This is a genomic window from Sulfurospirillum sp. SCADC (assembly GCF_000743525.1).
In the GTDB taxonomy this organism is placed as follows: Bacteria; Campylobacterota; Campylobacteria; order Campylobacterales; family Sulfurospirillaceae; genus Sulfurospirillum.
The window spans coordinates 57,635-101,989 of sequence record NZ_JQGK01000011.1; the positions used below are offsets into that span (position 1 = coordinate 57,635).

The 44,355-nt window shown below is 42.0% G+C and carries 44 protein-coding genes (1 of these 44 running past the window's edge); 32 read left to right on the top strand and 12 right to left on the bottom strand.

What is annotated here, in order from left to right; all coding sequences use genetic code 11:
* From clpA to metK, 3 genes are all read left to right on the top strand, one after another.
* Positions 1–2,145 carry the 3' portion of an ATP-dependent Clp protease ATP-binding subunit ClpA gene (gene clpA / locus JU57_RS08295; protein WP_037959522.1) on the top strand. The gene continues 54 nt to the left of window position 1, outside the view, so the window shows 2,145 of its 2,199 coding nt (coding positions 55–2,199); its start codon lies beyond the left edge, outside the window; the stop codon is at positions 2,143–2,145.
* Positions 2,135–2,815 carry a leucyl/phenylalanyl-tRNA--protein transferase gene (gene aat / locus JU57_RS08300; RefSeq protein WP_037959525.1) on the top strand — a complete coding sequence of 227 codons (681 nt, stop codon included), beginning with the start codon at positions 2,135–2,137 and terminating at the stop codon, positions 2,813–2,815. Before clpA ends, aat begins: the two co-directional genes overlap by 11 nt.
* Before the next feature lie 257 nt (positions 2,816–3,072).
* Complete coding sequence (gene metK, locus JU57_RS08305) at positions 3,073–4,287, top strand: methionine adenosyltransferase (protein ID WP_037959528.1); 1,215 nt, start codon at positions 3,073–3,075, stop codon at positions 4,285–4,287.
* A 39-nt stretch (positions 4,288–4,326) separates the two neighbouring features.
* On the opposite strand, the gene JU57_RS08310 is transcribed toward metK, so the two are convergent.
* Positions 4,327–5,559 carry an apolipoprotein N-acyltransferase gene (locus JU57_RS08310; protein ID WP_037959530.1) on the bottom strand — a complete coding sequence of 411 codons (1,233 nt, stop codon included), beginning with the start codon at positions 5,557–5,559 and terminating at the stop codon, positions 4,327–4,329.
* A gap of 11 nt (positions 5,560–5,570) precedes the next feature.
* On the opposite strand from JU57_RS08310, the gene yajC reads away from it, so the two are divergent.
* The 12 genes from yajC to JU57_RS08370 are packed head-to-tail and all read left to right on the top strand — an operon-like array spanning position 5,571 to position 19,703.
* Positions 5,571–5,846, top strand: a complete 276-nt coding sequence (yajC, locus tag JU57_RS08315; RefSeq protein WP_037959532.1) for a preprotein translocase subunit YajC — start codon at positions 5,571–5,573, stop codon at positions 5,844–5,846.
* Positions 5,839–7,422, top strand: a complete 1,584-nt coding sequence (secD, locus tag JU57_RS08320) for a protein translocase subunit SecD (RefSeq protein WP_037959534.1) — start codon at positions 5,839–5,841, stop codon at positions 7,420–7,422. The genes yajC and secD overlap by 8 nt, the downstream gene beginning before the upstream one ends.
* Positions 7,422–8,393, top strand: a complete 972-nt coding sequence (secF, locus tag JU57_RS08325) for a protein translocase subunit SecF (protein WP_037959537.1) — start codon at positions 7,422–7,424, stop codon at positions 8,391–8,393. Before secD ends, secF begins: the two co-directional genes overlap by 1 nt.
* 14 nt (positions 8,394–8,407) lie before the next feature.
* Entirely contained in the window at positions 8,408–10,855 is a 2,448-nt protein-coding gene (leuS, locus tag JU57_RS08330) for a leucine--tRNA ligase (RefSeq protein ID WP_037959539.1), read from the top strand.
* A 1-nt stretch (position 10,856) separates the two neighbouring features.
* On the top strand, positions 10,857–11,372 hold the full coding sequence (gene lptE, locus JU57_RS08335) for an LPS assembly lipoprotein LptE (protein ID WP_037959541.1): 516 nt from the start codon (positions 10,857–10,859) through the stop codon (positions 11,370–11,372).
* Positions 11,356–12,900, top strand: coding sequence for a GGDEF domain-containing protein (locus JU57_RS08340; RefSeq protein ID WP_037959543.1), 1,545 nt, complete (start codon positions 11,356–11,358; stop codon positions 12,898–12,900). The genes lptE and JU57_RS08340 overlap by 17 nt, the downstream gene beginning before the upstream one ends.
* Positions 12,900–14,054 carry a folylpolyglutamate synthase gene (locus tag JU57_RS08345; protein ID WP_037959545.1) on the top strand — a complete coding sequence of 385 codons (1,155 nt, stop codon included), beginning with the start codon at positions 12,900–12,902 and terminating at the stop codon, positions 14,052–14,054. Before JU57_RS08340 ends, JU57_RS08345 begins: the two co-directional genes overlap by 1 nt.
* On the top strand, positions 14,044–14,943 hold the full coding sequence (locus tag JU57_RS08350) for a peptidoglycan DD-metalloendopeptidase family protein (RefSeq protein WP_037959546.1): 900 nt from the start codon (positions 14,044–14,046) through the stop codon (positions 14,941–14,943). The genes JU57_RS08345 and JU57_RS08350 overlap by 11 nt, the downstream gene beginning before the upstream one ends.
* Positions 14,883–15,275, top strand: coding sequence for a polymer-forming cytoskeletal protein (locus JU57_RS08355; RefSeq protein ID WP_037959548.1), 393 nt, complete (start codon positions 14,883–14,885; stop codon positions 15,273–15,275). The genes JU57_RS08350 and JU57_RS08355 overlap by 61 nt, the downstream gene beginning before the upstream one ends.
* Positions 15,276–18,245, top strand: a complete 2,970-nt coding sequence (mfd, locus tag JU57_RS08360) for a transcription-repair coupling factor (RefSeq protein ID WP_037959550.1) — start codon at positions 15,276–15,278, stop codon at positions 18,243–18,245. It abuts the gene before it with no gap.
* Positions 18,242–19,048: a TIGR00282 family metallophosphoesterase gene (locus JU57_RS08365; RefSeq protein ID WP_037959552.1), complete on the top strand. Its 807-nt coding sequence runs from the start codon at positions 18,242–18,244 to the stop codon at positions 19,046–19,048. Before mfd ends, JU57_RS08365 begins: the two co-directional genes overlap by 4 nt.
* Complete coding sequence (locus JU57_RS08370; protein ID WP_037959555.1) at positions 19,041–19,703, top strand: 3-methyladenine DNA glycosylase; 663 nt, start codon at positions 19,041–19,043, stop codon at positions 19,701–19,703. Before JU57_RS08365 ends, JU57_RS08370 begins: the two co-directional genes overlap by 8 nt.
* Before the next feature lie 18 nt (positions 19,704–19,721).
* On the opposite strand, the gene JU57_RS08375 is transcribed toward JU57_RS08370, so the two are convergent.
* The 3 genes from JU57_RS08375 to rpmB form a co-directional block, all read right to left on the bottom strand.
* Positions 19,722–19,949: a YdcH family protein gene (locus JU57_RS08375; protein ID WP_037959557.1), complete on the bottom strand. Its 228-nt coding sequence runs from the start codon at positions 19,947–19,949 to the stop codon at positions 19,722–19,724.
* A gap of 53 nt (positions 19,950–20,002) precedes the next feature.
* Entirely contained in the window at positions 20,003–21,193 is a 1,191-nt protein-coding gene (argJ, locus tag JU57_RS08380) for a bifunctional glutamate N-acetyltransferase/amino-acid acetyltransferase ArgJ (RefSeq protein ID WP_037959559.1), read from the bottom strand.
* Positions 21,194–21,276: 83 nt separating this feature from the next.
* Positions 21,277–21,465: a 50S ribosomal protein L28 gene (gene rpmB / locus JU57_RS08385; RefSeq protein WP_012857374.1), complete on the bottom strand. Its 189-nt coding sequence runs from the start codon at positions 21,463–21,465 to the stop codon at positions 21,277–21,279.
* 248 nt (positions 21,466–21,713) lie between these two features.
* On the opposite strand from rpmB, the gene rpe reads away from it, so the two are divergent.
* The 3 genes from rpe to JU57_RS08400 are packed head-to-tail and all read left to right on the top strand — an operon-like array spanning position 21,714 to position 23,745.
* Positions 21,714–22,355, top strand: a complete 642-nt coding sequence (gene rpe, locus JU57_RS08390; protein ID WP_037959561.1) for a ribulose-phosphate 3-epimerase — start codon at positions 21,714–21,716, stop codon at positions 22,353–22,355.
* A gap of 2 nt (positions 22,356–22,357) precedes the next feature.
* Positions 22,358–22,945 (top strand): phosphoribosylanthranilate isomerase, encoded by a 588-nt coding sequence (locus JU57_RS08395; protein WP_037959562.1) that lies wholly within the window; start codon positions 22,358–22,360, stop codon positions 22,943–22,945.
* Positions 22,942–23,745 carry a 3'-5' exonuclease gene (locus JU57_RS08400; RefSeq protein WP_037959565.1) on the top strand — a complete coding sequence of 268 codons (804 nt, stop codon included), beginning with the start codon at positions 22,942–22,944 and terminating at the stop codon, positions 23,743–23,745. The genes JU57_RS08395 and JU57_RS08400 overlap by 4 nt, the downstream gene beginning before the upstream one ends.
* On the opposite strand, the gene JU57_RS08405 is transcribed toward JU57_RS08400, so the two are convergent.
* The 3 genes from JU57_RS08405 to uvrB form a co-directional block, all read right to left on the bottom strand.
* Positions 23,726–24,250, bottom strand: coding sequence for a gamma carbonic anhydrase family protein (locus tag JU57_RS08405; RefSeq protein ID WP_037959567.1), 525 nt, complete (start codon positions 24,248–24,250; stop codon positions 23,726–23,728). The two genes, JU57_RS08400 and JU57_RS08405, sit on opposite strands and share 20 nt — an antisense overlap.
* Before the next feature lies 1 nt (position 24,251).
* Positions 24,252–26,363: an RNA degradosome polyphosphate kinase gene (locus tag JU57_RS08410; RefSeq protein ID WP_037959569.1), complete on the bottom strand. Its 2,112-nt coding sequence runs from the start codon at positions 26,361–26,363 to the stop codon at positions 24,252–24,254.
* An 83-nt stretch (positions 26,364–26,446) separates the two neighbouring features.
* Positions 26,447–28,423 carry an excinuclease ABC subunit UvrB gene (gene uvrB / locus JU57_RS08415; protein ID WP_037959572.1) on the bottom strand — a complete coding sequence of 659 codons (1,977 nt, stop codon included), beginning with the start codon at positions 28,421–28,423 and terminating at the stop codon, positions 26,447–26,449.
* Between the two features lie 66 nt (positions 28,424–28,489).
* Here uvrB and JU57_RS08420 point away from each other — a divergent pair, with 66 nt between their 5' ends.
* The 8 genes from JU57_RS08420 to JU57_RS08455 all read left to right on the top strand — a co-directional run bounded on the left by JU57_RS08420 (position 28,490) and on the right by JU57_RS08455 (position 36,691).
* Positions 28,490–28,723 (top strand): hypothetical protein, encoded by a 234-nt coding sequence (locus tag JU57_RS08420; protein ID WP_037959574.1) that lies wholly within the window; start codon positions 28,490–28,492, stop codon positions 28,721–28,723.
* Positions 28,720–28,938 carry a hypothetical protein gene (locus JU57_RS08425; protein WP_037959577.1) on the top strand — a complete coding sequence of 73 codons (219 nt, stop codon included), beginning with the start codon at positions 28,720–28,722 and terminating at the stop codon, positions 28,936–28,938. Before JU57_RS08420 ends, JU57_RS08425 begins: the two co-directional genes overlap by 4 nt.
* A gap of 80 nt (positions 28,939–29,018) precedes the next feature.
* A complete protein-coding gene (locus tag JU57_RS13765) occupies positions 29,019–29,537 on the top strand; it encodes a type II secretion system protein (RefSeq protein ID WP_051906731.1) in 519 nt (172 codons plus the stop codon).
* The gene (locus JU57_RS08435) at positions 29,537–30,025 is read left to right on the top strand and encodes a prepilin-type N-terminal cleavage/methylation domain-containing protein (RefSeq protein ID WP_294876810.1); all 489 of its coding nucleotides are present in this window, start codon (positions 29,537–29,539) and stop codon (positions 30,023–30,025) included. The genes JU57_RS13765 and JU57_RS08435 overlap by 1 nt, the downstream gene beginning before the upstream one ends.
* 4 nt (positions 30,026–30,029) lie before the next feature.
* On the top strand, positions 30,030–31,865 hold the full coding sequence (locus JU57_RS08440; RefSeq protein ID WP_037959579.1) for a primosomal protein N': 1,836 nt from the start codon (positions 30,030–30,032) through the stop codon (positions 31,863–31,865).
* 52 nt (positions 31,866–31,917) lie between these two features.
* A complete protein-coding gene (gene ispG, locus JU57_RS08445) occupies positions 31,918–32,982 on the top strand; it encodes a flavodoxin-dependent (E)-4-hydroxy-3-methylbut-2-enyl-diphosphate synthase (RefSeq protein WP_037959582.1) in 1,065 nt (354 codons plus the stop codon).
* Positions 32,979–35,426, top strand: a complete 2,448-nt coding sequence (gene dnaB / locus JU57_RS08450; RefSeq protein ID WP_051906733.1) for a replicative DNA helicase — start codon at positions 32,979–32,981, stop codon at positions 35,424–35,426. Before ispG ends, dnaB begins: the two co-directional genes overlap by 4 nt.
* Positions 35,427–35,428: 2 nt before the next feature.
* Positions 35,429–36,691: a ComEC/Rec2 family competence protein gene (locus JU57_RS08455; RefSeq protein WP_037959584.1), complete on the top strand. Its 1,263-nt coding sequence runs from the start codon at positions 35,429–35,431 to the stop codon at positions 36,689–36,691.
* Here the strand turns inward: JU57_RS08455 and JU57_RS08460 are convergent.
* From JU57_RS08460 to JU57_RS08470, 3 genes are read right to left on the bottom strand one after another with little or no spacing between them, the layout of a single operon-like run.
* The gene (locus JU57_RS08460; RefSeq protein ID WP_037959587.1) at positions 36,653–37,456 is read right to left on the bottom strand and encodes a YihY family inner membrane protein; all 804 of its coding nucleotides are present in this window, start codon (positions 37,454–37,456) and stop codon (positions 36,653–36,655) included. The two genes, JU57_RS08455 and JU57_RS08460, sit on opposite strands and share 39 nt — an antisense overlap.
* Complete coding sequence (locus JU57_RS08465) at positions 37,457–38,836, bottom strand: FAD-linked oxidase C-terminal domain-containing protein (RefSeq protein ID WP_037959590.1); 1,380 nt, start codon at positions 38,834–38,836, stop codon at positions 37,457–37,459.
* Positions 38,824–39,636, bottom strand: coding sequence for a plasminogen-binding N-terminal domain-containing protein (locus tag JU57_RS08470; protein WP_294876817.1), 813 nt, complete (start codon positions 39,634–39,636; stop codon positions 38,824–38,826). Before JU57_RS08470 ends, JU57_RS08465 begins: the two co-directional genes overlap by 13 nt.
* Positions 39,637–39,792: 156 nt before the next feature.
* On the opposite strand from JU57_RS08470, the gene JU57_RS08475 reads away from it, so the two are divergent.
* From JU57_RS08475 to JU57_RS08485, 3 genes are all read left to right on the top strand, one after another.
* Positions 39,793–40,965, top strand: coding sequence for a peptidoglycan DD-metalloendopeptidase family protein (locus tag JU57_RS08475; protein WP_037959593.1), 1,173 nt, complete (start codon positions 39,793–39,795; stop codon positions 40,963–40,965).
* 61 nt (positions 40,966–41,026) lie between these two features.
* Positions 41,027–41,989, top strand: coding sequence for a magnesium/cobalt transporter CorA (corA, locus tag JU57_RS08480; protein WP_037959595.1), 963 nt, complete (start codon positions 41,027–41,029; stop codon positions 41,987–41,989).
* Positions 41,990–41,993: 4 nt separating this feature from the next.
* A complete protein-coding gene (locus JU57_RS08485) occupies positions 41,994–42,563 on the top strand; it encodes an NUDIX domain-containing protein (RefSeq protein WP_037959597.1) in 570 nt (189 codons plus the stop codon).
* 14 nt (positions 42,564–42,577) lie between these two features.
* Here JU57_RS08485 and JU57_RS08490 read toward each other — a convergent pair whose 3' ends face one another.
* Together JU57_RS08490 and JU57_RS08495 are read right to left on the bottom strand one after the other, a co-directional pair.
* A complete protein-coding gene (locus JU57_RS08490; protein ID WP_051906735.1) occupies positions 42,578–43,027 on the bottom strand; it encodes a TOBE domain-containing protein in 450 nt (149 codons plus the stop codon).
* 76 nt (positions 43,028–43,103) lie between these two features.
* Positions 43,104–43,301, bottom strand: a complete 198-nt coding sequence (locus JU57_RS08495; RefSeq protein WP_037959600.1) for a hypothetical protein — start codon at positions 43,299–43,301, stop codon at positions 43,104–43,106.
* Positions 43,302–43,455: 154 nt separating this feature from the next.
* Here JU57_RS08495 and JU57_RS08500 point away from each other — a divergent pair, with 154 nt between their 5' ends.
* The 3 genes from JU57_RS08500 to JU57_RS08510 all read left to right on the top strand — a co-directional run.
* Positions 43,456–43,812, top strand: a complete 357-nt coding sequence (locus JU57_RS08500; protein ID WP_037959632.1) for a type II toxin-antitoxin system RelE/ParE family toxin — start codon at positions 43,456–43,458, stop codon at positions 43,810–43,812.
* A complete protein-coding gene (locus JU57_RS08505) occupies positions 43,805–44,020 on the top strand; it encodes a hypothetical protein (protein WP_037959602.1) in 216 nt (71 codons plus the stop codon). The genes JU57_RS08500 and JU57_RS08505 overlap by 8 nt, the downstream gene beginning before the upstream one ends.
* Positions 44,021–44,127: 107 nt before the next feature.
* A partial coding sequence (locus tag JU57_RS08510) for a hypothetical protein (RefSeq protein ID WP_037959605.1) occupies positions 44,128–44,355 on the top strand: 228 nt, incomplete at its 3' end.

Here is a 44,355-nt window from a genome sequence, read left to right on the forward strand (position 1 = left end):
AAACATCGCTACGAATACATTACCGTTGATCATCTCTTTTTTGCTCTCTTGAGCAATGAGCATGTGGCAGAACTTCTCATCAATTGCGGTCTTAGCATTACCTTCTTGCAACGCTCGATGGAGAAGTACTTTGTCGCCAATCCTCAAGTCGTTCCCACGGAAGAGAGCTACGAGCCTTTAGAAACGGTAGCACTTTCACGTGTGATTGAAACGATGATGTTACATGTAAAGAGTGCGGGAAAGGCTGAAGCGAGTGTATATGACCTTTTAATCGCACTGATGGATGAGAGCAATGCCTTTTGTGTTTCCCTTTTACTGCAACAAGGGGTGGATAAACTTCTGATTGTTGAAGAGGTGACTGCGCTGAGTGCCCCTCAAAATAAAGAGCACACTTTGGGTGAGCAAAAAGAGAGTGCGTTAGCAAAATACACGCTCGATTTGATCGTTCTAGCCAAACAAAAACAGATCGATCCGCTTATCGGACGTGCCGATGAAGTCAAACGCGTCATGCAAGTGTTGTGTCGCAGAAAAAAGAACAATCCTCTTCTTGTGGGCGAACCCGGTGTTGGTAAAACAGCCATTGTCGAAGGATTAGCTGAGAAGATCAGCGAAGGGGCTGTGCCTGAAATCTTGCAAGAGACACCCGTTTATGCACTCGATATGGGCGCACTGCTCTCAGGTACGAAGTACCGAGGCGATTTTGAAAAACGTCTTAAAGAGATTTTGAACGAACTTGAAGCCAAAAAAGGGGCTATTTTATTTATCGATGAGATTCATACTATCGTGGGTGCTGGTGCCACAAGTGGGGGTTCGATGGACCTTTCCAATTTGCTTAAACCAGCCCTTGCATCGGGGAAAATTCGCTGCATCGGTGCTACCACCTATGGCGAGTTTCGTAATTTCTTCGATAAAGACAAAGCGCTGAGTCGTCGTTTTGCGAAGATTGATGTGTTAGAGCCAAGCCTTGAAGACGCCTTTTTAATTATCAAAGGGCTTAAAGGAAGCTATGAGCAACACCATGGCGTGAAGTACCCCACAGAAGTGATACGCGCTTCCGTGGAACTGGCTAAAAAATACATCAGCGATAAATTTTTACCCGATTCTGCAATTGATCTGATCGATGAAGTGGGCGCTTCGTTTCACTTGGCTAAAAAACGTAAAAAAGTGGTAGAACTCAGTGACATCGAAGCGGTTCTGGCGAAGATTGCCAATATCCCAACCCGCAGTGTCAACAAAGATGAGAGCGAAGTGATGCAGCATTTAGAAGCGCATCTTAAGTCTAAAATCTTTGGACAAGACGCTGCGATTGAAGCACTGACCAAAGCAATTAAACGCTCACGTGCGGGGCTTGGACATCCTACCTCTCCGATTGGCTCTTTCTTGTTTGCAGGCCCTACGGGTGTGGGTAAAACGGAAGTGGCAAAACAACTCGCATTTGAGCTGGGTGTGCATTTTGAGCGCTACGATATGAGCGAATACATGGAGAAACATACGGTCAGTCGTCTCATTGGTGCTCCTCCTGGTTATGTGGGGTATGATGAGGGTGGACAGCTCAGCGAAGCGATCAAAAAACATCCGTATACCGTGTTGTTGCTCGATGAGATCGAAAAAGCGCATCCGGATATGCTGAACATTTTGCTTCAGATTTTTGATAGTGCGACGTTGACCGATAATAACGGAACCAAGATCGATTTTCGCAATGTCATTATCATCATGACCTCCAATCTTGGTACCAAAGAAGCGCCGACGATGGGCTTTACGAAAAGTGAAAGTAGTCGAACCGATCATGCGATCAAGGACTTCTTCTCACCAGAATTTAGAAATCGCTTGGATGAGGTGATTCATTTTGCGCCACTTAGTGAGTCCGTGATGATCAATGTGGTGGAGAAGCTTTTAGGTGAACTCACCGAACAGCTTAACGATAAACAGGTGACAATCGAAGCCACAATGGCGGCTAAAAAATACCTTGCAAGCGAAGGCTATAGCAAAGAGATGGGAGCACGCGTCATGCGTCGTGTGATTCAAGAGCAGATTAAAACACCTCTTTCTGAAGAGGTTCTCTTTGGAAAACTTAAAAATGGTGGCGTGTGCAAGATTGATTATAAGTCTAAAAAATTGGTCTTTAGTTACAGCGGTGCCAACTAAGATACTGATCCCTCAGTTGCACGCACGCGATTACACCTTCCCCGATCCTAGGGAGGCGAGCGATGAGGGGCTTTTAGCATGGGGCGGCGATCTCAAACCAGAACGTCTCCTTCGCGCTTACGTTCGAGGCATCTTCCCGTGGTTTAATGAAGGCGATCCGATTCTGTGGTGGTCGCCCAATCCTAGACTCATTCTCTTTCCTTCCGACATCAAAATCTCCAAAAGTTTAGCCAAGAGTATGAAACATTTTGAGATACGCTATGACACCTGCTTTGAAGAGGTGATGCGCCGATGTTTGGAAACGAGGATCGCGAAAGGGCAAAAAAGCTGGATCAGTGAAAATTTGATTGAAGCCTTTTGTGCTTTACATGTAAAAGGGTTTGCACATTCGGTAGAGACATTTTTTGAGGGAAAATTAGTCGGAGGACTTTATGGGCTTTACCTTGGTGGCGTCTTTTGTGGTGAATCAATGTTCTCAACCAAGAGTGATGCTTCAAAGACTGCGTTAGTAGGATTGTGTGAGAAACTGAAAAGTTTGGGAGGTGATTTTATCGACTGTCAGCTTCCAACCGATCATCTTCAATCCTTAGGTGCACGCGTGATAGAACGCGAGCAATTTTTAGGTATGTTAGAAAATGCTTTGGAAAACTGCACCACAAAACCGTGGTAATGGTTCGCCTTTTGTTTTTACATGTAAAAGATTTTAATGCAATAATCAAAGATTTTTTTAGAATAAAGAGGGTATGATACTTTCATCACAAGCGGTGGGCTCATCGGAGCCTTGGTTCAAACTTTTAATTTTACTTTATGTTTCGTCTCTTCTTGAAACCGTAAATGGAAAACAAAAGGATGGAAAACAAGTTTTTAGACACTATGCGTTAATGGTAGATGTTTGGAGACGGGAAAACAAAGAAATGGAAAACAAAAATGGAACACACACAACACTACCTTTTTACTTCAGAAGTCGTCAGTCCAGGGCATCCTGATAAATGTGCCGACATCATTGCTGATAGCATTGTCGATGCACTCATCATTGCCGATAAAAACTCACGCGTTGCGAGTGAAGTTTTTGTAGCTGGAAAGCATGTCATCATTGGTGGCGAGGTCAATACCAAAAGTATTCTCTCTTTTTCAGATTATGAACAAATCGTCAAAGACGCACTCGCTAAAATCGGTTACGATGGCAAATCTGCTTTTACCAAAGAGCAATGTTTGCATCCCGATGATGTTAAAGTCCAAGTGCTTCTCAACCAACAAAGCAGCGACATTAACCAAGGTGTTGACCAAGAGAGTGGTGAAATTGGCGCAGGCGATCAAGGCATTATGTTTGGTTTTGCCTCTTCTGAGACCGCTGATTTTATGCCTTCTGCGATTACATACGCTCGAATGCTGTGCGATAAAGTCTACAGCTATGCTCTAACCCATAACCATAAATTGGGTGTGGATATTAAAACGCAAGTCACCGTCGATTATGGTACGAAACAAAATTTTGAAGAGTGTAAACCTCAAAAAATCCATACGATTGTTGTCTCTGCACCTTCGAATGAACATATGTCTATCGAAGAAGTCAGAACCCTCATTAAAGGACTCATTGACGATACAGGGCTGCCTCCTGAACTGTACGATCCAAACGATACGATCATTCACATCAACCCAACGGGTCGTTATGTCAACCACAGTTCATTGCATGATTCAGGACTCACGGGTCGTAAACTGATTGTGGATAGTTTTGGTGGTTATTCCCCTATTGGCGGTGGTGCGCAATCGAGTAAAGATTACACCAAAGTGGATCGTAGTGGATTGTATGCGGCGCGTTGGATTGCCAAACATATCGTAGCTGCGGGATTGGCTAAAAAATGCTCCGTTCAACTCTCTTACGCGATTGGCGTTGCCAAACCGGTCTCTATTGCCGTTGACACGTCAGGAACCTATACCAGCATCAGCGATGATGAGCTCTCTAGCTTTGTGCTTGAAACCTTTAGTTTGACTCCTCGTTGGATTACGAATAAATTTGGGTTGGATAAACCAAGCAGTGAAACCTTCTTGTATGCCGATGTTGCAGCGCGTGGGCAAGTCGGACAGAGTGATTATCCGTGGGAAAAATTGGACAGTTTAGAACTCTTTAAAGCCCTCAAAAAATAGCTTACATGTAAAGCGTTTAAAGGCACTCTTTGAGTGCCTTTAAGGTGTTATAATACCGCTTTTTCCGCTATTGGCACTGTGATAAATCACCGTTTGATATTTTTTCGCATACAACCGCAAGAGTAGATATTGCAATGTTTGCTCAATGGATGGGCTAAACCACGCATTATTGCTGATAACAATCATCTGTTTTGGATTGCCTTTAAAGAGTGTAGGATTGGTTCCTTCATAGCAAATGGCACTTCGAAAAGAGATCCCATTGATCACAAAATCTTGCGGCTCTTTTGCTTTTTGATAATCTTTGGCTCCATCAAAAAAGAGCTTATTGATGAGCTCAACCATAAAACTGGGGAAAGGGATCTCTTCACCAAACGGAACCAGAATAATTTTATGGGCAATCTGCATCTCTCCCTTTTGAAAAAGATACGATGAGTTAAAAAATCCTTGATCCTCTTCATACGTTAACGACCCTGTTACAATGGTAATCTTTTGAGAATACGCTTTGAGCGCTTCAATCAAACGAGGTGCACGGTTTAGGTAGAGCGGAAAAGCACTCTCTGGGAAAATAATCAGCTCTTTGTGTTGTGCAATGGCTTGCTCAATCAACGTGAAATTTAGATCAATTGCCTCTTGTTGGTACTTCGCATCCCAACGCTGGGATTGAGGAATGTGCATCGAAGGGATAACACTATCAATTTTGGGAAGAATGACCGCAGGTGTTGTGTGGTACAAAGCGCCTAAAAGTGGGATAAGCGAGAGGAGTTTGAACCTCTTTGGAAGGGCTTTTAAAAGGGTAATTCCGCTTAAAAAGAGTCCAAATGCAAGGTGTGTGGTTGAAAAATAGGTATCAATGAAGACCACTTCAAGCTTTAACCAATTAAAGCCAAAAGGATCGATAAAGCTCACTCCAAATAGCAATGGCGCTTGGAGATAAATAGTGCTTCCAAAGCGTCCAATCAGCCAAAAAAGAACACCATAAACGAAAGCCACACCGAAAATGATGAATGGAATGAGAAAACTCAAGTCATAATAGACAAAACTAAAACTAATCCAGTAAAACCACAAAAGCCCAATGAACAGACCACTCCAAAACCATACCACACGATTTTCGCCCAAGAGGAGGTAAAAACCCACAAAGGCTAGGAGGGAGTTAAGTATGAGCAATGTTAGTTCAAAATAATCGAGGTAGATAAAGGCAGAAAGCAAGAGGGCTATAACAAAGGCTTTTATTATGTAAATGCGGGTAAAATATATCTCTAAATTTTTTTTCATAAAGGATTTCCATGCAAGGTTCTGCAAGTTTACTCTCTTCTTTACTCCCACTCGTTGTTCTTTTCGCGATTTTTTATTTTCTTGTGATTAGACCCCAACAAAAACAGGTAAAAAAGCACAAAGAAATGCTTGATGCACTCAAAAAAGGCGACAAAGTCATTACCAGTGGAGGTTTGATGTGTGAAGTCGTGAAACCTGAAGAAGATTCTATCAAAGTTAAGCTTAATGATGAAGGCGTCATTGTGAAGGTTTCAAGAGACTATATCGCAAAGAAAATCGATGCCTAAAGGTAAATTTAATTACCGTTTAGTCATTTTTCTCATTGCCATTATTTTTGGAGTAGGCTTTTCAATGCCTACTTTCTTGCAAAGTGAAAAAGGGGCTAAAATTGCCTTAGGTCTTGATCTTCAAGGCGGTCTTCATATGGTCTTAGGTGTACAAACCGAAGAAGCTATCAAATCCAAAGTTAAATCTATTGCTTCAAGTATCAAATTCTTCGCGCAAAGTGAAGATATTATTATCGACGATTTTAAAATTGATGAAGAGGTGCTCTCTTTAGCACTTCTGGATAAAGATGAAGAGAAAAAACTCGATGAGATGCTGAAAACCATTAGCGGTTTGCAAGTCTCAAAAGAATCCCTTCGCTACACGCTCTCTTTAAATGATAAAGAAAAAGAACTGATTCGTGAATATGCTATTTCACAAGCGGTTGAGACCATTCGTAACCGTTTGGATCAATTTGGTTTGGCTGAACCCAATGTTGCACGACAAGGCAGTGATAAAATTGTTGTCGAACTGCCTGGTATTAAAACAGCGGAAGATGAACAACGTGCCCGTGAATTGATCGCAAAAGCGGCACACTTACAGCTGATGGCAGTGGATGAGAAACGAAAAGATCGTGTCAATACGATGAGCCCAACAGAAGCGGCACAGTATGGCGATGTGATTTTATCCGATGCGAGAAGTGAACAGGTGCGCCATATTTTAAAAGAGATTCCTGTGCTTGATGGCAGTATGCTCAGCGATGCAAAAGTTGCTTTTAGCGAGACACATCAGCCTGTGATTAACTTTACCCTTAACTCTGAGGGTGCAAAAATCTTTGGTGATTTTACCGCCAATAACATTGGCAATCGCTTGGCGATTGTCTTAGATAACAAAGTCTATTCCGATCCTGTGATTCGCGAACGCATTGGTGGCGGAAGTGGACAAATCAGCGGTGGCTTTAGCGTTAAAGAGGCACATGATGTGGCGATTGCCCTTCGCAGTGGAGCTCTTTTAGCGCCTGTTACACTGCTTGAAAAACGAAGTGTTGGACCCTCTTTAGGTGCCGATAGTATTCAAGCAAGCACCATTGCTTTGATCGCTGGATTTATTCTGATTGTTGGTTTTTTAATACTTTACTACCACATGGCAGGTGTTTTTGCGAGCTTTGCACTGTTTGTTAACCTAATTCTTTTAGTCGCCATTATGGCACTTTTTGGAGCGACTTTAACGCTTCCTGGTATGGCAGGTATTGTTTTAAGTCTGGGTATGGCGGTGGATGCAAACGTTATTATCAATGAGCGTATTCGTGAACTTTTACGACAAGGTATCGCGGTAAGACAAGCGGTTGAAAAAGGGTATGAAAATGCGATGAGCGCCATTGTCGATGGTAACTTAACTTTGGCCGTTTCTTCTATTATCCTTTATGTCTATGGTACCGGACCGATTAAAGGATTTGCCATTAGTATGCTGATTGGTAACTTGATTTCAATGCTGACAGCCATTTTAGGAACACACGGAATGTATGAGCTATTGATGTCTTATATTGAGAAAAACCATAGTATTCGTTTTTGGTTTGGTATGAAAAAGAGAGGTCACTAATGGAATTTTTTTCAAAAGGTATTATCTATAATTTCATGAAGTATGGTCGTGTTTTTGTTATGACCACGCTTTTTTTAGCGTTTATCTCTTTAATCCTTGTCTTTACCAAAGGGTTTAATTACGGTGTTGATTTTGTCGGAGGAACCGTTGTTCAAATCAAGTATGAGCAACAAGCTCCTCTGGATAAAATTAGAGAAGATCTTGCAAAAGATAAATTATTTGCAGGAGCCTTGATTACAGAATTTGGTTCCCCTGAAGAGATTGTGATTCGTTTTTCAACGGTAAGTGACAGTGTCGCACAAGATATTGGAGATCATATCCGTACACTTTTAAAAGATACGGGTGCTTTTGATATTCGAAAAGTCGATATTGTTGGGCCAAAAATCGGCGGTGAACTGCGATCCAAAGGAATAATATCCGCTATTTTAGCGATGATTGGTATTTTGATCTATGTTGCTGTTCGTTTTGAATGGAAGTTTGCTATTGCTTCTATTATTACATTGTTACATGATATTACCATTACGTTAGGCGCTATTATTTTATTTGATATTGAATTTAGTCTGGATGTTTTAGCCGCTGTTTTAACCCTGATTGGTTACTCTCTGAACGACACGATTATTATTTTTGATCGTATTCGTGAAGAACTTGAAGAGACAAAAAACACAAATTTCTCTGACATTATCAATATTTGTGTATCCAAAACACTTTCGCGTACAACGATTACCTCTTTATTGGTTTTCTTTGTTGTTTTGACCCTCTATATTTTTGGTGGCGAGATTATTCATGGATTTAGTTTTACGATGTTATTAGGTGTGATTATTGGAACGTACAGCTCTATTTTTATCTCCGCACCTTTTTTAACGCTTATTGGTTTTAGCGTTGAAAAATATAAAGCGAAAATTGCTTTAAGAGAAAAAAATAGAATTGAAAAAAATAAAATGCGTTCCATGTATGAAAAAGGTACCGTTTAATTGATGGAGAGAAGATGCAGTACAACCCGTTAGAACTTGAAACCAAATGGCAGACAACATGGGATCAAACCAATGCGTTTGAACCCTCAGCCGATTTTACCAAAGCAAAAAAATATATTTTAAGCATGTTTCCTTATCCGAGTGGTCGTATTCACATGGGGCATGTACGCAACTACACCATTGGGGATGCGATTGCGCGTCATCACCGTAAAAATGGGTTTAATGTGCTTCACCCGATTGGTTGGGATAGTTTTGGTATGCCTGCTGAAAATGCGGCAATTAAGCATGGGGTTCATCCTAAAAAATGGACGTATGAAAACATAGACTATATGCGCAAAGAGTTGGCTTCGTTGGGACTCTCTTTCTCGAAAAAAAGAGAGTTTGCTGCGAGTGATGTGCTCTATACCAAGCATGAACAACGTATTTTTATTGAGATGTTTAATAAAGGATTGGTCTATCAAAAAAGCGCCACACTGAATTGGTGTAATACGTGCCAAACGGTTCTTGCCAATGAGCAAGTGGAAGAGGGGTGTTGCTGGCGTTGTGACAATCCTGTTGAGCAACGCCTGCTTCCAGGTTATTACCTCAAAATTACGCAGTATGCTCAAGAATTACTCGATGATTGTGAAAAACTACGTGAGGGTTGGCCAAGTCAGGTCTTGACGATGCAAGAAAACTGGATCGGTAGAAGTGAAGGGTTAGAGTTTTCTTTTACCCTTAGTGATGACTCTCGTGCTAAGCTAGATCATCAATTTGACAGCTACAAAGTTTTCACGACCCGTCCTGATACGATTTACGGCGTAAGCTATTCCGCACTTGCGCCTGAGCATCCTATTGTCAAGCATTTAATTTCGCATAAGCTTTTAAGTGAAGCAAAAATTGCTCAGATCAAAAAAATGCAAAGTGTCGGAGCGCGCGAGCGAGCACAAGCGGCTAAAGAGGGCGTGAGCTTAGAGATCGATGTGATTCATCCTCTTACAGGTCAAAATGTGCCGGTTTGGGTGGCGAATTTTGTCTTGATCGAATACGGTGGCGGTGCTGTTATGGCGGTTCCCGCACACGATGAACGCGATTTTGAATTTGCTAAAAAGTATGATTTGGCGATTATTCAAAGCATTGAAACACCATCTCCATTTGATGGCAGTGCTGCGACCACCGAGTACGGCACGTTAGTCAATTCAGGTGAATTTAGCGGACTAACGTCTAAAAGCGCTCAAAAAGCAATCATTGCACATTTTGAAGCGCAAAAAATCGGTACAAAAGTCATTAATTATAAATTACGTGATTGGGGCATTAGTCGCCAGCGTTATTGGGGTGCGCCGATTCCGATGATTCATTGTCCCAAATGTGGGCTTGTGCCTGAAAAAATCGAAAATCTTCCTGTGGCATTGCCCGATGATGTTGAGATCAAAGGCGAGGGCAATCCACTCGATAAACACCCAATGTGGAAGCATACAAAATGTCCTACATGTAATGGAGCTGCAACGCGTGAAACCGATACGATGGACACGTTCTTTCAATCCAGTTGGTATTTTTTACGCTACACGACCGATCCATCGCTTTGGAATGACGTGCCTTTTGATAAAACGAGTGCAAACTATTGGATGAATGTCGATCAATACGTGGGTGGCATTGAGCATGCGATTTTACACCTGCTGTATTCTCGTTTTTTTACCAAAGTGCTTAGAGACCTTGGTTACGTCAATTGCGATGAGCCCTTTGCCAACCTTTTGACCCAAGGTATGGTGTTGAAAGATGGCTCCAAGATGAGTAAAAGTAAGGGCAATACGGTTGATCCTGATGCGATTATCAAAACCTATGGTGCCGATACAGCACGTCTGTTTATCCTCTTTGCAGCGCCTCCTCAAAAAGAGCTCGAGTGGAATGACAGTGCAGTGGAAGGTGCTTTTAGATTTTTAAAACGCTTTGCGCAGAAGAGTGAAAATTGCTTTACATGTAAAACTATTCCAAGTATTGAGCATAGTTCCCTTTGCAAAGAGTCCAAATACGCCCGTAAAAAAGTGTATGAAGCGCTTAAAAAATCCAATGAGATCTATGAAGGAAGTTACACCTTTAATACCTTAATCGCAGCATGTATGGAAGCCTTGAATGCGCTTGGCGATCAAAACGATCCAGCGGTTTGGAGTGAAGGCTATTTTATACTGCTCAATCTTTTAGAGCCGATTGTGCCGCACCTCTGCTGGGAGATGAGCGAGAGCCTTTTTGGACGGGCTAATTTAGTCCCCATTGCGATTAAAGAAGAAGTTTTTGTAGAAGATAGTATGATACTCGCTGTAACGGTCAATGGTAAAAAGCGCTCCGAAATTGAAGTGGAAACCTCCATCTCCAAAGAAGAGGCGTTACGTCTTGGTAAGCAGAGCGTTACCAAATGGTTAGAGGGATGTGAACTTCTTAAAGAGATTTACGTTCCCAATAAATTGATAAATCTGGTGGTAAAGTAATATGAAACAACTTTTTCTTGGACTCTTAATAGTAGCTTTTATCAGTGGATGCGGCTATAAACCCTCCTCATATTATGCCAAACAAGCATTAGGCGATAAAATCTATGCTGAAGTGACCATCTCAAGACAAGATCCAAGAAACAGTGTTCTCATCAAAGATGCCGTGAATGAAGCTGTTGTGAGTCGTTTTAGTGGCAAATTAGTTGCCAAAGAACAGGCTGAGAGTGTTTTACATGTAAAGATTCAAAGCATCTCTTTTTCACCAACTGTGTATGATACTTATGGGTATGTTATTGCCTATAAAACGACGGTTGTCTTAGCCATGACGTATGAAAATGACGCGAAAAAAGTTGAGAAATTAACAGCAACAGGCGAGTATGACTTCTCCATTACCGCTAACAGTGTTATCTCCGACACCAATCGCTTTGAAGCGATTCGATATGCTGCCAATGATGCTTTAGATGAGTTTGTCTCTAAGATTGCGATTAAAGGACTCCGAAATGGCAACAACAATTAATGAAATTATTAGAGATTCGCTCGAGCTTATCAAAGAAGAACATCTTAACTTAACGCCCGATAATTACGCCAAAGTCTTTTGTAAAGTGGCGAAACAAAAGGGTGTCATTGTTGAAGATTGCCAAAAAGTTGATAAATATACTAAAAAACTTGATCCCAATATTGTAGCGGATATGAAGCGTTTTAGTATCAGCAATGTCGATGAACTCCTCGCTTTTTTGGTCGCAAAACTTAATCGTGCCAATGAAGGAGATGCACTTAAAATGGTCAGTTCTTTAGCCATTTTGACCAAACGTGTGCTTCAGGCGATTACCCTTTTGCATGATGCAAAAGCGACCAGCTTGGCGAATGCTTCCCTTGAACGCCTTGATTTTCATCAAAACCTACAGTCCATTGATCTGGTTAAAGAGAAATGGTTTGATTTTATCTCCAACTACGATGATAGCTACCTGAAAAAACTCGATGCTTTTGGGCATGTGAGTAAAGACGATCTTGAAGCAATGGTGCGAGATCTGATTAGAATTTTGAGTAAAGATACCAGTACGGAACTCTATAGAGACATTGTTCCTCTCATTATTGCAACTTTGGTGCCTTCCATTGCCTCTGGCATGAACGATGAACTCGCTGCCATAAGCCATGAATTGCGCAACTCTCCAGATGCTTTGGGGACACCTGCACTTCAAAAAGAGATTAAAACGCTGATTAGCAAGCGCATTGAATTGGATAAAACTGAGGTTCAAAAGAAAATTTCAGCCTTGGATAAAATCCTTGATGAGATCAATAAAAAACTTCTTGAGCTGATCCAAAGCAGCAATCTCAGTCATGAACAGGTCAAAGTCATTAAAGCTGATTTGCAAAATATCAATTTTTCACAGGATAGTTTTGAAAATGTCCATGTCAAGTTACTGAACATTGCCTCTTCTTTAGAAAATGAAACCAAATCCCTTAGCGAGCGAATGGTCAGCAATCAAGAGACCATTACCAAACTTCAAAACCGTGTCACCAAACTCGAATCGGCACTCTTAGTCGCCAAACAAGAGGTGAAAGAGGATTATCTGACCCATGTAGCGACCAAACGTGCCCTTGCCAATGAGATGGGGCGCGTCGAAGATGCGTTTATGCGTTATAAAATCGATTATACGCTCTGTTTTATCGACATCGATCATTTTAAAGTGGTCAATGATACCTATGGGCATGAAGCGGGCGATGTGATTCTCTCTACCGTAGGAAAGATTTTACGTAAATACATTCGCCAAGTTGATTTTGTTGGACGGTACGGTGGAGAGGAATTTTTAGTGATACTTCCCAGTACTGATCTTGCGCAGGCAATTCACTTTGCCGATAAAATCCGCGCGATTGTAGAGCAGTTTAAATTTCTCTATAAAAATGAGCGTATCAACGTGACGGTCAGTTGCGGTGTTTCACAACGCTCACAGCTAAAGTCCAAAGATGAAACGCTCAGTGCTGCCGATGCCTTTTTGTATAAAGCCAAAGAGGCAGGACGCAATCAAGTGATGCCTGTGCTGTAATGAATTTACACGCTTTTTTAGAGACCAAACCGCTTTTTTACGATGAAATTGATTATGCGCGCATGCCCAAAGCGTATGAAAGCATCGCATCTCATTTTACGCTTCCTAAAATAATTCACCTCGTTGGGACCAATGGAAAAGGAACTACGGGGCGTTTTTTAGCCCATATGCTCAGATCAAACGATTTACATGTAGGACACTATACCTCTCCGCATATTCTTCATTTTAACGAACGCATTTGGATGGATGGAAGCGATGTGGATGATGCTCGTCTTGAAAAAGCGCATCAAACACTGCTCTCTTGGCTTGATCCAGATGTAGCACAAGCGCTCTCGTACTTTGAGTACACCACACTGTTAGCCATGGTTATTTTTGCTTCCCTCTGTGACTATGTTGTCTTAGAAGCAGGTTTGGGTGGCGAGTTTGATGCGACCAATGTCTTTCCAAAATGCCTCTCTATCATCACTCCCATTGGGCTTGATCACCAAACATTCTTGGGTGAAACGATTGAAGAAATTGCTCAGACAAAGATCAACAGTGCTACGGACATCATCGTCTTAGCGAAGCAGTATGATATGAGCGTTTACCCTATTGCCCTCGCAAAATCACAGGTACTTCAAACGCCTCTTTACGAGGTTGAAACTTTTTTTGATGAAGCAAAGTGTGAGACATTAGCGCACTATGGTGTAACACATCATTTGCCACGCTATTTAGAGGAAAATTTTAAAACAGCCCTTTGTGCATTAACCGTTCTTGGGTATGATTGTGATCTTGAAACGTTTTTACCCACTCTTTTGCATGGACGATGCCAAAGAATTTTGCCCAATGTGATCATGGATGTCGGGCACAATGTGATGGCAGCGAAAGCGCTGGTGGAGAGTTTGGGCGGAAAAAAGGTTTTCTTGGTCTATAATAGTTATAAAGATAAAGATTTTAAAACCATTTTAGAGGTTTTAAAGCCAATTATAAAAGCCATCTTAGTGATTGAGATTGAAAGTCCGAGGGCTGCAGATCAAGCGGATTTGTATGAAGCTGCAAAAACATTAGCGCTTCCTATCTCGTCTTTTGAGGCAATACAGAGCGATAAAGAGTATTTGGTTTTCGGCTCTTTTTCAGTTGTGGAAGCATTTTTAAAGGGTTTATGTGAAAAATAAATTTACCGTCACGATTTCCGATGTGCATGGTTCACGACATTTTTTATTGCATCAGTTGATTAAAAAGTTTTTGCTTTATTTTACGCTGTTTGTCGCTTTGTCTATTTTGATTGGAAGCTTTGTCATCTTGTTTTTGATGAAAGAAGTTTCGACGTTGGAAGCCAAAAAAGAGAGTGCAGTTGCAGAACGCAATGAACTCATCCTTCAAAATGAGGAGCTTCAAGCCAAGATTTCTGAAAAAGCGCAAGAGTATGAGAATATTCGTGATAAAATCAGTAATGTGGAAGAGCTTATTGGTCTTCGTGTCAATGAAGAAGAGAGTCTTGATAGTAGGCTTGAAGAGATTGATGTCACGGTTATGGAGCAAAAAACATTTTTTGACAACATCCCCAGTGGCGACGTGATGGCGTATAGCGATGTCTCTTCTCACTTTGGTTGGCGCGAAAATCCTATTTTAAAACGGCGCATTTTTCATGCAGGCATTGATCTTCGTGCTCCCATTGGAACTCCTATTTTAGCACCAGCCGATGGTGTGGTTAAAATTATTCAGTATAATCAGAACAGTGGCTATGGGAATGTGGTCTCTCTCAGTCATAATTATGGATTTGAGAGTTATTATGCACACTTACAAAATAAAATTGTTGTTAAAGAGGGGCAATTTGTTAAAAAAGGCGCTTTGATTGCCTATTCGGGAAACAGTGGTATGTCAACAGGCCCACATTTACATTATGAGATAAAGTTTATTGGGCGTATCCTTGATCCTGAGACATTTTTAAAATGGCGTGGGTCTAATTTTGCTGAAATCTTTAAAAAGGAGAAGAGAGTCACATGGGAATCTTTAATAAAGCTGATCAATACGCAGTACCCGCTTCCGAAACAACCATCGTAGCCAGTGGAGCCAAAATTGAGGGCATTTTTAACTGCCAAACACGTTTACATGTAGACGGCGAGATCATCGGAAAAGTGCTCTCGGACAGCATTGTTACCATTGGAAAGCAAGGACGTATTAGCGGTGAGATTAATGCAAGCCGGTTGATTATCAATGGTCTTTTTGAGGGCAATGCAAATTGTGACAATGTCGAAGTTTTAGAAGGAGGTAAGTTTTTAGGAAAAGTGATTTCCAAAGAGCTTGTTATTGAAGCTAAAGCCATTTTTGAGGGTGAAAGCAAAATTAAAACGCAGAGTGTGGAAGCACCTTCGTATGAAGAACAAAGGGATTGATTGTTACAAGCTGCGTGTTATGAATTTTTACAGACCAAAAATGACCTCCAACTTTTAGGTGTTAAAGGCGAAAAAGAGGCTTTTCTAGCCTCTGAAGTCGCTCTGCTTTTAGGTAAAAAAAGCTATGTGCTTCCCGATCTTAGAGCCAATATGGGTGATGATCTGCTCTCGTTTCATGAAGAGATGGTGGAGCTTTTACGTTCATTGCATGCCTTTTACCAAGACCAATCCACTAAAAAGATATTAATTGCTCCGCTTCGTACCCTTTTAACACCGCTTCCAAAGGCAGAACTCTTTAGCACTTTCTCGTTAGAATTTGGGATGCGTTTGCATCTGGAGCGCTTTCGCGAGCAGATGTTTTACTGGGGGTACTTAGCGGTCGATGTGGTGCAAGGCAAAGGTGAAATCTCCATTCGCGGTGACATCATCGATGTTTTTCCTCCCGATAGTGAAAAAGCACTGCGTCTGAGTCTGTTTGATGATGAAGTAGAGAGCATTCGTTTTTTTGACTGTGAAAGCCAAAAAAGTGAGAAAGAGGAGTTGGAGAGCTACACACTGTTTCCTGCCCTTTTTGCACTCGATGAAGAGCGTCATACGCAAATGCAGAGGCGCATTGATTCCTTAAAAAGTGATAGCTTTACCAAAGATATTCACTCCCTTGGTCTTTGGGTTTTGGGTGAGAGCGGGGCAGTTTATACCGAAAGTTTTAAAACCTATTTGAGTGCAGATGCGCTTGAAGAGCTTAGTGAAATCGCTCTGTTTGATGAAGAAGGGGCACGAAAACTTCAAAATCTTCCTTGCCTCCCTGAAGCAAAACATTATCGCGAAATTGCACCGAGTAACATCAAAACATTTTTAGAACTGCATCAAGCCAAAAAGATTACGATTTTAGCTCGAAACGAAGTACTGTTGCGAATGGTGGATGTAGATTCTTTACATGTAAAATGGATTCAGAGTGATCGCATTGTTAACATCATGAATGCGGAAGAGATCATTCTCTCTCTGAATAAACCTACAACAAAAATCAAACGCAAACGTGCCAATATCGTTCTCGATGAGCTGAAAAATGGCGATTATGTGGTGCACGAAAACTACGGGATTGGTATTTTCAAAGGACTAACCCAAGCGACCGTTTTAGGTGCGACCAAAGATTTTGTTTTGATCGAATATTTGGGGGATGACAAGCTACTCCTTCCTGTTGAGAATTTACATGTAATAGACCGTTACATCGGCGAAAGCGGTGGTTTGGTCAGTGTGGATCGTCTTGGGAAAGGCAGTTTCCAAAAACTCAAAGCCAAAACCAAAGAGCGACTGTTAGAAATTGCCAGTGAAATTATCGCCATTGCTGCCAAGCGTGAGATGGTGGATGGCCTTAGCATCGCCATGGAAGAGGGCGAGATGGTACAGTTTGAAGCCGATGCGGGCTTTGCCTACACGGAAGATCAAAAGAGAGTCATTGGCGAAATTTTAAGCGATTTTAAAAGCGGTAAAATGATGGATCGCCTCCTCAGTGGTGATGTCGGTTTTGGTAAAACCGAAGTGGCGATGAATGCTATTTTTGCCACCATTCGCAATGGTTTCCAAGCCCTGTTAATCGCGCCAACCACACTTTTGTGTTCCCAACATTTTAAAAGTCTCTCAGCGCGTTTTGCCAAGTATAACATCAAAGTAGCGCAACTCGATCGCTTTACGACCGCAGCGCAAAAGCAGGTCATTTTAAAAGAGCTCAAAAGTGGTGCGTTGCAGGTGTGTGTGGGAACGCATTCGCTCTTTGAAGTCGAACTGTTCAATCCAGCTCTTGTCGTCGTCGATGAAGAGCATAAATTTGGCGTCAAACAAAAAGAGAAGCTCAAAAACTTCCGTGAAAACGTGCATATCCTCTCCATGAGTGCCACGCCCATTCCTCGCAGTCTCAATATGGCGCTGAGCTCCATCAAGCAGTATTCCCAACTGCTCACTCCTCCTAACGATAGAGAAGATGTGAGAACCTTTGTCAAAGAGTACGATGCTAAAGTCATTAAAGAGGCGATCATTCGTGAGATGAGACGCGGTGGGCAGGTCTTTTTTGTCCATAATCGCATCGCGACCATTGAAGCCAAACGCAAAGAGTTGCTCTCCATGATGCCAACTCTTCGCATCTTAACGCTTCACTCAGAGATCAGCGCAACGGTGACTGAAAAAGAGATGTTACACTTTGAAGAGAAGGCGTACGATGTGCTTCTAAGTACGTCCATCATCGAATCAGGCATTCATATCCCGAATGTTAACACCATCATTATCGACTCCGCTGATCATTTTGGTATGGCAGATCTTCACCAACTTCGTGGTCGTGTGGGACGTTCACGCCGTCAAGGTTTTTGCTACTTTTTGGTCAAAGAGAAAGAAGAGCTCTCAGAGTCGGCTAAAAAACGCCTCATTGCATTAGAGTCCAATTCGTATCTGGGCAGTGGCTCCATCCTTGCGTACCACGACCTTGAGATCAGAGGTGGCGGTAATTTAGTGGGTGAAGCGCAAAGTGGGCATCTGAAAAATATTGGGTATTCACTCTACTTAAGAATGCTCGAAGATGCCATCAATGCGCTCTTGGGTAAAACACCGATTGCTTCGCGCGAAGTGGATATTAAGCTCTCGATTAGTGCGTTTATCAGTGACAGTTACATTCTTGAAGATCGCGTACGTTTAGAACTTTACAGGCGTCTGAGCAAGTGTGGGACGATTCATGATGTGCTAGAGATCGAAGAAGAGATGGTGGATCGTTTTGGTAAGCTCGACGTTCCAACCAAGCAGTTCTTGCAACTGATTGAGATCAAGATTTTTGCGACAGCTCAGAATATCGTGCTGGTTTCCAATTACGCCCAAAATATCACGATCAAATACGAAGATGAGAAGAAGATCTCCCTGCAATCACGCAGTCGTGACGATGACGATATTATCGCAACCGTGCTGGCACAGCTAAGGGGCAAAGCATGAAAATAGGCTTTATTGGCGACATCGTAGGCAAACCTGGGCGAAGTATGTTGGAGATGTATCTTCGGAAACTTCGCCAAGAGTTTGGGCTTGATCTGGTGATTGCCAATGGTGAAAATGCCAGTCATGGCTTTGGACTTTGCGCGCAACACGCCAAAGAGCTTTTCTCGTATGGCGCGGATATTCTCACCGGTGGAAATCACTCATGGGATAAAAAAGAGATTATTCCTCTTTTAGAGGTAATGCCTATTCTTCGACCTCTTAACTACCCAGAGGGAGTGCCTGGACGAGGCGTGAGCGTTTTACATGTAAACGAAAAAAAGGTCGCGATTATCAATGTGATGGGACACTATGGCATGCCGATGGTGGAAAATCCTTTCTTGCGTGCCCAAAAAGCCGTTGATGAACTTCATGCTGAAGGTATCCAAACCATCATCATTGACTTTCATGCGGAAGTGACTTCGGAGAAGCGCGCAATGCACATGCTTTTAAAAGGAAAGGTGAGTGCCATTTTAGGTACCCATACACACGTAGGAACCGACGATCTTCAAATTGTGGATGGAACATGCTATGTGACCGACGTTGGGCTTAGCGGGGCACGTGATGGCGTTATAGGCATGGATAAAGATGCTCCTCTGAAACGGTTTCTCACAGGACTTCCTGCATCTCTTGAAATTCCTAAAAAATGTAAAAAGATTTTGCAGATGGTCATCATGGAAATCGAAGAGGGCAAATGTGTTGAAGCGTTTAAGCTGCGCGTGTTTGATGACCAAGAGCGCATCATCGCAAGAGCCGTGCATGAATAGTTTTGATCTTTTAGAAGCTCTTAAAACCCAAGGCTATCTTAAAACCACGCGCGATCCTTTGTGGTGGCCGCGCTCTGGCACCTTTTGGGTTGTGATAGGTGCCATCTTAACACAGCAAACCAAATGGGAAAAAGTCGAAGAGAGTATGGGGCATTTGGAAAGCGCAGGCGTTGATAGTTTAGAGAAGCTTGCGACACTTGATCTTGATGTCCTAGCAATGTGCATCAAGCCCAGTGGTTTTTACAACACCAAAGCAAAAAATCTGCATCTTTTAGCCAAAGCCATTCTGGAATCCTTTGGTTCTTTTGAGGTGTTTTGTGAAACGGTTGATCGTGAGTGGTTATTGGCACAAAAAGGGATCGGCGAAGAGAGTGCGGATTCTATTTTATGTTATGCGTGCAAGCAAGAATCTTTGGTAGTAGATGCGTATACTGCGCGTTTGCTTGAAGGTTTTGGGTACAGCTTTGAATCGTACAGTGCACTTCAAGAGTGGATGATAGAAGGGGTTGTGAACCATCAAACCAAAGTCAATCAACTCTACACTAAAGAAATAACACGTAATGAACTTTTTGCACGATTTCATGGAAAGATTGTGGAGTTTTGTAAAGAAAACAGTCGTGGGAAAATAGTCAATGTAGAGCGTTTGGGCATTTAAGCCCAAACAGTAGGTTTCTTAAAGGTTGTGCTCTTTTTTATACGCAACGATCATAGCGTATGCTTCATCTTTCAATCTAAGTTTCTCTTTTTTGAGTACATCAAGATCCGCATCACTCAAATGTTCTCTACCTGCATCAACGTCCGCAATTTTTTGGTCAAGCTCATTGTGTTTTTCAAAAATTTTAGCAAAGTGCGCATTGTCAACTTTAAGTTTTGAGATAATTTCTCTGTATTCGTGTAGCATGATAACTCCTTGTATATTTGTTTTATTGTATCAAAAAGTGCTTAATTTTAGGGCTATGTCCTATAATCTGCATTAATCTCAACGTATTTATGCCCTAAATCACAGCCGTATGCCGTAAAGGAGCTCTCGCCAATTCCCAATTCACAGTGAATGCGAAACGACTCTTTTTTCATAACTGCTGCCGCTTTTTTCTCTGCTTCGGAATCTAAGGAGCGCTGCTCTTTTGAGTAAATTAAGACATCATCATAGTGAATCACAAGGCTCTCTTCGTTACATGTAATGCCACTCGCACCAATGGTTGAAGCGATACGTCCCCAGTTGGGATCTTCACCAAAAAGGGCTGTTTTAACGAGCAAGGAGTTGCTAAGCGCTTTAGCGGCACGTTCAGCTTCTGTTACATTTTTAGCGCCACTGACTTCAAAGGCAACCACTTTCGTTGAGCCTTCCCCATCGCGTACCAGCATTAAACTGAGCTCCTTCGTGATAAGGTGAAGCGCTTCATTAAACGCCTCTTTATGGTATGCGCCACTCTGTTTTGAGCTTAGAAGCAAGACCGTATCGTTAGTTGAGGTGTCACCATCGACGCTGACGGCATTAAAAGAGTGTTCAATCGCAGGCAGTAGCAGTTCATCCATATCGGCTTTTGGGATATTTGCATCGGTAAGAATAAAGCAGAGCATCGTTGCCATTGCAGGATTGATCATCCCTGCACCTTTGCAGATGGCTGCAATATGAAAGAAACTGCCATCGTCTAAAAGGACTTTAAAGCAGAGCTCTTTTTTAAAGCTGTCCGTTGTCATGATCGCAGAGGCTGTCGAATGTGAATCGTTCGCATTAAAATCAAAAAGATCAAACGCGGTTGAGAGTTTCTCAACATTGAGACGATAGCCAATAACGCCGGTTGAGCTCATAATCGGATTATGAATCGATGGAAATTTGGTTTTCAGTATGTCAAAAAGGGTCTCTATATCTTCGATTCCTTTAACACCCGTCATGGCATTGGCATTTTTCGCGTTCATCAAAATGAAATTGGTTTGAAACCCTTTAGGGTAGCGCAAAAAGTGTTTAATGGGTGCCGCTTGAAAAACATTGGTGGTAAAAACAGAGGAGACATCACACAGCTCGTTGGAGCGAATAAACGCAACATCATTAGTGCCGTTTGGTTTGAAACCTGCGTGAACGCCTTGGCAGTAAAAACCAGCTACGTTATCAAGTCCATTTTTAAGCGGGAGAATGGTAAACATGGGTAAATCCTTTAGGATTTTGGTGTGAAAGTGAGTGGTAAAGCAAAATAAAACGCATAAAATTTCCCCGTGAAGGAGAAATTTTAGCCGTTTTTCTTCATGGTACGAAGTGTCGAAGCAGCAATTCTAATTTTCTTAGTCGTTCCATCTTCAAGTGTCACACGGACAGTTCTAAGGTTTGGAAGGAATCTTCTTTTAGTTTTGTTGTTCGCATGGCTTACGTTGTTACCAACCATAGGGCCTTTTCCAGTAAGAGCACATTTTCTTGCCATATCGATATCCTTAAAATTTTTCGTGAATTCTACACGAAACAAGCAAAAGAAACGCTTAATTCAATGCAGCCTGAGATTATATCGAAAATATTATAAATTTTGATACAATTTTGATTTTAGAGTTCTTTCGAACTTTTCATACGCTTTCCAAGCAAAGCTTTGAAAGCTACGTTAACACTGGGTTTTCTTCGGCAGAATGCCCACGCACCTTTTGGTGCTCTTATTTTTTTCATATAAAGGTTTAGCTGATGTTAGTTGCTCCAAGTATCCTTTCTGCTGATTTTGGAAAGTTAAGAGAAGAGATTGTATCGATTTGTGAAGCAGGGTGTGATCTGGTGCATGTGGATGTGATGGATGGGCATTTTGTCCCCAATCTGACCATCGGACCTGTGGTGGTCAGTGCTGTAGCCAAAGCTGCTACTAAACCATTGGACATTCATTTGATGGTTGAAAACAACACTTTTTTTGTCGATCTTTTTGCCCCTTTAAAACCAAAATACATCTCGTTTCACATCGAAGAGGAGAAGCATCCGCACCGTTTGATTCAAAAAATTCGAGATTTGGGTATCTCTCCAGCGATTGTTCTTAACCCTCACACGCCTCCATCCCACATTGAGTATCTGCTTGAAGATTTGGATATGGTGCTTTTAATGAGTGTCAACCCAGGTTTTGGCGGTCAAAAATTTATCCCCAGTGTTTTAGAAAAAGCACCGATTTTAAAAGAGATGATTGTGAAGAAAAATGCCAAAACAGTGATTGAAGTCGATGGTGGGGTTAATAACCACAATATTCACGCTTTAGCCAATGCGGGTGTGGACATCGTCGTTGCTGGCAATTATGTTTTTAGTTCCAGTGATTATAAAAGCGCTATTGATTCGTTAAAAGTCTAAACATGTGGGTTAAAATTTGTGGTATCACCAACCTTGAAGATGCTCTATGTGCAATAGACGCTGGAGCAGATGCACTTGGATTTGTTTTTTATGCGAAGTCTCCTCGCTACATTACGCCCCAAAAGGCGAAAGCCATTGCGGAGCAACTCCCTTTACATGTAAAGAAAATGGGGCTATTTGTGGATGCGACGCCAGAGGAAATTAGCCTTACATGTAAAGAGGCGCAGATGGACATGGCGCAGATTCATTTTGAAGTGGATGATGCGTTTTTAAATGCCCTTAAAGTGCCATATTTACGTGTTGTACGTGCTCAAAAAGCTTCGGATATTGTACAGTATAAAGGTTTGATTAGGCTTGTGGATGCGTATGTGGAGATCTTTGGCGGAACAGGAAAACAGATCGATCTTGCATGGTTTGAACATGCCGATTGTGAGAACATCATCTTAGCAGGCGGTCTGAGTCCTGAAACGGTTGCACAGATCAAACCTTTAGGCTTTTACGGCGTGGATGTGAGCAGTGGCGTGGAAAAAAGCAAGGGCATTAAAGATCATGCCAAAGTCAGTGCGTTTATTCAAAGAGCCAAAGCGTGAGAGCCTTCGATAGTTACATCCAGAAGATGACGCAAAAGCCTATTTTTCACAAAGAGTTTTTTGCCAAAATGCACACGTTTAAAGAGTTAGAATGTGTGGATGTTGAAGACCTCTCAATGCTCAAACTTTTAGGACTTCCCATCACTAAGTACAATAATTATGCCTTTACGCTTGAGACGCTCACGACACCGATCACGCAGGGAAAATTTTGCATCGTGGACATTGAAGCCAATGGCAGTAAACCCACCCTGCACCAAATCATCGAAATTGGCGCGGTGATGATTGAAAATGGCAAAGAGGTGGCAGAATTTTCTTCATTAGCCAAAGCCGATGTTTTGCCTGATAGCATCGAACAACTCACCGGCATCAGCCTTACCGAGCTTCAAAGTGCTCCTTCTCTGAGCTCCGTTTTAGAGGCGTTTCGCCTGTTTATCAAAGATGCGGTCTTTGTAGCGCACAATGTCAATTTCGACTACTATTTTATCTCCTATTCACTCGAACAAGCAGGGTTTGGTCCACTTTTGAACCGTAGACTTGATACGATTGATTTGGCAAAAAAGTGTATTGAAGCACCCAAATATGGGCTTGGAGCACTGACGGATTATCTTGGAATTGGCTTTGAAAACCATCACCGAGCACTCTGCGATGCCAAAGCCACGGCACAAGTCTTTTTTAAAGCACTGGAAAAATTACCAGAGGAAGTGCAAAGCGTTGAGCAGTTGATTGCCTTTACCAAACCGCACAATCAAAAAAAGAAGAAAAAAGAGAAGGCAACGAAGCCTACTGATACATCGCTTTAAATTTCACGTAATTATCGGCGGAATGGTAAAGCGATGCGACCTCTTCATCACTCAGTTCGCGTACAACTTTGGCAGGATTGCCCATAATCAGTGAGCGTGGTGGGAAGATTTTGTTTTTTGTCACCAATGAATTCGCCCCAACAATCGACTCTTTGCCAATCACGGCTCCATCAAGAATGGTCGCGCTCATGCCGATCAAACAGGCATCTTCGATGCTACATCCGTGCAGCATCACACGGTGTGCGATGGTTACATTATCGCCGATGGTGGTGGCAAATCCATCACTGCGATCGGCTTTTTTAAAGTGGGTGACGTGGATCATACTGAGGTCTTGAATTGAGGTTCGTTTGCCAATGGAGATGGAGTTTACATCGCCTCGGATAACGCAGCCAAACCAGATAGAACTTTCTTCACCGATGCACACGTCACCGATGATGTCCGCACTGGGGGCTATAAAAACATCCGAAGCGATGCAAGGCTTTGTACCTTGAAACTCCACAATCATCTTAGCTCTCTTTAAACAAACGACGTGCGAGTTTTTCAGCTTTGTGCGAGCTCGTGTCTTTCTTTTGCGCTTTGTAAATTTTATTCATATAGTCTTCCAACACCGTATGGTTATTGATAGAACGCTCTTCGGTTGGCTGAACTTCGGTGTAATCGCCGTTGTTCTCTAGGTTCCAACTGAGCACATTGTCATTGAGTTGGAGTTGCAAAATTTCAAAGAGTTTTTGTTGCAACGCTTTATCAAAAATCGGTGTCATCAACTCCAATCGTCGCTCAAGATTTCGAGGCATCCAATCGGCACTGGAGATAAACGTTGGTGTTGGATCGCCATGCTTAAAGTAAAAAATACGCGCGTGTTCTAGATATTTTCCGATGATAGATTTGACTCGAATATTTTCACTAATGCCCTCAACGCCTGGACGTAAACAACAGATACCACGTGCGATAATATCAATCTGAACGCCTTGCATCGAAGCGTTGTAGAGTGCTTGAATCACATCAGGGTCAACCAAAGAGTTCATTTTCACAATGATCCGACCCTCTGCGCCATATCGAGCTTCATTGTTGATCAAGCTAATGACTTTAGGCTTAATCTGCGTTGGTGACATCGAAAGGGTGTCAAGTTTTTTATGCTTGGAAAAGCCCGATAAAATGTGGAAAAACATCGTGCCATCTTTCGCAAAATCTTCTTTACATGTAAAGAAACTGGTGTCGGTATAGATCTTTGCGGTCGAGCCGTTGTAATTTCCTGTGCTAAAGTGCATGTAAAATTTTAGTTTCCCATCTTCTTCTTGGCGAATCACTTGCGCGATCTTGGCATGGACTTTAAAGCCCGTGATGCCGTACACCACGTGTGCTCCTGCTTGCTCCAACGCTTTCGCCCAATGCAAGTTATTCTCTTCATCAAAGCGCGCTTTAAGCTCCACAACGGCGGTGACTTGTTTGCCTTCATTGGCTGCATCGATGAGCGCTTGAACGATTTGGGAGTTTTTCTCCACGCGGTAGAGTGTCATGCGCATCGAAACGACTTTAGGATCTTTAGACGCCTCACGGATCAGTCTTAAAACCGGATCAAAACTCTCATACGGATGAAAAAGCAGCACATCGCCTTTATCGATCACTTTAAAGACAGACTCATTGCTGTCAAAGGGTGGCAATGTTTTGGGATTGTACGGAGGCAAGGCGAGATGCGAAAAATCTTTATTGCCCACGATTTGCCAAAGTGCACCAAGATTGAGAGGAATTTTGTACATGTAAATATCTTTAAAGAAGATTTGCATGTGCGAATTTAGAAAATTGAGCAGATCAGGATCGGCTCCTTCTTGGATGTTCAGACGTACAAAAGCCCCTTTACGACGGAGTTTTAACCCTTGCTCCATGATCATCATAAAATCATCAGCTTCTTCTTCTTCGATGACCATATCGGCATTTCGTGTGACTCTAAAGGCAGCAGATGCGACCAGTTTGTAGCCAGGGAAAATCTCTTCTGCATGTTTGCGAACAATCGTTTCAATCGGCACATACGTATGATCACCTGCTTGAAAAAAGCGTGGAAGAACGCGTGGAATACGAATCATGCCGTATTTATAATTGCCTGCTTCATCGCTTTCGTTGTCTTGCAATTTGACTGCAAGCGAGAAACTGAGGTTGTTCAGGTGCGGAAACGGGTGCGTTGCATTGACGGCAATCGGGACGATGACAGGCAAGATATTGGAGAAAAAATACTCATCCGAAAGCTTTGCTAAAGTAGGACTAAGCGCGTCATAATCGGTAATAAACAGGTTCTCTTTTTCAAGATCTTTAACGATCTCTTCGTAACTGCTCTGAATCACCTCTTTTTCGCTAGCAAGGTAGCTTCTGATTTCACGAAGTTGATCCAGAGGTGTTTTTTGATCCGCTCCTGTTTCGATGACACCGGCACTAAAGAGTTGTTTAAGCCCTGCCACGCGAATCATGTAGAATTCATCAAGGTTGGTAGCATAAATAGCTAAAAATTTGAGTCGTTCAAAAAGAGGGAGCTCTTTTTTGAGGGATTGAGAGAGGACTCTTGTATTAAATTTGAGCCATGAAAGCTCGCGGTTAAGGTAAAGGCTAGAGTCAGTTAAATCAGGCACGTTTTATCCTTTTGTAAAAGTGGATTATTTTATCAAAAAAAAGTTATAAAAAGGTAACAACACAGAGGGCGTCGATAAAACATCTACATCTTTTTGAGCTTCTCGATTTGATCGCGTAGTTTTGCCGCTTTTTCAAACTCTAAAATCTTTGCCGCTTCGTGCATGGCTTTGGTCAGCTCCGTGATGATCTTCTTCTTTTCACTCGGTGGAATCTTCTCTTTTTTATCAAACGTGTTGTAGATGTCGGCATGTTCTTCGAGTTTAAGATTTTCATCCATTTTGCGTGTCGTACTGGTGGGTGTGATGCCGTGTTCTTTATTGTAAGCTTCTTGAATCGCACGCCTTCTTAGCGTCGTCTCTATCGCTTTTTGCATCGAGTCGGTGATCTTTTCTGCAAACATGATGACTTTACCATTTAGATTTCGAGCCGCACGTCCCATCGTTTGAATGAGACTCGTTTCGGAACGTAAAAAACCCTCTTTATCGGCATCTAAAATGGCTACAAGGGAGACTTCTGGTAGGTCAAGTCCTTCACGAAGGAGGTTAATACCCACAAGCACGTCAAATTCCCCAACACGCAAAGAGCGAATGATCTGGTTGCGCTCGATGGCGTCGATGTCGGAGTGCATGTATTTGATCTTGATGCCCAGATCGGCGTAGTAGCGTGTGAGCTCTTCTGCCATCTTTTTAGTGAGCACGGTTACAAGCACTTTTTCATCTTTACATGTAACCTCTTTGATCTTGTCAAAAAGGGTTTCCACTTGGTTTTTACTGCTTAAGATTTCGACTTCAGGATCAAGCAGACCTGTCGGTCTTATGATCTGTTCAGCAGTGTTGTCACCACTAAGCTCTAGCTCCAACTCTTTGGGTGTCGCGCTGACAAAAAGGTAGCGTGGTGCTTTGTGGATGAACTCATCAAACATCAAAGGACGGTTATCAAGCGCACTGGGAAGCCTAAAACCGTACTCGACAAGCACTTCTTTACGACTGCGATCACCTGCGAACATACCCCGAAATTGCGGAAGACTGACATGGGATTCATCGACGATAACCAGATACTCCTTATTCATCGCTTCAAAGTAGTCAAACAGCGAATAGGGCGTAGCCCCTGGCTCGATGCCAGTGAGGTAACGCGCATAGTTTTCAACGCCTTTACAAGCACCCGTAGAACCCAACATCTCAAGGTCAAACTCGACACGTTGTTTGAGGCGTTGGTACTCGACCAATTTGTCCTCTTTTTTGAAATATTCAAGCCGTTCACCTAACTCTTGTTCGATGGATTTGATCGCTTTTTGAAGCCTTTCGTGCCCGACGATAAACTGGTTTGCGGCGTAGATAACGACTTTATTGAGATGTTGCAGTTTTTTGTTGAGGAAGACCTCAAAATAGTTGATGCTTTCCACTTCATCACCAAAAAATTCAACACGAATCGCCTCTTCTTCACTGTAAGCGGGGTAAATGTCAATAACATCGCCACTGACTCTAAAACACCCACGGTCAAAAAAGGTGTCATTGCGTTTGTAGCCCATGTCCACAAGGCGCAAAAGAAGCTTCTTTTGGTTGATGGTATCGCCTTTTTCAATGACTTGTACCATCTCTTTGTATTCGCTCGGATCGCCCAATCCGTAGTTAGCCGAAACGGAAGCGACACAGATGACATCATCAAAACTAAGTAAAGATGCGGTGGCACTAAGCCTCAAGCGTTCTAACTCTTCGTTGATGGAGCTGTCTTTTTCGATGAAAAGATCACTGCGTGGAATGTACGCTTCAGGCTGATAGTAGTCGTAATAACTGATAAAATACTCCACATGATTTTTAGGGAAAAAGCCCTTAAATTCGCTGTAAAGTTGTGCCGCAAGGGTTTTGTTGTGCGTCATGATGAGGGTTGGCATCTTAAGTTTCTGGATGATCTGCGCCATCGTGTAGGTTTTACCACTTCCCGTCACGCCGATGAGGGTTTGGTAACGACTTCCTTTTTTAATGGACGCAACAAGTTTATCGATGGCTTGCGGTTGATCGCCCGAGGGTTGATAGGGACTTTCTAAATAAAATTCACTCATAGTTGATACTTTTCCCATTATTTTGTTACAATTATACCAAACAACGCTACACAAAAAGGCACTCGCATGTTTGAAGAAGAGAGAAACATTAGCACATTAAGCCAAAAGATAACGGAACTTTTGGAAAAATACAAAGACCTTCAGGCTCAAAATGAAGCCTTGCGCCAAGAAGTTATCAAAGCTAAGGCATTGGCGGAAGCTAAAAATGTGCAGATTGCCAAATTAGAGCAAGACTTAATCAATAAAGATGTTAATTCAGATGATCTTCTCAGTAAAATCGAAGCAGTGCTCGGTCGATGAGTAAAATAACCATCAGTCTTGGTGGCAAAGACTTTGACATCAAGCTAGAAGGTGCCTTTGCGCTGCAGTTTGAAGCCGACTTTAAAGAGCAATTTAAAGGCAAAAGCACGATCGATCCCAAAGAGTTACTCTACGCCTATGTCGGCAAATGCTACGATAATTTTATGCTAGAAGAGGAAGTTACCAAACTGTTACATCAAATGGACGAAATTTAAGTCTAGCCTAAAAAAAATTGTACTAAAATCGCTTCACGTGGTCAATAAGTGTATTGGCTAACACAAAACAAGGAGTTAAGATGAAAAAAGGTTTCACGATGATCGAATTGATCTTCGTCATTGTTATTTTAGGTATTTTGGCAGCTGTGGCGATTCCAAGATTGGCAGCAACGAGAGATGATGCAAAAGCTGCAAGCATTAAGTCAGATGTTGGTACAGCACTTACTGCAATTCCTGCTTGGTATCAAGGTCAAAAGGATGTTCGTATTGCTCAAGCAATGCAAATTGATACAAGTAGTTGGACTAAAAATAGTGATGTTTCATATACATGGAAAGATGGAACTAACAATTGTATTACAATTGCTATCCATGATATGAATCAAAGTTCAACAGATGGTACTTGGACTGATAATAACATAGCACTTTCAGGTACAGACTTTAATGCTTCAAATGGTGCTTGGTTATCTACTGCAACTGGTTCTCCAACATTAAGAATCATCAAAGCAGGAACAACAGGTACAATTTGTTCAATGTTATGGAACGATATGGGTTTAACAGAACAAAATATTAGCATGGGTGGTCAAAAAGTCAAATGGTAATGAGTTCGAAAACTCACTATTCTAAGCAGAGCGGAATTCGCTCTGCTTTTACAATGGTAGAACTTGTTTTTGTTATTGTTGTGCTTGGTATTCTTGCCGCTGTTGCAATACCAAAGCTTGCAGTTAGTCGTGATGATGCTGTAATGGTAAAAGGAAAATCTCAAGTTGCTGCAATTCGTAGTGGTATTTCTCTTTTAAGGTCTCAACGATTGCTAGAAGGTAATACAACAGCTATTTCCTCTCTTGACAACAATGCAAGCACATCAGAAGGTCAAACACTTTTTTACGGTGCAACCGCAGGCAATATTTTAGAATATCCGCTTATTTCTAAAAATAGTGATGGTAACTGGATGAAAACAGGTGCAAATACGTATAATTTTATCATCGGTGGTCAGGCAATCCCTTTTACGTACAATGCTACTACAGGCTTTACCTGTGATACAACCAATGCTTCAACGGGTGCAAATTGCAAAGCATTAACTCAATAAACGTGTGTTTTACTATCATATTGCTCTTTTAAAATCTCCTCTTTCGCCTTTAACCTATCAGTCTGAGGAAAACTTTCCTCTCGGTGCAGTGGTTGAAGTCACACTTTCAAAACGCACCATACAAGGTGTTGTGGTTGCTTCGGTTAAAAAACCTTCGTTTGAATGTGCGTCTATCTTGTTTACATGTAAAACATTTTACCCTCACAAAACACTTGAATTGGCTCGTTTTATTGCGGAGTATTATGTTTGTTCTCTTGGCGAAGCATTAAATCTTTTTGTTCCTCATTCTCCAAATGCTTTACATGTAAACGAAAAAAATACGACAGATATTACGCTTTCAACCGAACAAGAAAAGGCGTATGACTTCATACAAGTACATCCTACATCGCTTCTTTTTGGCGATACCGGAAGTGGCAAAACAGAGATTTATATGAAACTCTTTGAGCAGACCATCAACGAAGGCAAACAGGCGATTTTCTTGCTTCCTGAAATTGGTTTAACGCCTCAGATGAAAAATCGTTTGAAACATCATTTTGGAAAACATGTTGCTATTTGGCATTCTAAAATCACTGCGAAGAAAAAAGAACAGATACTCAGTGATATTCACGAGGGGAAAATTTCCATTATCGCGGGTACGCGTTCAGCGCTTTTCTTGCCGTTGCAACACTTAGGTTTGATCGTCGTGGATGAAGAGCATGATGAAAGCTATAAGTCAGGAAATCGTCCTCGTTACAACGCTAAAGATTTGGCACTTCTTTTTGGTCAAAAACTGGGGTGTAAAGTGCTTTTAGGCTCCGCGACACCTACATTAACGAGTTTCTACAAAGTGCCAACCTTTAGGCTTAAGGGGACATTTTTTGAGTCACAAAGTTACATCATGTACGACGATGGCGAGCATGGATTGAGCTTTAAGATGACCCAAGCGATCCAAAAAGCATTGAATGCACACAAGCAAGTCATCGTTTTTTTGCCGACACGCGCGAACTTTAAGTACATTACATGTAAACAATGTGGCGCCAATGTCGAGTGTCCGTTTTGCAGTGTGGGCATGAGCATTCACCACAATATGAATGCGCTGAAATGCCACTACTGCAACTACACCGAAGTGATTCCCAAAGCCTGCCCCAAATGTGGATGCGAAGAGATCGTAGCAACGCGTATGGGAACGGCGGAAGTGAGTCAAAAACTAACAGAGCATTTTCATGAGCATGTGGTACAACAATTTGACCGCGATGAGGTGCGAACAGAGAAAAAACTCTCTGAAATTTTGAGCGATTTTAATGAGCACAAGATCGACATTATGGTCGGCACACAGATGCTCAGCAAAGGGCATGATTACCACGGTGTGGGGCTTGCCGTCATTTTAGGTGTGGATGCACTGTTGGGAATGAGTGATTTTAGATCGCGCGAAAAAACGCTTGCCTTGGTATTGCAAATCGCAGGGCGAGCAGGGCGAAAAGGGTATGGCGAAGTGCTGATTCAGAGTAAAAACAGCGAATTTTTTAAGCAGTATTTGGGTGATTTCGAGCAGTTTTTAAAGGATGAATTGGTGTTTCGAAAAGGGCTTTATCCGCCCTTTAAAAAAATGCTGAGGCTCATGAGCGCGCATGTCAAAGATGAAAAAGCCAAAGAACTGATCGATAAAGTAGCGCTCATCGCGCAACGTTTTCCACAGGTCGAGGTTGTGGGATTTGGCAAAGCCAACATCGCTAAAATTGCCAATAAATACCGCTATGAACTCCTTGCACGCAGTGATTCCAGCAAAGCCTTACTTGAGTTGGCCCATGCCGTTAAACTTTTACATGTAGAAGCTGACATCGATCCGTTATCCTTTTCTTAATATCAAAAAGATATAATCCATCCATAAACTAATGTACAAAAAGTGATAAACAATGATCAAACGATACCCAACCAAACAAATTTTTGTTGGCAATGTGCCCATCGGTGGCAATGCTAAAATTCCTGTGCAGTCGATGACCTTTTCAAAAACACACGATGTGGAAGCAACCGTGGAGCAAATTCGCCGTTTGCATTTTGCAGGAGCTGACATCGTGCGTTTAGCCGTACCCGATTATGACGATGCGCACGCACTTAAAGCGATTAAAGAGCGTTCCACGTTGCCTATCGTGGCGGACATTCATTTTAATTACCGTTTGGCATTGATCGCCGCGGAAGTGGTGGATTGTATTCGCATCAATCCAGGTAACATTGGCAATAAAGAGCGCGTTAAAGAGGTCGTCAAAGCGTGCAACGAGCGCAATATCCCGATTCGCATTGGTGTGAACAGTGGAAGCTTGGAAAAAGAGTTCGATGAGAAGTATGGCCCTACGGCGAAAGGGATGGTCGAATCGGCGCTGTATAACATCAAATACCTTGAAGACCTTGGTTTTACGAACATGAAAGTCTCGCTAAAAGCGAGCGATGTGGAGCGCACTGTAGAAGCGTACCGCATGCTGCGCCCTTTGGTGGAGTACCCATTCCATCTTGGCGTTACGGAAGCAGGAACCTTGTTTCATTCAACGATTAAATCTTCCATTGCGTTAGGGTCACTTTTACTCGATGGCATTGGGGATACGATGCGTGTTTCCATCACAGGAGAGCTTGAAGAAGAGATCAGAGTGGGACGCGCCATTTTAAAAGACAGTGGTGTGGAAGCGGAAGGTTTAAACATCATCTCATGCCCAACGTGCGGACGTTTGGAGGCCAATTTGGTCAATGCCGTAGCCGAAGTAGAACGTCGCACCAAACATATCAAAGCACCACTTAATATCTCGGTGATGGGATGCGTGGTCAATGCTATTGGCGAAGCCAAACATGCCGATGTCGCCATTGCCTTTGGCAAAGGGCAGGGGCTTGTGATGGTCAAAGGCGAAGTGGTTGCCAAACTCAAGGAAGAAGACCTCGTCGATAAATTTTTAGAAGCGGTTGAGCTTGCTGCCAAGGAGTACAAAGCATGAGCAATCTGCACAATGTGAACATAGAGCGCTCCGTTCTTAGCTCCATTTTATTTAACCCTGCAACGTTTGAAGATGTTGCGGCGGTCATTGGCGCGAAAGATTTTTACCTGCCAAGCCATCGGTATATTTACGAAGCGATGGAGGCGTGCGAGAGGGAAGATCTGCCGATTGATGAGGAGTTCATCAAGAAAAAGCTCAACCAACAAGGGCGTTTTGATGAAGACGCGATGTTGGAGATTCTCTCGACCAATCCTCTGCCTGCGACGAAAGCGTATGTGGAAGAGATACGCGAAAAAGCGATCAAGCGAGAGTTGGTACAGCTGACCAGTGACATCAAAGAGATCGCGGTTGAGAAAGATTTGCCTTCAACTGAAGTGGTCGATTTAGTGCAACAAAAGCTCTACCAGATCACGCAAGAGAGTGGCACCAAAGAGTTTCGTGAATCCCCTGAGATGACGCACGCGACTATCGCGCACATTCATGAAATGAAAAAGCGTGGCAATTCAGGCGTTGTTGGTGTGGACAGTGGTTTTGCTGAAATCAACCGTTTAACCTCAGGTTTTGGTGAAGGCGATCTCATCATCGTTGCGGCAAGACCGGCGATGGGTAAGTGTTTAGCCAAAGGTACGAAAGTGCTGATGTACGATGGTATTTTGAAAAATGTTGAAGATATTGAGGTGGGCGAGCTCTTGATGGGCGATGATTCAACGCCACGCAAAGTACTCTCTTTAGCACGTGGTAGAGAAAAAATGTACTGGGTGAGGCAAAATAAGGGGATCGATTATCGTGTGAATGAGTCGCACATTCTCTCCTTAAAACGTTCACGCAATGAAGGAAAGCATACGCATGGCGATGTTTTAAATATTTCGATTCGTGAGTATCTTGGCAAAAGTAAAAAATTTAAAAGCAACTATAAAGGCTACAAAGTTCCTGTCAAATTTATGGAAAAAGCGTTGGCGATTGAGCCTTATTTTTTAGGATTGTGGTTGGGGGATGGCAGGAAATCAGACGTGCGCATTGCGACGCAAGATGAAGAAATTGTGGCGTATTTGAGTGACTATGCGACGCGCTTAGGATTCGGCGTGAGTCAATCCAAAGACGATGGAAAATGCCCAATGTACGCCATCGTCAATGTTGACAACACCAAAAAAGAGAGTTTGCAAGCCACCATACGTCAACTGGGGCTCATTGAAAACAAGCATATCCCACAGGAGTATCTTGTCAATTCAACGCGCAATCGTTTGGAACTTTTGGCAGGACTTTTGGACAGCGATGGTCACTATGATGCGCAGTGCAATGGTTATGAGATTACGCAAAAAGACGAGCACCTTGCTAGGCAGATTAAATTCTTAGCTGACACTTTGGGGTTTAGAACCTCATTGAAAGAAAAAGAGGCTACGATTGAACGCATAGGCTTTACATGTAAGGTGTATCGCGTGCGAATTTTTGGCAATGTCGATACCATTCCTGTGAAAATTAAGCGCAAAATGGCTGAGCCATGGCGTGTAAAACGCAGTTGGAATCAAACAGGGATTCAGGTTGAATTTGATCAAGTCGATGACTATTACGGTTTTGAAATTGATGGCAATAGCCTCTTTTTGCTCGAAGATATGACTGTAACACACAATACGGCTTTTTGTTTGAATTTGGCGCAAAATGCGTTAGATCGTGGTAAAGGCGTTGCGATCTTTTCGCTTGAGATGCCAGCGGAGCAGTTGATGCTTAGGATGCTCAGTGCGAAGACGTCCATACCGCTTCAAAAGCTCAAAGTGGGCGATATGGGTGATGAGCAGTGGGGAAGACTCACGAGTGCTGCGGATGAGATGAGTAAACGCAAATTTTTTGTGGATGATAACGGCTCTGTGGATATTCATAAAGTCAGAGCGAAGCTTCGCAAACTCAAATCGCAACACCCAGAAATTTCCATGGCGATCATCGACTATTTGCAGTTGATGAGTTCGGCTGGAACGAGAGACAGACATATCGAAGTCAGTGACATCAGTCGTGGACTTAAACTGTTGGCGAGGGAGCTGAACATCCCTATCATCGCACTCTCTCAGCTTAACCGTGGGCTTGAAGCCAGAAGCGATAAACGCCCGATGCTGAGCGACCTTAGGGAATCAGGTGCGATTGAGCAAGATGCCGACATGATCTTATTTGTCTACCGTGACGATGTTTACCGCATGCGTGAAGAGAAAGAGAAAGAGCAAAAAGCCAGAACTGAGGGTAAAGAGTACAAAAGTGACTTTTTTGAAAAACCAGAAGAGTCAGCCGAGGTTATTGTTGGAAAAAATAGAAATGGACCCGTTGGCGTGGCGAATTTGATTTTTCAAAAGGCGTGTACGCGCTTTGTGGATGGCGGTAAAAATTCTATTCCGATTGAAGTCGTCCAATACAATGCCTCGATTTCCCAAGAGGCGAAGATTAGCTTGCCTCCCTTGTAACCATGTTAAACGTACCACTCTTTGTCAGTAAAAAGGAATTTTTTCTGACACTGATAGTGGTGCTTTGCATTGCGTGTATCTCCCTTTCCATCGAGTTTTACCACTTCAAAAAACTGACGCATGAATCGTTACATGTAAACACGGCAACCGTTCTCAATCACTATACGAAAACGAATGAGAAAGGGCGCACTTACGATGTTTTCAAGCTCAAACTAGATGGCAGTGGCGCGGAAGTTTATACCACGTCGTGGCGCGTCAGCTCTATACCGATAAAAAGTCGTGTTAAAGTCAAACTCAAAGTGGATAAAGTCACATTTTACGACTACCTTAAAGGTTTTTTTGCTCCATCACTTGCCTTGTATGAAATCTACGAAGATAACCCACCGTTTGATGTGAAGCCACTGTATCGTTTCATCGAAAAGCAACATGAGAGTGAAAAGATAGCGGAGCTTTACAAAACGCTTCTGTTTGCCACGCCTATCTCCAAAGAGTTGCGAGAAGAGGTGCAAAAATGGGGCATTTCGCATTTGATCGCCATTAGTGGCTACAACGTGGGCGTCATCTCGTTTCTGCTTTTTTTCTTCCTCAAACCGCTGTATCAGTTTTTTCAAAGTCGTTATTTTCCGTATCGCAATGCCACAGCGGATTTGACCATGGTGGTATTGGTTGTTTTATTTGGTTACATGGTTATCATCGATTTTGTGCCTTCGTTTTTGCGTGCCTTTGCGATGAGTGTTTTAGGATTTTTTATCTATTCACGAGGGATTAAAGTGCTCTCTTTTGAGATGCTGGGGCTTACAACACTAGGGCTTTTAGCGCTTTTCCCTAGCCTTGTTTTTTCGCTCTCCTTTTGGTTTTCGGTGGCAGGAGTCTTTTACCTCTTTCTCTTTTTACACCATTTTGAAAGCCTCAATCGCTGGGTCTTGCTTGCCATCATCGATTTGGGTGTTTTTTGCTTAATGGTTCCTATCGTGCACACCTTCTTTCCTGTCTTTACCTTTTTACAACTCACGTCACCGCTTTCAAGTCTCGTGTTTATCGTCTTTTATCCACTGGGTGTGCTTTTACATGTCATTCATTTAGGCGGCATTTTAGATGGTTATTTGCTGGAATTCTTACATGTAAAAACGGGGAGTTATCTTCTGAGCTTTCCGTGGTGGGTTTTGGGAGTGTATGTGGGAGCTTCGCTTGTTGCGATACGCTACAAATTTGCGCTGTATGCTTGTTTAGGCTTTGCTGTTCTCGCGCTCTTTTTCATTCAATAAAAAGCAGAATTTCAGACCATAAAGGTAAATAAACCACGAAAAGTAGATCCAGAGGAAGAAGAAAAGTAGAATGCTAAACGAGCCGTAAATGCTCAGATACGTTTTATTGTAGCTTACATAATAGACAAAAAGAATTTTAGAGACATACCAAAAAAGGGAAGCGACAAACGAGGAGAAGAGGGCACTTTTAAGGTGAATTTTGATTTTAGCGGAGACAGAATACATGATAAAATACAAAAGCCAAACAATCAAATAGGGCGAAAAGCGTACTAAATTGATGGAGCTTGTGACATCACTTTGATCCAAAAATTCTTGCACCACGGCTGAGCTGTAAAAAAAGATGATGAGCCCAAGTGGCATTAAAGTGACCATCGTCCAGTAGGTTGAGAGCGCTTCCCAAAAACTGCGTGAGGGAATCTCAAAGATTTTACTGACGATTTTTTCATAGTCTAAAAAGAACATGATGGAGATGTACAGCACAAAGATAATGCCTACCACACCCATGTTGCTCGTATTGGCGATAAAATCTCGTAGATAGCCAATCATCACATCTTGTTGGGTTGGAATCAGTGAGCTAAAGATAAAGCCTTGCAATTTTTCGTAGTAAACCTCAAAAAGAGGTAGTTTGGTAAAGATACTGAAGGTAATGAGAAGAATGGGGATCAGCGCTAAAATGGTGTGAAAACTCAAAGAAGAGGCGTAGTGTGCAAGCTCAACGTCTCTTAACTTTTTGAAAAATTCAACACCATGTTTAGTGCTTAACAATTAAAGTCCCATTTTGGCAGGATTTAAAATATTATTAGGATCAAACGCTTTTTTGATCGAGCGGAAAAGCTCCATTTCACCTTCGCTAAATGCAAGGTGCATAAAAGGCGCTTTACTCAGCCCAATGCCGTGTTCTCCACTCAGCGTGCCACCCAAGGCTACGGTTGCTTTAAAGATCTCTTCGATTGCGTGATGTCCGATCTCAAGCTGTTTAGGATCACTTCCATCGACCATGACGTTGGTGTGAACATTGCCATCACCCGTATGCCCAAAACACGGCACCGTGACGTTGTATTTTTGCGCAATTTCACCAATGGCTTTAAGAAGTGCTGGCAGTTTGCTACGAGGAACGGTAATGTCTTCGTTCAGTTTTTTGCTGCCGTAAATCGTGATGGATTGGCTCGCATTGCGTCTGGCAAACCAGAGATTTTTGGACTCTTCAGGCGTGGAGGCTCTTTTTAAGCCACTACAACCATTTTCCAAAAACGCTTGTTCGATGATGTCAAGCTGCGCTGTAAGTTCTTCTTGGGTGTTGCCATCCACGTCGGTGATGAGAATCGCCCCTGCCTCTTTGGGTAAGCCTTTGTTGAACTTTTGCTCAACAGCACGAATCGAATAGTTATCTAAAAATTCCATTGCGACAGGCGTAACGCCTGCTGCCATTGTTTTATAAACAGCATTCATCGCATCATCTACGCTAGGGAAAATGCCCATAGCCGTTTGTGACATTTTAGGTTTTGCGATGAGTTTTAACGTGATCTCCGTGATGCACGCTAATGTGCCTTCACTGGCAATAAGAATGCCTGCGATGTTATAACCTGCGACATCTTTAATGGTACGTTTACCTGCACGAATGATCTCACCATTGGGTAAAACAGCACGCAATGCCATCACATAATCTTTCGTGATGCCATACTTTGCCGCACGCATACCGCCTGCATTTTCACTGACATTACCGCCAATGGTGGAGTACTCTTCACTGGCAGGATCGGGTGGATAAAAAAGTCCTCGCGCTTCAACGGCTCGTTGCAATGCCATGTTGATGACGCCAGGTTGTACCACGGCGACCATGTTTTCCATATCAATCTCTAGGATCTTATTCATATGTTTTTCAAACGCTAGGATGATGCCACCGTTTGCAGGCAATGCACCTCCTGTAAAGCCACTTCCCGCACCTCGGGGTGTGATGATAATGCGGTGTTCATTACAATACTTTAAAATCTCGCTAACATCGTTTTCATCTCTTGGAAACAAAACAGCATCGGGCTCGTAGCGTGTACGAGTAGCATCGTAACAATAGGCGATCAAATGGGCTTTGTCGTCATAAACGTTCTCTTCGCCTAAAAGAGTCTTGAAATAGTCGATATTTACTCTTTCCATTGAGTGTCTTTTCTCTCTACGATGTCAAAAGGTAATTTTAAGATAATGCCATCCATCCCAGCACCTTTAAGGGTGTTAGTTTGACCTAGAAGGTAGGCATAGTAGTTGTTGTATTCGGCAATCGTTCCACTGTCCCAGTTAAACCATGAAGAGTCAATCTGTTTATTGATACGTGAATAAAACGGCAGCATCGTCTCGCCACTGCTTTTAACATCGATACTTTGAACAATATGGAAGTTATGGCAATCCACAAAGAAACCTTTGTTCTCAATGCCAAAGAAGATGATCGATGCCGCATTTTGGTAGCATGCTTGTTGGAAGATTTTTTTATCGGGATTTGGACGGTAGAGTTTTGCTAAATAGGCTGCAACGATGTCAGGATGAATCCATGTAATCGTGTTGAAGTTTTTAGTGACTTCGTTGTAAACACTTTGGTTTGGCACGATAATCAAGGCACGATCGTAAAGGTAGTTAATGATGACTTCATCGCCCACAGCAGGTTTAACGCCTGTATCTGGGAAAGCACCTTGGGCGAGCATCTCAAACTTTTCAGCTTTTAAAACCGCTTTGATTCCATCTTTACTGATAACATCAACGCGTGCGATAATGGTTGTATGCGTTGCATCAAACTTATGGCTGACAACGCCGCTTGCTCCGAGTACAAATTCTGGTGAATCAGGGATCACAATTTGTTTTTCATTTGATTCTAAAACGGTTGTTTTGAACTCTTTAAAAAAAGATTGAGCCTCTGCAAATGAGGCAAACAAAAACAGACACATAACCAAAAATAGCTTGTTCAACGGGAACTCCTTGAAGGGTTTATAGTAGCCCTTTTATTTTATGAGAGTGATTATACTATAACTGTTTTAAAAAAACTTATTTTTATCTAAAGTGAGTCTTTTAGGCATTTTGTAAGATTTGTTCCGCTAAAATCGAAAAAGAACTCGGAGGTGTAAATGGCAAAAATCATTATAATTTTATCTCTTTTTGTAGCGTTTGCATCTGCTTCATACGTCGAAGAGTTGAAGTGGCCCAAAGGCGAAACGTTCCTGACATTTTTAGAAAAAAGTCATCTCCCTTCCTCCATTTATTACACCTTAGACAAAGAAGAGCAAGAGTTAGCAGCTGAGATTGTAGCAGGTGTGAAATACCAGGTTCTCAAAAGTGAAGACAACGCGTTAGAGCAAGTTTTGATTCCTATCGGGGAAGAGCTTCAAATGCACATTAAAAAGATAGACGACAAGTTTATCATGGAAATTACTCCCATTCTTCTCCAAGAAGAGAAGCGCTCATTAGCGATAGAGATTCAAAACTCACCTTACATAGACATCCTCAATGCCACGAACAGTTACGGTCTTGCCAATGAATTTGCCCAAACCTTTAGAGGTGAAGTGAACCTTCGAAACCTTCAAAAAGGGGATAAACTCGTACTGGTGTACCAGCAAAAAAGGCGTCTTGGAAAGCTTTTTGGTTCTATTATCATCGATGTTTCAATGGTGGAGACGGCAAAGAAAAAAAATTACATCTTTTTTTATAAAGAGAACTATTACGATCCTAAAGGGCAAGAGCTCGATAATTTCTTACTTGCATCGCCTGTGAATTACACGCGTATCTCCTCTGTTTTTACTCAAAAACGGTGGCATCCGATTTTGCATAAATACCGTGCACACTTAGGCGTCGACTATGCGGCAAGGGTTGGAACACCTGTGAAGTCAGCTGGAAGTGGCAGAGTCTTGTTTGTCGGTCAAAAAGGTGGCTATGGCAATACCATCGAAGTGAGTCATGCTAGCAGCTATAAAACACTCTACGCACATCTGAATGGTTTTGCTAAAGGGTTACGCCGTGGGCAAAATGTCAAACAAGGACAAGTCATCGGCTATGTGGGCAATACAGGGCTTAGCAGCGGACCGCATTTGCATTTTGGTCTGTACCGCAGTAATGTGGCGATTAACCCTGCTAGTGTCGTTAAAATCGCGAAAAGTGCACTCAGTGGTAATGAACTTAAAGCCTTTATAAACTATACTAACGATCTCAGAAAAAAAGTTGAAAATGCTCAAGAGAGCGATGAACCTGTTTATAAAGAGGAAAATTTTAACCTTGCTTATCCTTTTGAGCCAAAACAGAGTTAGTCTTTACATGTAAACAATATGCAACCGTTTTGCGATAGAATAAAAAGAAAAAGAGTCCTCCATGATACGATGTTTTTTTAGAAATAGTAATAAGCTTGAAGTGATCACAGATTTGAGCGAATTTGATGATGACGAAGACAAAAAGAGCAAAGTCGTATGGCTTGATATGCTGCTTCCTACCAGCGAAGAGATCGTGTTTGTTGAGAAGATATTTGGTATCGATTTTCCAACAAAACAAGAGTCTGAAGAGATCGAGATCAGTTCGCGTTACTGGGAAGAGGACAAAAAAATTGAGATCAACAGCTTCTTTTTGATCGCCACGGAAGAGAGTGCGCACAATGAAACGGTTTCGTTCATCCTCCAAGGCAATTTGCTGATTTCCATTCGCTATAAAGAGCTCAAAACCTTTGAAGAATTTAGTAAGCGTTTTTACTATGCCCCTCGTGAATTTAAAAACGGTTACTACATCTTTTCACAGCTTTTAGACATCAGGATCGACGCGGATGCGGACATCATCGAAAAGCTTTCCAAAGACATCACGCGTCTTCGCAAGCACGTTTTTACCGACTATACCAATGATGATGAAGAGATGTTGGAAAAAATCTCCTCCTTTGAAGATCTGAACATGAACATCCGTGAAAACTTGATGGATAAACAGCGCATCCTCACCTCGTTTATCAAATCCAACAAATACGATGACAGCTCCTTGCGTGCTGATATTGTCATTATGTTAAAAGATATTAAGTCGTTGATCGATTACACCGAGTTTAACTTTGAAAGGCTTGATTATTTGCAAAACATCTTCGTGGGTGTTTTGAACATTGAGCAAAATAAGGTCATCAAAATCTTTACGATTATGAACGTTATCTTTCTTCCGCCAACGCTGATTGCGAGTATTTATGGTATGAACTTTAAGATTTTGCCAGAACTTGATTGGCAGTTTGGTTATGCGTTTTCGCTTGTTTTGATGGTGCTTTCTGCGATTACGCCGATTGTGATTTTCAAGAAAAAAGGGTGGATTTAAGCGTATGAAACATACGATTGAAGTTTTGCGCATTGAAGAGTGTACCTACTCAGACTATATCAAGCCTAAAAGTATGTATTACAGACACAACGATGTTGAAAAGCGTTGGGATATTGTCGATACGCATGACAGCGTTGCGATTTTGCTCTATCACAAAGCGCTTGACTCGTTTGTGTTTGTCAAACAGTTTCGACCGTCTATTTACCTAAAAAATCACGATGGATTTACCCATGAACTCTGTGCAGGCATTGTCGATAAAAATAAAAGCTTCATCGAAATCGCCCAGGAAGAGGTTTTGGAAGAGACGGGGTATGATGTTTCGATCAAAGACCTTCAAAAAGTCACCGCATTTTACACTGCCGTTGGTTTTGCCGGCGGACTTCAAACGCTCTATTTTGCGATTATTGATGAAAGCATGCGCGTAGGAGAGGGGGGAGGCATCGACTGTGAAAATATCGAAGTCGTTTATGTCAAACGCGAAGATACTTTAGCGTTTATGTTCAACGAAGCCAATGCCACCACATCAGGCTTGATGTTCGCGCTGATGTGGTACTTTAAAACCTTCGAAAAATAGTTTACATGTAACGCTTAGTTCGCGCCTACTAAAATGCTAGAAGCTTTGATGATGGCATAAACAGTGTCGCCTTTGGCAAGGGAAAGCTCTTTTTTCGCATCTTCAGTTACGATAGCCGTGACATTCAAACCACCAGCCGTAGCGATAATAACCTCACAATTCACAGCACCATCTTTGATCTCAGAAATAGTCCCTTTGATTTTATTGCGAGCACTGACCGCTAAGGCGATGTCTGCTTTTGCAAGAAGAACACTTTGCGCTTTAAAGATACACACAGCCTCAGAACCCACTTTTAGACCCAGTGATACAACCGCACTGTTGGTGATGACCGAAACGATTTGGTCGCCACCTGTCGTTGCCACAATCACTTCACTGTTGACAGGACCATTTTTGATCTCAGAGACTTTTCCAACGATTTGATTTCTTGCACTTATTTTGATAACAGACGTCCTTGGGTTAATCAATCAAGGTTACCCTTGATGGTTAATAAAATTATCTCATAGAGTGTTATGTAATGTCAATTGGCAACGGTGCTGTTTTTTAAAGTATAGAATTCTCTTGAGACGGCGCATTTTTCAAATTTCGAGCGCGTTTTTGAGCAATTTTATCAAACGAGATATACGAAGCAAAGCACTTAAACGTGAGGTAATACAACGACCCAATCACCACAATAATGCCCATCGTCACAAGAAAACTCGAAAATACAGCCGATAAAAATATAGAATAAACCTCACTCATCGTAAACCTCCTCAAAGAATTAAGGAGAGTATATCGTAGTATTTATAAAAATATAATGATAGGATGATTTGTTTTTCATCATGTGGAAGCGAAATGCTTTACATGTAAAAGGTCTGAAGCAAAAAACAAAATAAACTTTTGCTATAATATTTTCATGTATAAAGTAGAATTTGTCGAACTTGACACCAAAAAACCATTTATAGAGTTTATGGCTACTTTAGAAAAAAATGAAGTAGCGAAAATCTTTGCTTCGATTGACAAATTTGTTGAGCTTAAAAATGCTAATTTACCTGTAGGTGAAAATTTATCTAAAAAACTAGATGACGGCATTTTTGAGATACGAGTGAGTTTGCCCAATAAAATAGTCCGAAATTTATACTATTATGTAAGCGGTCAAAAGATTATTATTACACATGGCTTTGTTAAGAAAAGTCAAAAAACTCCGAGTTCTGAGATAGCAAAAGCAAAAGAACTGAGGAGACAATACAATGAAAGGATGTCGTATGAGTAACTATGAAAAACTCAAAAAAAGCTATATGAATGATGCTGAATTTGTCAAAATGTATGACGATGCCAAAACACAAGTGGATTTAGAAAACGAAGTGCAATACATCAAAGACAAAATTCACACCAACGACGCTTCTTTCAATCTCATAAATGCGCTTGATACCTTGCAAAAGCATATTGTTGATTATACACAGAAGCGAAAATTAGCTTGAAGCTTGGAATGATGTAATACTTTAAATCCTACGAACAATAGCTTTACATGTAAAGTTATTTATATTTTGATTGAAATTAAAAGTTTACTTTATCTTGAAAGAGTAACATGTATAAAATCATTCAATTTTTTAGTTTAGCATCTCAAAAGATAGCAATTATTTCTCTTGTCTTGTGGTTTATGTCTTTATGGAGCGTGGCTTTAGTATCATATGAGGGTGATACAATAGTAGGATTCCCTATTGTAATGCTAGGTTTTTTAGGAGGAAATTTTGCATGGTTCGTAAATCCATTGCTACTTTTTTTATTCTATAAACCCAAACTGCTAGTTAAACAG

Excerpts from the sequence above, each read along its gene's own strand:
- metK (WP_037959528.1), top strand. The coding sequence starts at position 3,073 with ATGGAACACACACAACACTACCTTTTTACTTCAGAAGTCGTCAGTCCA.
- JU57_RS08310 (WP_037959530.1), bottom strand. The coding sequence starts at position 5,559 with ATGAAAAAAAATTTAGAGATATATTTTACCCGCATTTACATAATAAAA.
- yajC (WP_037959532.1), top strand. The coding sequence starts at position 5,571 with ATGCAAGGTTCTGCAAGTTTACTCTCTTCTTTACTCCCACTCGTTGTT.
- secD (WP_037959534.1), top strand. The coding sequence starts at position 5,839 with ATGCCTAAAGGTAAATTTAATTACCGTTTAGTCATTTTTCTCATTGCC.
- secF (WP_037959537.1), top strand. The coding sequence starts at position 7,422 with ATGGAATTTTTTTCAAAAGGTATTATCTATAATTTCATGAAGTATGGT.
- leuS (WP_037959539.1), top strand. The coding sequence starts at position 8,408 with ATGCAGTACAACCCGTTAGAACTTGAAACCAAATGGCAGACAACATGG.
- lptE (WP_037959541.1), top strand. The coding sequence starts at position 10,857 with ATGAAACAACTTTTTCTTGGACTCTTAATAGTAGCTTTTATCAGTGGA.
- JU57_RS08340 (WP_037959543.1), top strand. The coding sequence starts at position 11,356 with ATGGCAACAACAATTAATGAAATTATTAGAGATTCGCTCGAGCTTATC.
- JU57_RS08345 (WP_037959545.1), top strand. The coding sequence starts at position 12,900 with ATGAATTTACACGCTTTTTTAGAGACCAAACCGCTTTTTTACGATGAA.
- JU57_RS08355 (WP_037959548.1), top strand. The coding sequence starts at position 14,883 with ATGGGAATCTTTAATAAAGCTGATCAATACGCAGTACCCGCTTCCGAA.
- JU57_RS08365 (WP_037959552.1), top strand. The coding sequence starts at position 18,242 with ATGAAAATAGGCTTTATTGGCGACATCGTAGGCAAACCTGGGCGAAGT.
- JU57_RS08370 (WP_037959555.1), top strand. The coding sequence starts at position 19,041 with ATGAATAGTTTTGATCTTTTAGAAGCTCTTAAAACCCAAGGCTATCTT.
- JU57_RS08375 (WP_037959557.1), bottom strand. The coding sequence starts at position 19,949 with ATGCTACACGAATACAGAGAAATTATCTCAAAACTTAAAGTTGACAAT.
- argJ (WP_037959559.1), bottom strand. The coding sequence starts at position 21,193 with ATGTTTACCATTCTCCCGCTTAAAAATGGACTTGATAACGTAGCTGGT.
- rpmB (WP_012857374.1), bottom strand. The coding sequence starts at position 21,465 with ATGGCAAGAAAATGTGCTCTTACTGGAAAAGGCCCTATGGTTGGTAAC.
- rpe (WP_037959561.1), top strand. The coding sequence starts at position 21,714 with ATGTTAGTTGCTCCAAGTATCCTTTCTGCTGATTTTGGAAAGTTAAGA.
- JU57_RS08395 (WP_037959562.1), top strand. The coding sequence starts at position 22,358 with ATGTGGGTTAAAATTTGTGGTATCACCAACCTTGAAGATGCTCTATGT.
- JU57_RS08405 (WP_037959567.1), bottom strand. The coding sequence starts at position 24,250 with ATGATTGTGGAGTTTCAAGGTACAAAGCCTTGCATCGCTTCGGATGTT.
- uvrB (WP_037959572.1), bottom strand. The coding sequence starts at position 28,423 with ATGAGTGAATTTTATTTAGAAAGTCCCTATCAACCCTCGGGCGATCAA.
- JU57_RS08420 (WP_037959574.1), top strand. The coding sequence starts at position 28,490 with ATGTTTGAAGAAGAGAGAAACATTAGCACATTAAGCCAAAAGATAACG.
- JU57_RS08425 (WP_037959577.1), top strand. The coding sequence starts at position 28,720 with ATGAGTAAAATAACCATCAGTCTTGGTGGCAAAGACTTTGACATCAAG.
- JU57_RS13765 (WP_051906731.1), top strand. The coding sequence starts at position 29,019 with ATGAAAAAAGGTTTCACGATGATCGAATTGATCTTCGTCATTGTTATT.
- JU57_RS08435 (WP_294876810.1), top strand. The coding sequence starts at position 29,537 with ATGAGTTCGAAAACTCACTATTCTAAGCAGAGCGGAATTCGCTCTGCT.
- ispG (WP_037959582.1), top strand. The coding sequence starts at position 31,918 with ATGATCAAACGATACCCAACCAAACAAATTTTTGTTGGCAATGTGCCC.
- dnaB (WP_051906733.1), top strand. The coding sequence starts at position 32,979 with ATGAGCAATCTGCACAATGTGAACATAGAGCGCTCCGTTCTTAGCTCC.
- JU57_RS08455 (WP_037959584.1), top strand. The coding sequence starts at position 35,429 with ATGTTAAACGTACCACTCTTTGTCAGTAAAAAGGAATTTTTTCTGACA.
- JU57_RS08465 (WP_037959590.1), bottom strand. The coding sequence starts at position 38,836 with ATGGAAAGAGTAAATATCGACTATTTCAAGACTCTTTTAGGCGAAGAG.
- JU57_RS08475 (WP_037959593.1), top strand. The coding sequence starts at position 39,793 with ATGGCAAAAATCATTATAATTTTATCTCTTTTTGTAGCGTTTGCATCT.
- corA (WP_037959595.1), top strand. The coding sequence starts at position 41,027 with ATGATACGATGTTTTTTTAGAAATAGTAATAAGCTTGAAGTGATCACA.
- JU57_RS08485 (WP_037959597.1), top strand. The coding sequence starts at position 41,994 with ATGAAACATACGATTGAAGTTTTGCGCATTGAAGAGTGTACCTACTCA.
- JU57_RS08495 (WP_037959600.1), bottom strand. The coding sequence starts at position 43,301 with ATGAGTGAGGTTTATTCTATATTTTTATCGGCTGTATTTTCGAGTTTT.
- JU57_RS08500 (WP_037959632.1), top strand. The coding sequence starts at position 43,456 with ATGTATAAAGTAGAATTTGTCGAACTTGACACCAAAAAACCATTTATA.
- JU57_RS08505 (WP_037959602.1), top strand. The coding sequence starts at position 43,805 with ATGAGTAACTATGAAAAACTCAAAAAAAGCTATATGAATGATGCTGAA.